Genomic DNA, 57,027 nt, shown 5'->3' with positions numbered 1-57,027 from the left:
AACCCACCGGATGGGCTTCAGCGGCGTTACCGCCCATCACCACCACGACGTTGGCGTTTTTAATATCAACCCAGTGGTTGGTCATCGCACCGCGACCAAATGTTGGAGCAAGACTTGCTACCGTTGGTCCGTGTCAGACGCGCGCCTGGTTGTCTACCGCCAGCATGCCGAGAGAGCGCACAAATTTTTGCGTCAGCATGCCGGTTTCATTACTTGCCGCAGATGCGCACAGCATCCCGGTAGAGAGCCAGCGGTTGACCGTCACGCCGTGCTCGTTCTTTTCAATAAAGTTGGCGTCACGGTCGGCTTTCATCAGTTTTGCAATACGGGAGAACGCCTCATCCCAGGAGATGCGCTGCCATTTGTCGGAGCCCGGCGCGCGGTATTCCGGGTAGCGGAGGCGGTTTTCGCTGTGGACATAGTCCAGCAGTCCCGCCCCTTTCGGGCACAGCGCCCCACGGCTCACCGGATGATCCGGATCCCCTTCAATATGGTAAATCGCTTCTCTGGCGTTTTTCGCGCCATCGCCCAGGCTATACATCAATAGCCCACAACCCACGGAGCAGTATGTGCAGGTGTTACGGATCTCTTTCGCACGCAGCAGCTTATAGTTGCGTGCCCGAGCCAGCGCCATTTTGGGAGCAAATCCCAGCATTGCGGCTGTGGTTCCGGCCATACCGCCCGCGCAGATTTTGAAAAATTGTCTGCGGCTGACGTCCATTGTTGTCCTCGTTATCTGATAAGACTTCGCGCCGCAAACTAACATTAAAGCCCCTGTTTTTTTTGCGTCAAATCAAGGTCGCCTGACGTCGCCCCCTTAATAGTCACCGCTGCCGCGTTTGAATACCCCTTAAGGGTTAAACACGTAAGAGAATAATTCGCGACAGGGTCAGAATTAATGCTATACATTTTCCCTTTGATTTTATTAGCGATGAAAACGTAATGGACAGAAAGAGAGCAACGCTCACGGGACTGGCGGCGATACTGCTATGGAGCACAATGGTGGGCCTGATTCGCAGCGTAAGCGAGGGGCTGGGGCCCGTCGGCGGCGCGGCGATGATTTACACCCTCAGCGGGTTATTGTGCCTGGTAACGGTAGGATTTCCTGATATTAAACGTTTTTCACCCGGGTATCTTATTGCAGGCAGCGTACTGTTTGTCAGTTACGAAATTTGTCTGGCGTTGTCGTTAGGCTATGCCGCCACGCGAGCGCAGGCCATAGAAGTCGGTATGGTTAATTATCTCTGGCCGAGCCTGACGATCGTCTTTGCTATTTTATTCAACGGACAGAAATCAACGCTGTGGGTCGTCCCCGGTTTAGCTATCGCTCTGCTCGGCGTGTGTTGGGTATTAGGAGGTGAGCAAGGATTACACATTGATGAAATAATCCGTAATGTCGTCTCTAATCCCCTTAGCTATACGCTTGCTTTTGCCGGAGCATTTATCTGGGCCGCCTACTGCACCGTAACCGCCAAATTTGCCAAAGGGCAAAACGGTATTACCCTCTTTGTTTTGCTCACTGCGCTGAGCCTGTGGGTGAAATATACCATTAGCGATCAGCCAGAAATGGTGTTCAGCTTTCCGGTTATCGTGAAGCTCGTTATGTGCGGCATTGCGCTTGGGTTTGGCTATGCGGCATGGAATATTGGCATTCTGCACGGTAACGTCACGGTGCTGGCTGCCGTATCCTATTTTACTCCCGTGCTCTCTGCCGCGCTTGCAGCCGTGCTGCTAAGCTCACCCCTCTCTTTTTCGTTCTGGCAGGGCGCGCTGATGGTCTGCGCCGGGTCATTGCTCTGCTGGTACGCTACACGAAAATAGGGTCCAGATTTATGCCGGGTTCGATTAAATCCGGCATAAAAATTAACATAAATTTAATATGTGATCACATTGTAATATATTAATCAGAACATTAGTGCATTTGTTGATGTTCTGTTTATATTAGCTTCTTTCGTCAATTCCCCCGACATCAAATTGACATAACCTGACACCGCTGCGTAACTACTTCCCTGCGAATATTACCGCTATTAATAACACGAAATGCAATAATATTCGCCATCATGGTTGCCAAAAAATAAACTCATTCTGATTAAATAATCGCCACAATATTTTATTCAGCCGTCATTAACCCGATCTCGATCACACTAAATGAAATTATTACTCATATTTTGAAACTTATTATTGAAAGACAACTACAAGATTTTTAAAAATAGCACGCCATTGACGAACAGCCTCGTTTAGAAATCGTTCGCGATGGTTCAGGAAATACTGAAAAAAATTATAAGGAATATTTAAGATGAAACTTAAATTAGTTGCAGTGGCAGTCACTTCCATGTTGGCAGCAGGCGTTGTAAACGCAGCTGAGATTTATAACAAAGACGGTAACAAGCTGGATCTGTACGGTAAAGTGACAGGTCTGCACTATTTCTCTGATGACGCAGGCGCAGACGGTGATAAAACCTACATGCGTATCGGCTTCAAGGGTGAAACCCAGGTTAACGACCAGCTGTCCGGTTATGGCCAGTGGGAATACCAGATTCAGGGTAACAAGGACGAAGGCGACAACCAGTCCTGGACCCGTGTGGCCTTCGCAGGTCTGAAGTTCGCTGAAGCCGGTTCATTCGATTACGGTCGTAACTACGGCGTGATTTACGACGTGACCTCCTGGACCGACGTTCTGCCAGAATTCGGCGGTGACACCTACGGTGCCGACAACTTCCTGCAGTCTCGTGCAAACGGCGTGGCAACTTACCGTAACCAGGACTTCTTCGGTCTGGTTGACGGCCTGAACTTTGCCCTGCAGTACCAGGGTAAAAACGGCAGCGTAAGCGGTGAAAACACCAACGGTCGCAGCCTGCTGAACCAGAACGGCGACGGCTACGGCGCGTCCCTGACTTACGATCTGGGTGAAGGCTTCAGCGTCGGTGGTGCAATGTCTTCCTCTCGCCGTACCGCTGACCAGAATGCGGCTGGCGTATACGGTGAAGGCGACCGCGCTGAAGTGTACAGCGGCGGCGTGAAGTACGACGCGAACAACGTTTACCTTGCCGCGCAGTACTCTCAGACCTATAACGCAACCCGTTTCGGTACCTCTAACGGTAACCGCAGCGACATCTACGGCTTTGCAAACAAAGCGCAAAACTTCGAAGTTGTGGCTCAGTATCAGTTCGACTTTGGCCTGCGTCCATCCATCGCTTACCTGCAGTCTAAAGGCAAAGACATCGAGAACTTCGGCGACCAGGATCTGGTTAAATACATTGATGTCGGCACCACCTACTATTTTAACAAAAACATGTCCACCTACGTGGATTACAAAATCAACCTGCTGGACGACAACCAGTTCACTCGCCAGGCAGGTATCGGTACCGACAACATCGTGGCGCTGGGTCTGACCTACCAGTTCTAAGATTTGTCAGTACAAAAGCCAGCGTAACACGCTGGCTTTTTTTATCTTCCGCTTTTACCCGACAGACAACTCCCCACCTGCCGCCCGACGCAGCCAGGTTTGCAGCAGCTTGCCGTCTTCGGTCATCTCTGAATCTGAGCGCACGCAGAGGTAATAATCGCGCCCGTCATCAATCGGTAAGTCAAATATCTTGACCAGCTCGCCGCTCTCAAGATATGGCGCAATCAGCGGCTCACGCATGAGCGCACATCCCAGCCCTGCCTGAACGCCCGCCAGCGTCAACAGCCCGTCTTCAAACAGCGGGCCGCTGCGCCGGAGTGGTCGTTTTACCCCCTGCAACAAAAACCACTGCGTCCAGCTCGTACGCTCTTCATCGTGCAGCAGCGGCATTTGCAGCAGCTGTTCAGGCGTGTCGATATGGCCATGAACGCGCAAAAACGCGCGGCTGCACACCGGCACCATCTGGCCGGAAATCAGCTTTTCACTCTGATACCCCGCCCACTGCCCGTTACCAAAACGAATCGACATATCCGACGCGTCGCTCAGATAGTTACGGTGATTGGCATACACCACGTTGATCTCGGTTTGGGGATTGGCGCGCATGAACGCAGGCAAGCGCGGGATAAACCACCCCATACCAAAAAGCGGAATCAGGCTGATGGTGACCTGACGCGTTTGCGCCTGCTCCGCCAGGTGCTCCGTCGCCTGGCGCAACACGTTAAAGGCCGCTCGGATCGAGCGGTAATATTCCCGCCCGTGCTGGCTCAGCACCAGCCTGCGTCCCTGACGTTCCGTGAGCGGCATTTGCAGGTATCCTTCGAGCACCTTGAGCTGATGGCTGACGGCCGACGGAGAGATATCCAGCTCCTGCGCGGCCAGCGTGACGCTCCCCAGCCTGGCGATGGCCTCGAATGCACGTACGGCCCGAAGCGGCGGATCGTTTGCCAGGCGGCTCTCTGCAAACGCCGTCAGGCTCGCCAATTGTTCTGTTTTATTCATATGTTGATTTCTTTAGGCTTTTCACCCAAAAGCAGGCTTTAACTATTTTCATTTAAATCATAAACATAAAACAATATTTATTTATCATAAGAAATAATAGATGCGTATTTTACAATTTAATTCATTTATTGGATGGTAGCCGCAGAACGAGCACTTTGCGGGTACAGACGTTGGATACACTCATACAACAACTGATCAACGGTGTGATGCTGGGAAGCATCTACGCGCTGATCGCGCTGGGCTATACCATGGTGTATGGCATTTTGCGCATTATTAACTTTGCCCACGGCGATATTCTGATGGTCGGCGCGCTCACCACGCTCTCCGCCATTAACGCCCTGAACAGCACCTTCCCGCATATGCCGCTGCTGTTGCAGCTCGGCGTTGCCCTGATGATTGCCATGGCCGTTTGCGCCCTGCTGGCCATGGCCGTGGAGCGCTTTGCCTACCGTCGACTGCGCAACGCTCCGCGCCTGGCGCCGCTGATCTCGGGTATCGGCGTCTCCGTCCTGCTGCAAACCGTGGCGATGATTATCTGGACGCGCAACCCGCTGATGTTTCCGCAGATCCTGCCCATGGATCCGATTACCGTGACGTCAGGAAGTGAAATGCACCCTCCCGCCATCGTGACCGTTACCGGTATTGTCACCGTGGCGCTGGCGCTGGCGGTGATGATCGGGCTCTGGCTGCTGGTGGAATACACCCGCCTGGGGCGCGGTATGCGCGCCGTGGCGGAAAATCCGCGCGTGGCCACGCTGATGGGGGTTAACCCAAACGCCATTATCACCCTGACGTTTGCGATTGGCGGGGCGTTTGCCGCGCTGGCAGGCGTAATGATGGCCAGCAACTACGGTAACGCCAGCTTCTCGATGGGCTTTTTACCCGGGATCAAGGCCTTTACCGCCGCAGTGCTGGGGGGCATTGGCAACATTCGGGGCGCCATGATTGGCGGCATCCTGCTCGGCATTATCGAAGCGCTGGGCGCAGGCTACCTGGGTGAACTGACCCACGGTGTATTTGGCAGCAACTATCAGGATGTCTTTGCCTTTATGGTGCTGATCCTGGTGCTGGTCTTCCGTCCGGCTGGCCTGCTGGGCGAGCGCGTAGCGCACAGGGCGTAAGGAATACCATGACAACACTTCAAATTCAGGCCCCGACGACGACGCGCAAATTCTGGTCAGGCATGAGCCTGTTCTGCCTCGCGCTGCTGATTGCGCCCGTGGTGGCCACGCAGCTCGGCGGCAACTACTGGGTGCGCGTTATCGACTTCGCCCTGCTCTACATCATGCTGGCGCTCGGGCTCAATATTGTGGTCGGCTATACCGGCCTGCTGGACATGGGCTTTATCGCCTTTTACGCCGTCGGCGCCTACCTCGCGGCACTGATGGCCTCCCCACACCTGCTGGAGGTGTTTCCGATCCTCGGTGTCTGGTTCCCGGACGGGCTGCACACCTCGTATCTGCTCATTATTCCGCTGGCCGCCCTCGTGGCGGCAGTCTGCGGGATTTTACTCGGTGCGCCCACGCTGAAGCTGCGCGGGGACTACCTGGCGATAGTGACCCTCGGCTTTGGCGAAATTATCCGCATCCTGATGCGCAACCTCGACCGTCCGGTAAACATCACCAACGGCGCAAAGGGCATTACCGGGGTCGATACGCTGAACCTGTTCGGCCTGAAGTTTAGCGGCGTCTACCACTGGTTTGGTTTCAAAGTGCCCGCCCTGTGGCTGTGGTACTACCTGCTGATGCTGGTGATTGTAGCGATTATTTTTGTCTGCCTGCGCCTGCAGCATTCCCGTATTGGCCGCGCCTGGCACGCCATCCGCGAGGATGAAGACGTGGCCCGCGCGATGGGCATCAACGTGCGTAACTATAAGCTGCTCGCCTTTGCGATGGGCGCCTCCTTTGGCGGCATAGCAGGTGCGCTTTTCGGCGCGTTTCAGGGCTTTGTCTCCCCGGAATCCTTCACGCTGCAGGAGTCCATTGCCGTACTGGCGATGGTGGTGCTGGGCGGTATGGGGCACATACCGGGCGTGATCCTGGGCGCGGTACTGCTTACCGCCCTACCGGAACTGCTGCGCAGCCAGGCAGCGCCGGTTCAGCAGGCGCTGTTCGGTACGGTACTGATTGACCCGGAAGTGCTGCGCCAGCTGTTTTACGGTCTGGCACTGGTGCTGGTCATGCTGGTGCGCCCGTCAGGCCTCTGGCCGGTACGCCACAAGGGGGTGAAGGCATGAGCCTGTTAACCGTACGCAACATGTCAAAACGCTTCGGCGGGCTGACTGCCGTAGATGACGTTTCGATTACCGTGAACAGAGGGGAAATCTACGGGCTGATTGGCCCCAACGGCGCGGGAAAAACCACCTGCTTTAACCTGATCACCGGGCTTTATCCGGCGGACAGCGGTGAGTTTTCGATTGCCGATAAGCCCTACTTCCCAAAGCACATAGAGAAAGTCACCGCCGCCGGGATTGCCCGCACCTTCCAGAACGTGCGCCTCTTCAACGAGATGTCGGTGCTGGAAAACGTGATGGTGGGCCGCCACGTGCGCACCCGTAACGGCCTGTGGGCCGCGCTGAGCCGCCATAAACGCGCCCGCGACGAAGAGAAGCAGACCCGCGAGCTGGCCTGGCACTGGCTGGACTATACCGGCATTGCGCAGTTCGCCCACTATCGCGCCTGCGATCTGGCCTATGGTCATCAGCGTCGCCTTGAAATCGCCCGCGCGCTGGCGACGGATCCGCTGCTGCTGGCGCTGGACGAGCCCGCCGCCGGAATGAACGCGGCGGAAAAAGTGGCGCTCGGCGAGCTGCTCATCCGCATCCGCGATGACGGCAAAACTCTGCTGATGATTGAACATGACGTCAAGCTGGTGATGGGCATCTGCGATCGCCTGACGGTGCTTGATTACGGTAAAACGCTCGCCAGCGGTACGCCGGAAAGCGTACGGCGCGATCCGGCAGTGATCGCCGCCTGGCTTGGAGGTAACGCCCATGACTGAATTACTGAAGGTAGAACGCCTGGACGTGCATTACGGCGGCATTCAGGCCGTACGCGATGTCTCCTTTACCCTGCACGAGGGCGAACAGGCTACGCTGATCGGCGCTAACGGCGCGGGGAAAAGCTCCACCGTGCGCGCCATTACCGGGCTGGAAAGCTTTAGCGGCAGTATTGAATTCAGCGGTAAGCCGGTCCGTAAACAGAGCCCGGAGACCCTGCTTCGCGACGGACTGGTCATGGTCCCGGAGGGCCGCGGGATCTTCTCCCGCATGACGGTACTGGAAAACCTGCAGATGGGCGCCTGGCTAAGGCGTGACACTGTCACCATTAAGCGCGAGATGAACGAGATTTTCGAACGTTTCCCGCGTCTGGGCGAGCGCCAGCATCAGCTTGCCGGGCTGCTGTCCGGCGGCGAGCAACAGCTGCTGGCCCTTAACCGCGCCCTCCTCAGCCGCCCGCGCCTGCTGATCCTCGACGAGCCGTCGATGGGCCTTGCCCCGAAGATGGTCGAGAACATATTTGCCGTTATCGCCGGGCTGCGCGAGCGCGGCGTCGCCCTGCTGCTTATCGAACAAAACGCCCGGCTCGCGCTGGAAGTGACCGACAGCGCATGGGTGATGGACAGCGGCAGCATTGTTCATCATGGCGAATCGACAGCACTGCTTCACGACGACCAGATTGCACACATTTATTTGGGCGAAATGCCCGTTTAACCACATCAGCCAACATCAGGGAAATACAATGAAAACAGTAAAAATCAGTGCGCTCAGCGCAGCTATTCTGCTCGTCGGTCTTGCCTCAACGTCCTCGTGGGCCGCCGACGGCGAAACCGTGGTGATCGGTCTGGCAGGCCCGCTCACCGGCCCGTCCGCCCGTATCGGGAAAGATCTGGAGAACGGCGCGCAGCTGGCCATTGACGACATTAACAAGCAGCATCCGACCATCGGTGGCAAAGCGGTCACCTTCAAACTGCAGTCCGAAGACGATCAGTCTGACCCGCGCACTGCCGTAGCCGTCGCGCAGCGTCTGGTGGACAGCGATGTGGCGGGCGTGGTCGGCCACTGGAACACCGGCACCAGCATTCCAGCGGCCCGCGTTTATCACGATGCGGGCATCGCCCAGGTGGCACCGGTCGNCACGCCTATACGCAACAAGGTTTTGATACCAGCTTCCGCGTGATGGGACACGACGATGACGGCGGCCAGCTCGCCGGTCAGTACGCGGTTAACACCCTCAAAGCCAAACGCATTGCGGTGATCGACGACCGTACCGCCTTCGGTCAGGGGCTTGCAGACCAGTTTATTAAATCGCTGGAAGCCCAGGGCGTGAAAATTGTCGACCGTCAGTACGTGGATGACAAAACGGTCGATTTCAGCGCCGTGCTGACCGCCATCCGCAGTAAAAACGCCGATCTGATCTTCTTCGGCGGCGTCGACAGCCAGGCCGCACCGCTGGCTCGCCGCATTAAACAGCTGGGCATGAATGCCACGCTGATGGGCGCAGGCGGATTCGTCAGCCAGACGTTCCTGAAGCTGGCGCAGAAAGAAGGCGAAGGCGTTGTGGCGCTGGAGCCGGGCCTGCCCGTTGACCAGATGCCGGGTGGAAAGGCATTCGAACAGGCCTACCAGGCCCGCTACCACACCCATATCGAACTGCACGCCCCGTTCGCCTATGACGCCACCCGCGTGCTGGTTGCGGCGATGGAAAAAGCAGACTCCGTTGAGCCATCAGACTATCTGCCCGCCCTGCGCGCCATCAGCTATTCCGGCGTTACCGGACAGATCGCGTTTGATAAAGAGGGCAACCTGAAATCGCCGTCGTTCACGGTCTATAAGGTTGTCGACGGCAAATGGCAGCCGCAGACCGTGCTGGGCGGCGCAAAAGCGAAGTAACGCAGCGAGGCAATGTGATGAGTGATAATAATGAGCTGGGCATTCTCGCCCGCCGCAAAATTGAAGCTGAAATTATTAAGCCAATTTATGAAATCCTGGTGCGCGAGATAGGGAAAGCCCGCGCCCAGGCGGTGATTGGTGAGGCCATTGAGCAGGCCGCGATTGACGCTGGCAAAGGGTTTGCCAGCAAAGAACCCAACGGCGCGAACATCAAGAGCTTTATCGCCCTGCAGTATCTGTGGGAGAAAGATAACGCCCTGGACGTGAAGGTGATCGACGCTGACGACCAGCAGTACAACTACAACGTGACCCGCTGTCGCTACGCGGAGATGTACCACGAGATGGGGCTGGGCGAGATTGGTCATCTGCTCTCCTGCGCGCGCGATGAGAAATTCATCGTTGGCTATGCGCCGGACGTAGAGCTAACCCGCACCACGACCATTATGCAGGGCGGTGCGTGCTGTGATTTCCGCTACCGCAGCGGTAAGGACAAGCCATGATCCGCGTCAATGCCGAACGGCTGTGGTCAACGCTTGAGATGATGGCGCAGATCGGCGGCACGCCCGCCGGTGGCGTCACCCGTCTGGCACTGAGCGAGGAAGATCGTATTGCGCGTAACCTGCTGCGTGACTGGGCGCTGGACGCCGGTTTTACCTGTGACGTCGACAGCATGGGCAATATGTTTATCCGCCGCGCGGGGAAAAACCCGCAACTCGCGCCGGTCATGACCGGTTCGCACGTGGATACCCAGCCGCTGGGAGGGAACTACGATGGGGTTTACGGCGTGCTGGCCGGGCTGGAGCTGCTGCGCACCCTCAATGACCATCAGCTTGAGACGGAGCGTGACATCGTGCTGGTCAACTGGACCAACGAAGAAGGCGCGCGCTTTGCGCCAGCCATGCTCGCTTCAGGGGTCTGGACGGGGCAATTTAGCGAAGCGTACGCCCATGCCCTCGCGGATAGCGACGGTATCAGCGTGGGTGAAGCGCTGGAAAGCATCGGCTACCGGGGTGAAGCCCCTGCCCGCGCGTTTCCGGTTCACGCCTGCTACGAGCTGCACATCGAACAGGGTCCGATTCTGGAAGACGAAGCCCTGGATATCGGGTTAGTCCGCGCGGCAATGGGCCAGCGCTGGTTTACCCTGACGCTGGACGGGTTTGCCGCCCACGCGGGCACTACGCCGATGCACAGCCGACGCGATGCGCTGACCGCGTTCTCGGAGCTGGCGCTGAAGGTGGAGGAGATTGGCTATCGGCACGCGCCGGACGGACGTGCGACCATCGGTATGGCGCAGGTTACGCCAAACTCGCGCAACGTCGTCCCGTCTCGGGTGGTCTGCAGCGTGGAGTTTCGCCATCCGGCGCTGACGGCACTGGAAGCCATGGAGGCGGCGCTGCATAAGGTGGCTGAGAGCCTGAGCCTGCGCGGGGTGGCGGCTGTCGTTGAGCGCATCTTTGACTACGCGCCCATCGCGTTTGATGCCGAATGTCTGGCCCGCACGGAGAAGGCCGTGGCGGAACTGGGCTACTCGGCGAAACCGATGGTCTCCGGCGCGGGACACGACACCTGCTATGTGAGCAAAATTGCCCCTGCCAGCATGATTTTTATTCCCTGCGTGAAGGGCATCAGCCATAACGAAGCGGAAAGGATCCTGCCAGAGTGGTCGGAGAAAGGGGCGAACGTGCTGTTGCACAGCGTCCTGTCCGCGGCCCAGGAAAAATAAACCGGGTGGCGCGGCTCGGACAACCGCGCCCGTAGGCCCGGTAAGCGCAGCGTCACCGGGCGTGTTTTACGGCTTCGGCACCTTCGCCAGGCTAAACCAGATCCCCACTGCCAGCAACAGCAGCATTCCGCCCGCACTCCCCAGCGCCACGCTGTGGGAGGTAATAAACGCACTTTTCGCCGCCTCAATCACCGGCTCCGCGAGGGACGGCGTCAGCTCCTGCGCCACCTTCATCGCTTCACCAATGGATGACGAGGCTTTATCGACGAGCGAGGCATTCAGCCCCTGCGGCAGATCAATGGACGCCGAGAAGCTGCGGGTCAACAGCAGACCGAAAATGGCGATCCCCAGCCCGGCGCCCAGTTCATAGGACATGGTTTCAATCGCTCCTGCGGCAGCGGCTTTCTCCTTCGGCGCGGCAGCCATAATGGCGGAGGTCGAGGCCAGCAGCGCGCTGGCGGCACTGAAGCCGAGCAGCACCATCAGCCCCCACGCCTGCCACTGCTGCGTACTGAAATCAAGCATCGACAGGCCGATAAAGCTGACCGCGCTGAGCCCCATGCCGCCCGCCGCGACGATGCGCAGCCCCAGGCGGCCCACCAGCACACCGGCAATCGGCCCGCTGAATCCGCTTGCCACCATCACCGGGAGCATAAACATACCCGCTTCAAACGGCGTAAAGCCGTGGACAAACTGTAGCTCCTGCGCCATCAGCAGCTCAAACCCGACCAGGGCAATCATGGCGGTCATCGCCATTACCACGCCGCTCAGAATGATGCGATGGCAGAACAGGCGCATATCGATCATCGGAATGCGGGCGCGAAGCTGAATACGCACGAAGATAAACAGCAGCACCGAGCCGGTCACCAGCGCGGAGGCAACCAGCCACGGCGACAGGACGCCTTTGAGCGCGGTTTTGGCACTGTAGACCAGCAGCAAAATCGCCACAATCAGCATGATGGCATGACTGATATTCAGCGGCTGCTCCGGTCGGCCCTGCTGACGGGGCACAAAACGCGCGGCCAGCGACACCACTACCAGCACAATCGGCACGTTGATTAAAAACACCGATCCCCAGTAAAAATGCTCGAGCAACATACCGCCAATCAGCGGACCAAACGCCGCCCCGCCGGAACCCACTGCCGCCCAGACGCCGAGCGCGATGTTGCGATCTTTCGCGTCGGTAAACAGCGTGCGGATCCCCGCAAGCGTAGCCGGAATGATCATTGCCGCACCGATCGCCAGCGAGGCGCGCGCCGCTATCAGCCACCCTGCCGACGGTGCAAACGCGGCCGCCAGGGACGACAGGCCAAACAGCGTGCTGCCGATCATCAGCAAGCGTTTAAAGCCAATGCGGTCACCGAGGGCACCCATCGGCAGCACCATCCCCGCCATCACCAGCGAGTAAATATCAATGATCCACAACAATTCGTTTCCGCTGGCACCCAGCGTCATGCTCAATGTCGGCGCCGCCACGTGCAGCACCGTCGCGTCAATCGCCACCGGGATGTACACCAGCACGATAATTACTAACGCTAACCACTGACGAAACATAAATTTCCTTTTCATTTTAAACATGGACACATGTCCAGAATCCGATCCTACGTAAAGTTGAACGACTGTCCAGCTTTTTGTTACACTCGTTTCGGTCTTATTGAGAGTAGAGAGAAAATGCGCTATTTGAGCAAGGAAGAGCGGCGGGAAGCGATCTTACAGGCCGCGATGCGCGTGGCGCTGGCCGAGGGGCTGGCAGCCATGACGGTACGGCGCATTGCCGCAGAAGCGGGCGTCGCGACCGGGCAGGTCCACCACCACTTTGCCTCCGGCGGCGAGTTAAAATCGCTGGCGTTTGTGCGCGTGATCCGCGAGCTGCTGGATGCCGACGTGGTGGGTGAAAACGCCGGCTGGCGGGAACGGTTGCACAGCATGCTCGGCAGTGACGACGGTGGGCTTGAACCTTACATTCGCCTTTGGCGGGAAGCCCAAATTCTCGCCAGCCGTGATCCCGAGATCAAAGCGGCTTATGTCCTGACCATGGAGATGTGGCATCAGGAAACCGTGGCGATTATCCGCGCCGGGGCTGATGCCCGCGCGTTCACGCTTACCGATCGAGCGGAAAATATCGCATGGCGTTTAATAGGGCTGGTTTGTGGCCTGGATGGGATCACCGTATTAAATATGCCTGAAATGGACGATGCGGCATTTAATAAACATCTCGACAAACTTATCACGCTGGAATTGTTTTAATACTCCTTCCGGAGTATAAATTACGCAAAATGTTACAATTAGTAACACATTAAGCGAGCCCTTATTTTCATTCTAATCTCGGGGGTTCGCTTTTTTATCTATCCTTTCAGATGTATCCCAAAGCATCCCAAAAAATCAATTACACTTCTTTAATCATCTTTTTGTTTTTACTTCATTTTTCTCTCAAACATGGTAAGCAAGAGGGCGATATGTCGCAACAAAGTGATAAAAGTAATCCCCATCTGTTGAGTAACTGGAAACCTGAAAACGCGCAATTTTGGGAGAATAAAGGAAAACATATCGCACGAAGAAACCTATGGATTTCTGTAGCTTGCCTGCTATTAGCGTTTTGCGTGTGGATGTTATTTAGCGCCGTTGCGGTCAATCTGAATAAAGTCGGATTTAATTTCACCACCGATCAGCTTTTTATGCTAACGGCATTACCTTCACTCTCTGGCGCGATATTGCGCGTCCCCTACTCGTTTATGGTGCCAATATTTGGCGGACGCTACTGGACGGTATTGAGCACCGTTATCCTGATTATCCCCTGCGTCTGGCTGGGGATAGCCATTCAGGACACCGCGACACCATACTGGGTCTTTATCGTGATTGCCCTGCTCTGCGGTTTTGCCGGGGCCAACTTTGCCTCCAGCATGGGTAACATCAGCTTCTTCTTCCCGAAGGCCAGACAGGGCAGCGCGCTGGGCATCAACGGCGGGCTGGGAAATCTGGGCGTCAGCGTGATGCAGCTGTTTGCTCCGCTGGTGATTTTCCTGCCAATGTTTACCTTCCTCGGCGTGCACGGCGTACCGCAGGAAGACGGCTCAACGATGTGGCTGGCCAATGCGGCCTGGGTCTGGGCGCCGCTGCTGCTGCTGGCAACCCTTGCGGCGTTTTTTGGCATGAACGATATCGCCAGCTCTAAAGCCTCTATCGCCAGCCAGCTGCCGGTACTGAAGCGCTTTCACCTCTGGCTGCTGAGCCTGCTTTATCTTGCTACCTTCGGCTCGTTTATCGGCTTCTCGGCGGGCTTTGCCATGCTGTCGAAAACCCAGTTCCCGAACGTGAACATCCTGCACCTCGCTTTCTTTGGCCCCCTGATCGGCGCGCTGGCGCGTTCGGCGGGCGGGATGGTCTCTGACAGGCTGGGCGGCGTGCGCGTCACGCTGATTAACTTCGTCTTTATGGCTATCTTCAGCGCCCTGATCTTCCTGACGCTCCCCGGCTCTGGCTCCGGCAGCTTTATCGCCTTCTACCTGGTCTTTATGGGCCTGTTCCTCACCGCCGGGCTGGGCAGCGGTTCGACCTTCCAGATGATCGCGATTATCTTTCGCCAAATCACCCTCGACCGCGTCAAAAAGCAGGGCGGCACGGACGAACAGGCGCAGCATGAAGCGGTGACGGAGACCGCCGCCGCGCTGGGCTTTATCTCCGCCATCGGTGCCGTTGGCGGGTTCTTTATCCCTAAGGCGTTCGGCACATCGCTGGCAATGACCGGTTCGCCGGTTGGGGCCATGAAGGTCTTCCTCGTGTTTTACATCGTCTGCGTGTTCGTCACCTGGCTGGTGTATGGCCGTAAATCCTCAAAAAAATAAAAACTACATCTTCGCCGGAGCGTGATGCATCGCACTCCGGCCATGCTATCGAAGCAGGAGAAATGTCATGAGCAAACTGCTGGACCGCTTCCGTTACTTCAAAACAAAAGGCGACAGTTTCGCCGATGGGCACGGGCAGGTGTATCACACCAACCGCGACTGGGAGGACAGCTACCGCCAGCGCTGGCAGTTCGACAAGATTGTGCGATCCACCCACGGGGTAAACTGTACCGGCTCCTGTAGCTGGAAGATTTATGTCAAAAACGGCCTGGTGACCTGGGAAACCCAGCAGACCGACTACCCCCGCACCCGCCCTGACCTGCCCAATCACGAGCCGCGCGGCTGCCCGCGAGGCGCAAGCTACTCCTGGTACCTCTACAGCGCCAACCGCCTTAAGTACCCGCTGGTGCGCCGCAGGCTGATTGAGCTCTGGCGCGAGGCGCTGGCGCAGCATACCGATCCGGTTCTGGCCTGGGATGCCATCCAGAACGATCCGCAAAAGGCGCAAAGCTACAGGAAGGCGCGGGGTAAAGGCGGGTTTATCCGCTCAAACTGGAAAGAGCTGAACCAGCTGATCGCCGCCGCTAACGTCTGGACCATCAAAAACTACGGCCCGGACCGCGTGGCCGGTTTTTCGCCTATTCCGGCGATGTCGATGGTCTCCTACGCTGCCGGAACGCGCTATCTTTCCCTGCTGGGCGGCACCTGCCTGAGCTTCTACGACTGGTACTGCGACCTGCCGCCGGCGTCGCCGATGACCTGGGGCGAGCAGACCGACGTGCCGGAGTCCGCCGACTGGTACAACTCCAGCTATATCATTGCCTGGGGCTCGAACGTGCCGCAGACGCGTACTCCGGACGCCCACTTCTTTACCGAGGTGCGCTACAAAGGCACCAAGACGGTTGCGATTACGCCGGACTTCTCGGAGGTCGCCAAGCTCAGCGACCAGTGGCTGGCCCCCAAACAGGGCACCGACAGCGCCCTCGCCATGGCGATGGGCCACGTCATCCTCAAAGAGTTCCACCTCGATAACCCGAGCGATTACTTCCTTAACTACTGCCGCCACTACACCGACATGCCGATGCTCGTGCTGCTGGACGAGCAGGCTGACGGTCGCGTGGTGCCGGGCCGGATGCTGCGCGCCTCGGACCTTGTCGACGGGCTGGGGGAAGCCAATAACCCGGAGTGGAAGACCGTCGCCTTCGATATTGCCGGTAACCTGGTGGTGCCAAACGGCTCGATCGGCTTCCGCTGGGGGGAAAAAGGCAAATGGAACCTGGAGCCTCAGGCTGCGGGCCATGAAACAGAACTCACCCTCTCCCTGCTGATTACCCACGACAGCGTGGCGGACGTCGCGTTCCCCTACTTTGGCGGCAACGAAAACCCGCATTTTCGCAGCGTGAAGCAGGAGCCGGTGCTGACGCGCCGCGTGCCGAGCAAAACCCTGACGCTCGCCGACGGCAGCGAGAAGCGAGTGGTCAGCGTTTACGATCTGGTGCTGGCTAACTACGGTCTCGATCGCGGCCTGGAAGACAGTAACGCCGCAGACAGCTATGACCAGATCAAAGCCTACACGCCCGCCTGGGGCGAGCAGATCACTGGCGTGCCCGCGTACCTGATCGAAAAAATTGCCCGCGAGTTCGCCGACACGGCGCACAAAACGCACGGTCGCTCGATGATCATTCTGGGTGCCGGGGTAAACCACTGGTACCACATGGACATGAACTACCGTGGGATGATCAATATGCTGGTCTTCTGCGGTTGCGTCGGGCAGAGCGGCGGCGGCTGGTCCCACTATGTCGGCCAGGAGAAGCTGCGCCCGCAAACCGGCTGGCTGCCGCTGGCCTTCGCGCTGGACTGGAACCGCCCGCCGCGCCAGATGAACAGCACCTCGTTCTTCTACAACCACGCCAGCCAGTGGCGCTACGAGAAGCTCACCGCGCAGGAGCTGCTCTCCCCGCTGGCGGACGCGTCGAAGTTCACCGGACATCTGATCGACTTTAACGTTCGCGCCGAGCGCATGGGCTGGCTGCCGTCGGCCCCGCAGCTCAACCTCAACCCGCTGCACGTCAAGGCGCGTGCGGACGCGGCGGGCATGACGCCGCAGGAGTACACCGTTCAGGCGTTGAAATCGGGCGATATCCGCTTCGCCTGCGAACAGCCGGACAACGGCAAGAACCACCCGCGCAACCTGTTCGTCTGGCGCTCTAACCTGCTCGGCTCGTCCGGGAAAGGCCACGAGTACATGCTGAAATACCTGCTCGGCACCGAGAGCGGCATTCAGGGGGAAGATTTAGGCTCAACGGACGACGTGAAGCCTGAAGAGGTGGAGTGGCAAACCGCCGCCATCGAGGGCAAGCTCGACCTGCTGGTGACGCTCGATTTCCGCATGTCCAGCACCTGCCTGTTCTCCGATATCGTCCTGCCGACCGCCACCTGGTATGAAAAGGACGACATGAATACCTCGGACATGCACCCGTTTATTCATCCGCTTTCCGCCGCCGTTGACCCGGCGTGGGAATCGCGCAGCGACTGGGAGATCTACAAAGGCATCGCCAAAGTCTTCTCCGAGGTGTGCGTTGGCCATCTGGGCACAGAAACCGACGTGGTGCTCCAGCCGCTGCAGCATGACTCCCCGGCGGAGCTGTCGCAGCCGTTTGATATTCAGGACTGGCGCAAAGGGGAATGTGACCTGATCCCCGGTAAAACGGCGCCGAACATCGCGGTGGTGGAGCGTAACTACCCGGAAACTTACGAACGTTTTACCGCCCTCGGCCCGCTGATGGACAAGCTCGGCAACGGCGGGAAAGGCATTTCGTGGAACACGCAGAACGAGGTCGATTTCCTCGGCAAGCTGAACTACGTCAAGCTCGACGGCCCGGCGAAAGGCCGCCCGCGCATTGAAACCGCCATTGACGCCTCGGAAGTGATCCTCGCCCTCGCCCCGGAAACCAACGGACAGGTGGCGGTGAAGGCCTGGGAAGCGCTCGGGGAACTGACCGGGCGCGACCACACCCATCTGGCGCTGAACAAGGAAGACGAGAAAATCCGCTTCCGCGACATTCAGGCGCAGCCGCGCAAAATCATCTCCAGCCCGACGTGGTCCGGCCTTGAGAGCGAGCACGTCTCCTATAACGCGGGCTATACCAACGTCCACGAGCTGATCCCGTGGCGCACCCTTTCGGGCCGCCAGCAGCTGTATCAGGATCATCCGTGGATGCGCGCCTTCGGGGAGAGCCTGGTGGCCTATCGCCCACCGATTGATACCCGCAGCGTGACCCACATGCGCGAGATCCCGCCGAACGGCTTCCCGGAAAAAGCGCTGAACTTCCTGACGCCGCACCAGAAATGGGGCATCCACTCCACCTACAGCGAAAACCTGCTGATGCAGACCCTGTCGCGCGGTGGGCCCATCGTCTGGATCAGCGAAACCGACGCCCGCGAGCTGGGCATAGAGGACAACGACTGGATCGAAGCCTTCAACGCCAACGGCGCCCTCACCGCCCGCGCGGTGGTCAGCCAGCGCGTGCCGCCAGGCATGACCATGATGTACCACGCCCAGGAGCGCATCCTGAACATTCCGGGGTCAGAAGTGACCGGACGGCGCGGCGGGATCCACAACTCGGTCACCCGCGTCTGCCCAAAACCGACGCACATGATCGGCGGCTATGCCCAGCTGGCGTACAGCTTCAACTATTACGGCACCGTCGGCTCGAACCGCGACGAGTTCATCATGATCCGCAAAATGAAAAACATTAACTGGCTGGATGGCGAAGGTCGGGATCAGGTACAGGAGGCGAAAAAATGAAAATACGCTCACAGGTTGGCATGGTTCTGAATCTCGATAAATGCATCGGCTGCCACACCTGCTCGGTCACCTGCAAGAACGTCTGGACCGGGCGCGAAGGGATGGAGTATGCGTGGTTTAACAACGTGGAGACCAAACCGGGGATTGGCTACCCTAAAAACTGGGAAGATCAGGAAGAGTGGCAAGGCGGCTGGATCCGCGGCATACACGGCAAGCTGACGCCGCGCCTCGGCGGCAAAATGGGCGTGCTGTCGAAGATTTTCGCCAACCCCGTCCTGCCGCAGATTGACGATTATTACGAACCCTTCACCTTTGACTATCAGGATCTGCACCGCGCGCCGGAGGGGGAGCATCTCCCTACCGCGCGCCCCCGCTCGCTGATCGACGGTAAGCGGATGGACAAAATCGTCTGGGGGCCAAACTGGGAGGAACTGCTGGGCGGCGAGTTCGAAAAGCGCGCCCGCGACCGCAACTTCCAGAAGATCCAGAAGGAGATGTACGGCCAGTTTGAAAACACCTTCATGATGTATCTGCCGCGCCTGTGCGAGCACTGCCTCAACCCGAGCTGCGTGGCCACCTGCCCGAGCGGCGCGATCTACAAGCGCGAAGAGGACGGCATTGTGCTAATCGACCAGGATAAATGTCGCGGCTGGCGCCTGTGCATCAGCGGCTGCCCGTACAAGAAAATTTACTTCAACTGGAAAAGCGGCAAGTCAGAAAAATGCATCTTCTGCTACCCGCGCATTGAGTCCGGCCAGCCGACTGTCTGCTCGGAAACCTGCGTCGGACGCATCCGTTATCTTGGCGTGCTGCTGTACGACGCGGACCGTATTGAAGAGGCCGCCAGCACCGAGCATGAAACCGATCTGTACGAGCGCCAGTGCGACGTGTTCCTCAACCCGAACGATCCGGCGGTGATTGAAGAAGCGCTGAAGCAAGGCATTCCACAGAACGTGATTGATGCCGCCCAGCGTTCGCCGGTCTACAAGATGGCGATGGACTGGAAGCTGGCGCTGCCGCTGCATCCGGAATACCGCACCCTGCCGATGGTCTGGTACGTGCCGCCGCTGTCGCCGATTCAGTCCTACGCGGATGCGGGCGGCCTGCCGCAGAGTGACGGCGTCCTGCCTGCCGTGGAAAGCCTGCGCATTCCAGTGCAGTACCTGGCAAACATGCTCAGCGCGGGCGATACCGGCCCGGTGCTGCGCGCCCTGAAGCGCATGATGGCGATGCGTCACTATAAACGCTCCCAGACCGTGGAAGGCGTGACCGATACCCGCGCCATTGAGGAAGTGGGCCTGACCGAAGCGCAGGTTGAGGAGATGTACCGCTATCTCGCCATCGCTAACTACGAAGATCGCTTCGTGATCCCGACCAGCCACCGCGAAATGGCGCGCGACGCCTTCCCGGAGAAAAACGGCTGCGGCTTCACCTTTGGCGACGGCTGCCACGGCTCCGACACCAAATTCAACCTCTTCAACAGCAGCCGCATCGACGCGATTAACATCACCGAAGTGCGCGAACACGGGGAGGGAGAATAATGCAGATCCTTAAAATCATCGCGCTGCTGATTGAGTATCCCGATGAGCTGCTGTGGGAAAACCGCGATGAGGCGCTTTCCCTGGTTGAGCAGGACGCGCCCATGCTGCTGCCGTTTGCCCGGCAGCACCTGAGCGCCCCGCTGCTGGATAAGCAGGCCGAATGGTGCGAAGTGTTTGAACGCGGGCGCGCAACGTCGCTGCTGCTGTTCGAGCACGTTCACGCCGAGTCCCGCGATCGCGGTCAGGCGATGGTCGATCTGATGAGCCAGTATGAGAAAGCCGGGCTGGAGCTGGACTGTCGCGAGCTGCCCGACTATCTGCCGCTCTACCTGGAATACCTCAGCCTCGTCACCGACAACGAGGCGCGTGAAGGATTGCAAAATGTCGCGCCGATCCTGGCGCTGATTGGTGGTCGCCTCAAGCAGCGCGGCGTGGCGCATTACCAGCTGTTTGACGCCCTGCTGACGATGGCCGGTACACGTCTTTCCAGCGACAGCGTGGCGAAGCAGGTGTCCGGTGAAAAACGGGATGATACCCGTCAGGCGCTGGACGCCGTGTGGGAAGAGGAACAGGTGAAGTTTATCGAAGACAACGCCACATCGTGCGACAGTTCGCCGATGCAGCAATATCAACGACGCTTTAGCCAGGACGTCGCGCCGCAGTACGTGGACGTCAGCGCCGGAGGCCCAAAATGACGCATTACCTGAACGTGTTTTTCTATGATATTTACCCCTATATCTGTGCTACCGTCTTTTTCCTCGGCAGCTGGCTGCGCTACGACTACGGGCAATACACCTGGCGGGCCTCATCGAGCCAGATGCTCAGCAAGCGCGGGATGAACTGGGCCTCTAACCTGTTTCATATCGGGATTCTGGGGATCTTCTTCGGGCACCTGTTCGGCATGTTAACCCCGCACTGGATGTACGCCTGGTTTTTACCCGTCGCGGTTAAACAGCAGCTGGCCATGATTGCGGGAGGCATTTGCGGCGTACTGACGCTGATTGGTGGGTCAATGCTGCTGATCCGCCGCCTCTTCAACCAGCGGGTGCGCGCCACGTCCACCACGCCGGATATTATCATCATGAGTATCCTGCTGCTTCAGTGCATCCTGGGGCTATCGACCATTCCTTTCTCCGCGCAATATCCTGACGGAAGCGAGATGATGAAACTGGTCGGCTGGGCGCAGGGGATCGTAACGTTTAAGGGGGGTTCGTCGGAGATGTTGAGCGGCGTCGCGCCGATCTTCCGCGTGCATCTGGTGCTGGGGATGACGATCTTCCTCATCTTCCCGTTCACCCGTCTGGTGCACGTGTGGAGCGCACCGTTTGAGTATTTTACCCGTCGGTATCAGGTGGTGAGATCGCGCCGTTGATTTTGTCGGGTGGCGGCTACGCCTTACCCGACCTACGTTCACACTCCNCCGGGCCGCAATCTCAGAACAAAGTACTTCCGGTTACGACAGAAATCACCACCAGCAGCAGCAAAACGGCAACGATCAAACCAAAAGCCAGTAACACCGCATGAAAAGCGAGCGTGGCTCCGGAAAAAAACAGCGCGCCACTCACCCCCCATCTGTTCTCTTTGCGCATCCCTGCCGTGAACGCAAGCCCTAATGCCACCACGGATAAAATTATTCCGCTATTGATAAGAATGCTGTCGATATCGACCGCTTTCTTTTTCGCCTCAATGGTCGGCTGCTCTCCTTTTATGCCAGCAATGATCCCTTTTTTTATCGCCGAAACCTTTTCAGCCACAACAATTTCAAGCGCCGTCGACTTTGTCGAAAAAGGACCAAAAGTGAACTGCACTAATGAGAGAAGCAGTGCAATAACCCCGAGTAACATTCCCACTGAACTGAATTTATTCCGTAACAAGATTTCCATATCAGCATGCCTTTGATGATGTTTAAACTAACCTGTCGGCTGGCGGCCTACGTTCGGGCACCCGTAGGCCCGGTAAGGCGTAGCCGCCACCGGGCTATTTCCCTGCCTGCGGATGCGTATCAAACCCCGCCATCACTGCCGTCAGCTCGGCCAGTGTAAAGCCGTGCTTCGGGTCATCAACGCCCAGGCCAAACCGCTCCTGCATCAGCTTATACAGCGCCTCCGCATCCGGCAAATGGATCTGCTCCTCCACGTGACCGTTCTGCCAGTGGGTAAAGTTGAAGTTAGTCAGCGTCAGCTTGCCGCCGTCCGGCAGGTGGCGACACATCAGCAGATGATGACGAAAATGGGACTGCGGCCAGTGCGCCGACCAGAAGTTCCCCATCACGTAATCGCTGAAATACTGCGTCGTCAGGTCAAAGTGGTACATCGACTGCCAGTGCTCGTGGTGACGGAACTGCAGCACCCAGTCGTTGCCCTCGCTCAGCAGTCGGTACATACCGTGCGGCGTCCCCTGCTCCTCGTTGGCGAGCAGGCGAATCGGCGCCGTCAGCGTCTGTCCACCAAACCCCACGTCGGCAATCCAGCGCTCGCCGTTCAGCTCAAGCAGCAGCAGGCGGTGCGTGCGCGGCGGCATCTGCGATGGATTTGCCAGTACGACCCGCCCCAGCACGCTGCGCACGTTAAACCCGACTTCACGCAACACGCGCTCGAAAAGGCCGTTTTGCTCGAAGCAATATCCTCCGCGTCGCGCCGTCACCAGCTTGTCGACCAGACATTGATCGTCAAGATGGATTTCGCGCGGCAGGACGACATCAATATTTTCGAACGGGATCGCACAGTTGTGGTGTAAATGCAGCGCGCGCAGGGTGTCTATATCAACCCGTGTCGGTTGCGCCCACCCAATGCGGGCAAAATAGTCAGTCAGAAAGGGGGACATACATCATTTTCCTTTGATTGTGATGTTCTGTTTATAAACTAATTTTACGCACTCACTTTGATTTACGTGCTTTTTCGTCATACTCATCGTTACAGATGAGGAGAACCTATGAGCCACTTTCGCCCTGTTGAATTACGTCATGCCAGCCGCCTGTTGAACCACGGCCCTACCGTGCTTATTACCAGTCGGGATGAAAACCTCGACAGACGCAACGTGATGGCCGCCGCGTGGTCCATGCCCGTTGAGTTTGAACCGCCGCGCATCGCGATTGTGGTGGATAAAAGTACCTGGTCACGTGAGCTGATTGAGCACAGCGGGAAGTTTGGCATCGTCATCCCCGGCGTGGCGGCAGCTAACTGGACATACGCTGTCGGCAGCGTCAGCGGGCGCGACGAGGACAAATTCAACTGCTACGGGATCCCGGTCGTGAACGGCCCTGAGCTCGGGCTGCCGGTGATTGAAGAAAAATGTCTGGCGTGGATGGAGTGCCGATTACTACCCGCCACATCCGCGGCAGAGAAATACGACACGCTGTTTGGAGAAGTGGTTTCAGCGGCAGCCGATGAGCGCGCGTTTATTGCCGGACGCTGGCAGTTTGACGGGGATAAACTGAATACACTGCATCATCTCGGCGCGGGGACATTTGTGGCGAGCGGGAAAATGGTGAAGGCGCTGGATTGATTTCCTAAATTATATCCTACTGAATTATAGTGAATTTCTATGGCATTTTATGTTTACAATTGCGTTGTAAAACGGAGGATATTTCCAGAGTTGCTGCATTAGCACTCTCGCGTTAAGGAAATATCAATGACATGGAATAAAGATGGCGCAATCGCGTATGCCAAATCACACGCCCAACCGAAGAGCACGGGGTATTGTGCTCACTACGTCACCGAAGCGATCAGAACGGGTGGAAGATTAAAAATCCCCAATACGCGTCTGGCAAAAGACATGGGGCGGACATTGGTTAACGCTGGATTCCGCCTTGTATACGATCAACCCCATGCAGGCGACGTCGCAGTTATTCAAAATATTGTTGGTCATGATAGCGGGCACGTTTGCATATACGATGGTCAGCAGTGGATCAGCGATTTTGTTCAACGCACCATGTACCCAGGGCAGGCTTACCGCAACATACAACCACATTACGAACTGTTCAGGCATGACTAATGAAAACACTCTGCTTTTTTCTTTTTGCCCTTTCTCCGCTCGCGGCCGCAGAAAATGTTTATGCACCGGGCCACGCGGCGCTTAAATTCAATCAATGGTATATCGCGCAGTTAGATCAGCACAAACCGCCCGTACTTAACCCAGATATTATGAATGATTACGTTGCCTCGGGGACAATTGCAGCAATAAAAGAGTTGTATTCAGGTGACAGTAACGAAAAAGACATGCCCGATGCGGATATGTTTATCAAATCACAGGATTGGGATGAGGACTGGAATCAGATAACCATCCTGCACTCTGATTTTGACGCCGTTTGCACAACCGTTTATATCGCGTTTGGTAAGAAGCAAGATCACGTTGTTGCAGATTGTCTTATTGAAGAACAAGGGAAATGGAAAGTCCGCTCGGCAACTCTAATTAAATAACATGGGTAATCTCCGTGTCGTAAAAAAAGCACATGGTAGCCCACCGACTACCATGTGCAATTAATTAACTACTTCGCACGCTTCGCAATAATCTCATCAGCCACATTTCGCGGTGCCTCCGCAAAATGATGGAACTCCATCGTGTACGTCGCGCGTCCCTGGGACATCGAGCGCAGCGTGGTGGCGTAGCCAAACATCTCGGCCAGCGGCACATCGGCGCGGATAATCTGGCTTCCGTACTGCTCCGCCATTCCCTGCACCATGCCGCGGCGGGAAGAGAGATCGCCCATGATGTTCCCGGCGTACTCTTCCGGCGTTTCCACTTCCACGTGCATGATCGGCTCAAGAATTACCGGATCCGCCCTGCGAGCGCCCTCCTTGAAGCCGAGGATCGCCGCCATGCGGAACGCCATCTCCGAGGAGTCGACGTCGTGATACGAGCCAAACGTCAGCGTCGCCTTAACATCCACCACCGGATAGCCCGCCAGCACGCCGCTGTTCATCGCTTCCCGCAGCCCTTTCTCCACGGACGGGATATACTCACGCGGCACCACTCCGCCCTTGGTGGCATCTTCAAATACAAAGCCACTTCCGGGCTCCAGCGGCTCCAGGCTCAGCACCACATGACCGTACTGCCCTTTACCGCCGGACTGCCGGACAAATTTGCCTTCGATATCCTTCACCGCTTTGCGCAGGGTTTCGCGGTACGTCACCTGCGGACGACCGATATTCGCCTCGACGCCAAACTCACGCTTCATGCGGTCGACGATAATCTCGAGGTGTAGCTCACCCATCCCGGAGATAATGGTCTGACCGGACTCCTCGTCAGTATGCAGGCGGAAAGACGGGTCTTCCGCCGCCAGACGCTGCAGCGCAATGCCCATTTTCTCCTGATCGCCTTTGGTTTTCGGCTCAATCGCCAGCGAGATCACCGGATCCGGGAACTCCATGCGCTCAAGCGTAATGACGGCGTTCGGATCGGTGAGCGTGTCACCGGTGGTCACGTCTTTTAACCCGACACAGGCCGCGATATCCCCGGCGCGCAGTTCATCCACCTCATGGCGATCGTTGGCATGCATCAGCACGATGCGCCCGATGCGCTCTTTCTTCTCTTTCACCGGGTTATAGACCGCGTCGCCTTTGCGCAGCACGCCAGAGTAGACCCGGATAAAGGTCAGCTGCCCGACGTACGGGTCGCTCATCAGCTTGAACGCCAGCGCCGAGAACGGCTCATCATCACTCGGATGACGCTCCGCGTGCTGCCCTTTTTCATCCACGCCGTCAATGGCCGGCACGTCCAGCGGGGACGGCATCAGCTCAATCACCGCATCAAGCATGCGCTGTACGCCTTTATTTTTAAAGGCGCTGCCGCACAGCATCGGCTGGATTTCGCCCGAGATAGTGCGAATGCGCAGCCCCTGGATAATTTCCGCCTCCGTCAGGTCGCCCGTTACCAGGTATTTGTCCATCAGTTCATCGCTGGCTTCCGCCGCCGCGGAGACCATTTTTTCCCGCCACTCCTGGGCGGTACTGACTAAATCGTCCGGCACGGGGGCATAGGTAAACACCATACCCTGCGTCGCATCGTCCCACAGAATGGTGCGCATCTTGATGAGATCCACCACGCCGGTGAAATGATCTTCGGCCCCCACCGGGATGACAATCGGCACCGGATTGGCCTTCAGGCGCTCCTGCATCATCCGCACGACGCGGAAGAAATCGGCACCCGGACGGTCCATTTTGTTGACGAAGGCCAGACGCGGTACGTGATATTTATTGGCCTGACGCCAGACGGTTTCCGACTGCGGCTGCACGCCACCCACGGAGTCATACACCATCACCGCGCCGTCGAGCACGCGCATGGAACGCTCCACCTCGATGGTGAAGTCCACGTGCCCCGGGGTGTCGATGATGTTGATCCGGTGCGGCTCAAAGCCTCTGTCCATGCCTGGCCAGAAGCAGCTGACCGCCGCGGACGTAATGGTGATCCCGCGCTCTTGCTCCTGCGCCATCCAGTCGGTGGTTGCCGCGCCATCGTGTACTTCACCCAACTTGTGGCTCATCCCGGTATAAAACAGGATGCGCTCAGTGGTGGTGGTTTTACCGGCATCGATATGCGCGGAGATACCGATGTTGCGATAACGTTCGAGAGGAATGGGTCGGGGCATGATATTTCCTTAGTCACTATGACGTGTTTGTGACGACCGGGATGGTCGTGCATTGGTTCGTTTGCTATAATAGTCCTATTGTACGAGTATTATCGAACTATTTTTTAAGAGTTGACCTATTGTTGATATAGCTCAATCTGACATCACGCGCAGGAAAACGATGATCCCTAACCACCCTGAAACTGAACAAATACTGCTGGAAAATGTGCTGTTTGCCCTCGGCAACCCGCTCCGGCTATCGATTATTCGCCGGCTCGCCGATGGCAGCGAACTCAGCTGTAACGCACTGCGCCCGGAAGATGTGGTGAAGTCCACGATGACCCACCACTGGCGCGTGTTGCGCGACAGTGGGGTCATCTGGCAGCGTCCGCAGGGACGAGAAAATATGATTTCACTACGTCGGGAGGATCTGGATGCCCGTTTTCCCGGGCTGATGGAAATACTGCTAAAGGTCAAAAGCGCTGCCGGAAACTAGCTCCAGCAGCCTTTTGCGTGGCGTTTTAGTGCTGCATGCCCGACTGCTGCGAGAATTCATCGTCGGTTAAGCCAGCCCGAGGGGGCGCGGAGATTTTTTTAGGGGCATATCTGTCCGGCACGCCCTCAGGACGCGTCTTGAAGCGACGGTGCAGCCACATATACTGCTCCGGCGCCATCAGCACCGCGCGCTCGATCGCCCGGTTCATCTGGGTTGCGACAGACTCTTTATCCGCACCCTGCAATGACGCGCTGATATCTTCAAGAATAATCAGCTCGTACCCTGTACCGTCCTCTCTGCGGCGCGGCACAAACGGAATAACGGCAGGCTTAGCGCTTTTGACCAGCATATAGCTGCCCGCCGTCGTGGCGGCATCCGGGACGGCGAAGAATGGCGCAAACACGCTGTTGGCTTTGCCATAGTCATGATCCGGCGCGTACCAGAGAATTTCATTCTGCTTCAGGGCACGGATCATGCCTTTTAAATCATGACGATCCAGCATGGTTTTATTCGAACGCAGACGACCGCGCGTTTGTAGCCAGTCCAGGAGCGCATTATTGTTGGGACGATAAACCCCAATACCGGGGTTAAGCATGCCAAATATCCGCGCGCCCAGCTCAAGCGTCAGAAAATGCATGCCAACCAGCACCACGCCTTTCCCCTGCGCCCTGGCCTGCTCCATATGTTCGTAACCGCGCACGGTAAAGCATTTACGCACCCGCCATTCAGGCCAGAACCACGCCATGCCGGTTTCGATTACCCCCATTCCCACGGATTCAAAATTTCGCTGCAGCAAAGAGTCACGCGCTTCTGCTTCCATCTGCGGAAAGCAAAGCTCCAGGTTGCGGCGGGCAATCTCGACACGGCGCGGTAAAAGGCGCATGGCTAACCGGCCCAGAGCGTGTCCGAGTTTGAACAACAGCGGGTAAGGCAGCAGCATGATAAGCCACAGGGCGGCGATGCCTGTCCAGCTTAGCCAGTATCGCGGGTGGAAAAAAGCAGGTGAAAACCGGGGTAATTTTGTCATGAGAAAATTATCCTTTAATGTGACTGTCCTTAATTGATTCTGTTGTCGATCTTTCCTAAGGATTGATTAAATGTCGGTCGTGAACGTTAAGTGTAACGGATCAGATAAAACTTATTTTTATCGTTTTTTGCGAAAAGAAGGCGTAAGCGGCAGGAGAAACCGGGTAAGACGATGACCTCACCCGGCGAAAGATTACATTGAATACCCGGGCTTTTTAATCAACTCGTCCAGCTTCGGTCCGATTTCGGTATCCCAGACCTGTGCTTTCCAGTCTTCCGGGTTTACCTGGTTCAACGCCACCGATACTGAACCGTCTTTGCTGTTGAAATGGCGAATTATCACCTCGGCGATATCTGCCGCCAGCGCGGTTTTTTGCTCGTCGTTAAGATCGCGGGGAAAACATTTGATATCTACGTGTGGCATATGCAGGCTTCCTGTTATGTGTGAGCATTCCACGTTATCAGATAATGTTGTTTGCCTTTAACACCTTGTGCAGTTCCGGCAGCTGACACACGGTATCCGCAATCGCCGTAAGCTTCGGCGTATTTGTCGCAAACCACTCATGGCGAGGCCCCCAGGTGCGCGCCACCGCAATATACACATCCAGCAGCGTCAGCCGTTCACCCAGCGCAAACGGCGCGGCCTTAAGCTGATTTTCAAACCACAGATAGAGGGATTTCCGGTACTCAATGCAGTTTTTCTGCAGCTGCTCCGGGGCGTCCGGCACCCAACGTTCGGGATAATCGGCATAGGTAAAGGTGGGATAGACGTTCGCCACGAACCAGATAAGCAGACGCTGAAACTGCTGACGCTCGGCCTGCCCCACGGGCGGGGCGAGATCGGGACAACGGTCGAGCACCATGAGGGCAATCGCCGCCGTTTCGGTCATGATGGCGCCATTTTCCAGCTCCAGCGTGGGCACCTGGCACAGCGGGTTGAGTTTTTGCAGCAGTTCACGCTGCGGGCCGGGCTGGTCAAACCCGTCAACGTTCACAAATTGATAAGGAATATCAGCCAGGGTCAGCATCACTTCACTGATTGCCGAGCCCCAGCCGGGTACGCCATAGAGTTTCATCATGTTGCCCCCTCAGGAGTGAAAATCCTAAGTGTAGAGCACCATTAGTAGGTTATCCCAGGCGGGTTGACCTCCGATTGCGCCACCGCTTCGCCCTGTTCGCCCCAGCGCGCCAGCACCTTCTGATAATCACCGCGCTTAATCGCCCCGTCCAGCGCCGCCTGCAACGCGTACACCAGCTCATTGCCTTTTTTGGTCGTGGTCGCGACATAAGCTTTTTTCGGACCTAAACCGACCACGCGGGTTTTGCCGGTGAGCGCCGCTTTGTAAGCTGAAACCGACTGAGGGCCAAAGAACACGTCCGCCCTGCCGGACTGGATATAGAGATTGCCCGAGGCATCGTCGTGGAGATAGACCGGCAGCGCAGGCGCTCGCCCCGCCTTTTTATTCTCTTCGTTCCAGCCCAGCAGGATGCGCTCCTGATTGGTGCCCGAGCCGACAATTACCTTTTTCCCGGCCAGATCTTCCGCGCTTTTGATTGATTGAATCTCGCTGGTGGACTTCACTGAAAACGCCAGCGAATCGACGCGGTAGGTCGCAAAATCAAACTTCTCTTTACGCTGTTCGGTCACCGCAATGTTCACCAGCGCCACGTCGTAGCGCCCGGAAGCGATGCCCAGCGGCCAGTCTTCCCACGCCGTTGGCACCAGCTTTAGCTTCAGCCCCAGGCTGCCCGCCAGCAGGCGGGCGATATCCGGGTCGCTGCCAATCCGCGTGCGGTTATCGCTGGCCAGAAGCGCCAGCGGCGGGGAGTTCAGCATCGAGACGGCGACCGTCAGCGTACCCGGCTCAACGAATTTATAACCGGCGGGGATCTTCGCCACGGCCTGCCGATCCACCCTCACCGGCAGCGGCTGCTCGTTGGCTTTCAGATCGATGCTGGCGTGGCTTGCCGTTGTGAAGACCAGCCCCGCCAGAAGTCCGTATTTCATCTGCGCTCCTTACAGCACTTTTGACAGGAACTGGCGCGTTCGCGCATGCGACGGACGGTTCAATACCGCGTCGCTGCTGCCCTGCTCCACGATTTTCCCGTCGACCATAAACACCACCTGATCCGCCACCTCGCGGGCAAAGCCGATCTCGTGGGTGACCACCACCAGCGTAGTGCCGGAGCGGGCCAGTTTTTTGATCACGTCCAGCACCTCTCCCACCAGCTCCGGATCCAGCGCCGAGGTAGGTTCATCAAACAGCATCACGCGGGGACGTAACGCCAGCGCGCGGGCAATCGCAATGCGCTGCTGCTGCCCGCCGGAGAGATGGCGAGACCAGGCGTCGGCCTTATCCCGCAGCCCAACCACGTCCAGCAGGCTGTATGCCCTTTCCACCGCCTCTTTTTTGCTGAGCTTCTTATGCGCGATGGGCGCCTCAATCAGGTTTTCCAGCACCGTGAGGTGAGGAAAGAGATTGAAGTTCTGAAACACATAGCCCACGTTGACGCGCTGCCTGAGGATCTCTTTCTCCTTCAGCTCATAGAGCTTGTCGCCCTGACGACGGTAGCCAATGTAGTCCCCGTCGATCTGAATAAAGCCTTCGTCGACGCGCTCCAGATGGTTAATGGTGCGCAGCAGCGTCGATTTGCCCGAGCCTGAGGGCCCGAGAATGACCGTCACGGAACCGGGCGGGATCTCAAGCGAAACGTTGTCGAGCGCCTTATGGCGACCAAAATACTTGCTGACGCCGGTAATCGAGATATGTCCTTCAGGAGAGGCTTGCATGGATAGGCTCCTGTGCTGGCGTGGTGGTGACGGAACGGGTGCGACGGGCGGCACGGTTCTGATTAACCGCAGAGCGGCGTTCGCTGCGGGCGAGTGCGCGTTCAACACCGTACTGGATAGCGGACAAGACGGTGGTAATCACCAGATACCAGGCGGCACCGACCATCAGCAACGGGATCACCTCCTGGGTACGGTTGTAGATCATCTGGATGGTATAGAACAGCTCCGGCATTGCCAGGACGTAGACCATCGCCGTTCCCTTGGCGAGGCTGATAATTTCATTGAACCCGGACGGCAGAATGGTGCGCAACGCCTGAGGCAGGATTATCCGCACCGTACGTCGCCAGGCCGGCAGGCCAAGCGCGGCGGCCGCTTCATACTGGCCGTGATCCACCCCGAGGAAACCCCCGCGAATAATCTCTGCGGTGTAGGCGCTCTGCACCAGCGTTAGTCCCACCACGGCGGTGGAGAACTGCCCGAGCACGTTAATGGTCTCAAAGCTGCCCCAGCTAATGCTGGTGAACGGCACGCCGAGGGAGAGCGTGTCGTAGAGATAGGAAAAGTTGTAGAGAATGATCAGCACCACGATCAGCGGCAGCGAGCGAAACAGCCAGATATAGCCCCACGCCAGGCTGCTCAGCAGCCATGACGAGGAGAGTCTCGCCAGCGCCAGCATGCCGCCCAACACCACGCTCAGCGCGGTACCGATCAGGGTAAGCAGCAGAGTCTGCCCTACACCTTCGAGAATAACCGGGTCGAAGAACCAGCGGGCAAACACCGCCCACTCCCAGCGCGGGTTGAAAGCGACGGACTGGATCACGATCGCCAGGACAAACAGCGCCACCGCGGCGCCGACGGTCCGCAGCGGATAACGCGCCGGGACCACCTTAATGGTTTCAACGTTGCTCATCGTCGTTCCTCATGCGGTTTTACTGAACGCTTCGCGTACCAGCGTTTTAGTGAAGCGCAGCCGACCGTCAAAAGGCGGCTGGCTGTACTCTTCCGGATCCCGGTTCAGATCAAACTGTGGCTGGTAGCCCTGGCTGAGATAGAGCCTGACCGCTTCCGGCTGGCGAAAACCGGTTGTCAGGTAGATCTGGCTGTAACCTGCCAGCACCGCCCTGCGCTCCAGCTCCTGCACTACGCGTCCGGCAAGCCCCTGCTGACGCAGGGTTTTGTCCGTCCAGATGCGCTTGATTTCCGCGGTGCGTTCGTCGAAGGGTTTGTACGCACCGGTGGCGATGATTTTTCCGTCACGCTCCAGAACGATAAACAGCCCCTGCGGCGCTAAATACCACTCGGTGAGTTCCACTTCCGCGTCTTTAGAGAAGTAGTCACCGTAGCGGGCGGCATATTCACCGAACAGCCCCTCGATAATGGGCTGAAGTTCGGCATCTTCCGGTGAAACGTCACGAAATTGTTCACGCATAGCGCCTCCTTAATCACCCAGGCCATCAGGATTCACTTCTGACTGCGGAATACGCTCAACGCCTTCTCCCCAGCGGTTCAGCACTTTGTCGTAATCGCCGTTTTTGATGACGTCGTTCAGCGCGGTTTGCACCGGCTCAACCAGCCCGCTGCCTTTCTTCAGCGTCACCGCAATGTGCGCCGCCTTCGGCCAGCCGCCGTCGACGCTGCCGACCAGTTTAGTTTTCCCGTTCAGCGCCGCTTTCCATGCGCCAATTACGTTCGGGCCAAAGTAGGCATCCGCGCGCCCGGACTGGAGCGCCAGCGTTTGCGCCGCATCGTCTTTGGTATAGATCGGCGTAAACGGTTTCAGCCCCTTCTTCAGGTTTTCAGCATTCCATGCCAGCAGGATGGCCTCCTGGTTGGTGCCGGAGCCGACGATAATCCGCAGCCCGGCGATGTCCTCAGCCTTCTGAAGCGATTCGATCGGGCTGGTCGATTTCACGTAGAAGCCGAGGGAGTCCTTACGGTAGGTGGCGAAATCAAACTTCTCTTTGCGCGCTTTGGTAACGGTAATGTTGCTGATGGCGGCATCGTATTTCCCGGACGCCACGCCCAGCGGCCAGTCTTCCCACGACGTTGGCACCACGTTCAACTCAAGCCCGAGGCTGTCGGCCACCAGACGGGCGACGTCAACTTCACTCCCGAGCAGCGTTTTGTTGTCGTCGGAAAATACCGTCAGCGGCGGTTGATTGAGGCCCGCCACCGCCACGGTAAATTTCCCCGGCACGGCGAAGCGATAATCTTTCGGCAACTGCGCCACTGCATCGCTGTTTTTGGCGGTATTGATCGGCGTTTTATTGGCCTCGATGCTCACGCCGGTGCCGTTAATGTTCACATTCTCTGCCCAGACGGCAGGGGTAAAGGCCAGCGCGAGCGCCAGAATAAGCGATGTTTTCTGCATAGCGGAGTTCTCTTTTATTGTTGTGTGAACTGGTTTTTCGGTTGGTCTAAGCCAAGGCTTTCGCGCAGCGTAGTTCCCGGGTAGTCGGTGCGGAACAGGCCGCGGGCCTGTAAAACGGGCACCACCTGGTCAATAAAGCGCGGAAAGGTATCCGGCGTACCGCCCTGGATGATGAAGCCGTCTGCGGCATAGCCTTCAAACCAAGCCTGCAGACCGTCGGCGACCTCCTCCGGCGTGCCGGAAAAGCGCGGGCGCGGCGATGCGGCCTCAAGCGCCACCTGGCGCAGGGTTAAGTTGCGCTCGCGGGCATTTCGCTTAATTTCATCGGTGGTGCTGCGGAAGCTGTTTTTGCCTAAGTCTCCGATATCCGGGAACGGCTCGTCGAGCGGGTATTGGCTGAAATCGTGATGTTCAAAATAGCGCCCGAGGTAATTGAGGGCATCGGTAACCGACACCAGCGCCGCCGTGGTTTGATACTGGTTTTCCACGTCATCGGCGTCTTTACCGACAATCACGCTGACGCCCTGGAAGATATGTAAATCTGACGCGCGGCGGCCGTTTGTTTCCAGCTGCTGCTTCACGTCGCGGTAAAACGCTTTTGCCTCGTCGAGCGTTTCGTGATGAGTGAAAATGGCGTCGGCATGTTTTGCCGCCAGCTTTTTCCCGTCGTCCGACGCGCCCGCCTGAAAAACAATCGGACGCCCTTGCGGGGTGCGACCAATATTCAGCGGACCGGCGACCTGGAAGAAGTCACCGTGGTGATCGAGGGTATGCAGCATGGCCGGGTCAAAAAACTGACCGCTCTCTTTGTTGCGGATAAACGCGTCGCCTTCCCAGGAGTCCCACAGCCCTTTCACCACGTCGAGATACTCATCCGCAATGCGATAGCGCAGCGCATGCTCGGGGTGTTTTTCGCGAGAGAAGTTCTTTGCCGACCCTTCCAGCGGCGAAGTCACCACGTTCCAGCCCGCACGTCCGTTGCTCAGATGATCGAGGCTGGCGAACTGGCGCGCCGTGGTAAAGGGTTCGCTGTAGGAGGTGGATAACGTTCCCACCAGCCCCAGCCGCGTAGTGATGCTTGCCAGCGCGGATAATACCGTTAACGGCTCAAAGCGGTTTAAAAAATGCGGAATGGATTTCTCATTTATATAAAGACCGTCGGCAACGAATAAAAAATCGAGTTTGCCCTCCTCCGCTTTTAACGCCGTCTCTTTTACAAATTCAAAATTAATGCTGGCATCCGCGACCGCCGCCGGATGACGCCAGGCGGACATATTGCCCGATGCACCATGCAAAATGGTCCCAAGCCGCAGTTGACGATGTGCAGACATATTTACCTCTCCAGAATTAAACGTGTTGCAGGGCTTTTTCCGCCAGCTGTGCAAAATAGCGGGCTGCGGGCTCAATCAGGGCTTCGTCAGGATTAAACGCCGGGTGATGTAAACCATACGGGCTGTTGCTGCCGATGCTGACAAACGCGCCGGGAACAGACTGCAGGTAGACCGCAAAATCTTCCCCGCCCATATGCAGCTCCGCATACCGGGTTTCATAACCGACCTCACGCGCGACCGAGGTGGCGAAGTCGGCCCAGCGCTCGTCGTTCACCAGCGCAGTGGGCCCGGCATACCAGGTGATGTCGATCTGCGCGCTGAAGGCGCTGGCAAACCCGGCGGCAATTTCACCCACGCGTGCTTTCACATTCTGCTGCACTTCCGTGCGGTGGGTACGCAGCGTGCCTTCCAGCTCGACGCTTTCCGGCAGCACGTTCCAGGTGTTGCCGCCTGCGATGCGGGTGACGCTCAGCACCACCGAATCCAGCGTGTTGACGTTGCGGCTGGCGACGCTTTGCAGCGCCGTCACCAGCTGGCTCGCCAGCACAATGGCGTCGTTGCCTTCGTGCGGACGTGCGGCGTGCGCGCCCTTACCGGTAATGCGGATCACGAAGCGATCGACGTTGGCATAAAACGGTCCGCCGCGGGTGGCGAACTCACCGACCGGCAGGCCCGGCTCGTTGTGCATGCCGAAAATGGCGCTGACGTCACGCAGGGCACCAGCACGCACCATGCTCTTCGCACCGCCAAAGTTCTCTTCCGCAGGTTGAAACAGGATACGCACCCGGCCGTTAAGCGAGGCTTCCCGCTCTTTGAGCTTTAACGCGGCGCCGAGGATCACGCTGGTGTGGATATCGTGTCCGCAGGCGTGCATCACGCCTGCATGCTGCGAGCTAAACGGCACGCCGCTGCGCTCTTCAATTGGCAGGGCATCAATGTCTGCCCGCAGCGCAATCAGCTTGCTACCGGTTCCAATTTCCGCCACCAGCCCGGTCGGCAGATCGTAAGGCTGCGGGGGAATACCGGCATTCGTCAGCCACTGGCGCAGGCGCGCGGTGGTCTCCACTTCCTGGCCGGACAGCTCCGGGTTCCGGTGCAGCTCACGACGCCAGGCAATCAGTTGTTCGCCGAAGCTCATACGGTGACCTCCCTGTTAAGACGCGCCTCGGCCAGCTGACGCAGAGACGCGACGCGCGTTGCCCCCTCCGCGACCGGCGTGTCGATGATAAATTCGTCAATGCCCCATTGTTCGTGCAGCGCGTTAAGCTGTTCCAGCACCGACTCAGCTGTGCCCGCCAGCAGCGACTGGGCCCGACGGGCAATGCGCACCGGCTCGCTCCCCGCCTGACGGGCAAAGGCGTAGGCCTGCTCCTCGCTGGCGACGGTTACGCGCTGGCCGTTTGCCAGCTCAACGCCCCACACTTCAACCTTCTGCGCCAGCGCGTCCGCTTCGGCCTGGGTCGGCGCGACAATCGCCTGCACCGCCACAATCACCTCCCGCGCGCTGTTCTTCCGCCAGATCGATACCACCTCGCGCAGCAGCTCCGGATCGCCGTTCAGGTGCGCGGCAAAGACGAAGTGCCAGTCGAGCGATGCGGCGAGCAGCGCGCTTTCGGTGCTGGCCCCCAGCAGGAAACCTTGTGCAGGGACCGGCGGCAACGGCGTGGCGCGAACGGCCTCCTCAGCAGAGAGATGCTCAGGACGGATCCAGCGGTCGAGCTGGGCCAGCTGTTCGGCAAAGCTGCCCTTTTCCTGCTGATTCAGGCCCTGCTGAAGCGCGCGGGTTGAGAGCGGCAAACCGCCGGGGGCTTTCCCGACGCCCAGATCCACGCGACCCGGCGCCAGCGCGGCCAGAACGTTAAAGTTTTCAGCGACTTTATAGGGGCTGTAGTGTTGAAGCATGACGCCGCCAGAGCCCACGCGGATGCGCTTTGTTTGCCCGAGGATCCAGGCAATCAGCAGTTCCGGCGAGGGGCTGGCGAGTTGCGGGGTATTGTGGTGTTCGGCAATCCAGAAGCGGTGATAGCCCAGATTTTCCGCCTGTTGCGCCAGCGCTAACGTCCGCGCCAGCGCATCGGCAGCCGTTTCATTTTCAGCGATGGGGCTTTTATCCAGAATGCTGATTCGCCATGACATGTTGCGTTCTCGTTTGACTTAACATGTCGACATTATTAAAGGCGTATTTCACCACTGAGAAACAATTAATTTACATTTGGTTTGCCGGAAATCAGATATATAAAACCCTACTAAGAATAAGATTTTAAGGCGGCAATCAGCGTTTCCGCCTGCCCGCGGCGGGTAATATGGACGAAGCGGATATGCCCATATTGCGGGTTTTGCAGATCGGCTTCATAACGCGTGCGGTTGTTACGCCACGTTTTCATCGTCCAGATGAGAATCGACTCTTTACTGAAGAACGCGCGCCGGAAACTCTCTTTGTTCCCGGTTCCGGGCCAAAGCTCGTGTTTATGCCAGGCCCGTTTGATTGCCCTGTTGACGGCCTGCCAGAGGGTGCGGACAAACCCATAATCCACCCACACGACAACGTCTACATTACGCCATTTAACGGGCCGCGTGCGGTTATAGTTGCCGTCGAGTACCCAGTCTGGCGACGCCTGTAGCACCTGCTCAAGCTTTTCCTGAAACTCATCGTCCGGCGTTCCCTGCCATTCGGGTCGCCAGTAGAGTCTGTCCATCTCGATATAGGGAATAGCCAGTTCGGTCGCAATCTGCTTCGCCAGCGTGCTTTTTCCACTTCCGCTGGTTCCGATGACGTTAATTTTCACCTCAGCCTCCCTGTATTTACGAAAATGAGACCGAATCATAACGTTTTCATTCTGTTAACGAAATGCTTCCTGGTATTACCGCGGCGGTGTTACTCTCCTGTCTGGCAGTCTATTTATTCCCTGAGAAACGTCTGCAGCTGGCCAGTCTGGTGCTGCTGTTTGATCAACCGCGCCTGCAGCAGGCGATTGCCGTTTTTGGCGGTTAGCCGTTCGGGTACTGTTCGTCGGTCACTTTTTCCAGCCACGTTACCGGGCTGCCGTTTACCGCTTCGGCGATGGCGATATGCGTCATCGCCGTTTGCGCACTTGCGCCGTGCCAGTGCTTCACGCCGGGTGGGATCCAGGCGATATCGCCCTGATTCAGGATTTCCGCCTCTTCGCCCCACGCCTGTAACCAGCCGCGCCCCTGCGTCACAATCAGCGTTTGTCCCAGGGGATGCGTATGCCAGGCCGTGCGCGCCCCCGGCTCAAAGGTCACGGTTGCCCCGCCGACGCTGGCAGGTTCGCTCGCCTGAAAGGGCGCGTCAATGCGAACAGCGCCGGTAAACCAAGCCTCCGGGCCTGTTGCTGAAGGTAATGAACCGCTGCGGATAATTTTCATCTTTTGCTCCTTGTTGACTGTTGCGTTAACAGTAGCGCAAAGCATTCTGGAGCATTAGGGTACATAATGAGATAGAACACATGACTGAAATTCATAAATAGAACCGCAATGCTAAAAGATAATTTCAACGACCTGCTCTCCTTTATGGTAGTGGCCCGCGAGCGCAGCTTTACGCGCGCAGCGGCGCAGCTGGGCGTCTCGCAATCGGCACTGAGTCATGCGATGCGCAAGCTTGAAGCGCGATTAGACGTTCGCCTGTTAACCCGCACAACCCGCAGCGTGGTTCCGACACCCGCGGGTGAGCAGCTCTTTTCGCGCCTCAGCCCGCATCTGCAGGAGATCGAACAGGAACTCACGGCGCTTTGCAGCACCCGCGACAAACCCGCAGGCGCTATCCGCATCGTCGCCGGCGAGCACGCGATGGACGCCGTGCTCTGGCCGGCACTGAAGGCTTTTATGCTGCAGTATCCTGAAATCAACGTCGAAGTGACGGTCGACAACGGCCTGACAGATATCGTCGATGGCCGCTTCGACGCGGGGGTACGCCTGGGTGAACAGGTGGCAAAAGATATGATTGCGGTGCGGATAGCGCCGGACATGCGCATGGCGGTCGTCGGCTCCCCGGATTACCTGGCTCGTTTTGGCGTGCCGCTCGTGCCGGAGCAGCTGGGTGAACACCGCTGTATCAATCTCCGCCTGCCCACCCGAGGGGCAGTGTATGACTGGGAGTTTGAGCGCGACGGGCGCGAGCTTCGGGTGCGGGTTGAAGGACAGCTTACACTGAGTAATCTGTCGCAGCGCATCGACGCGGCGGAGAGTGGCCTCGGATTAGCCTACGTGCCCGAGTCCTCGGTCCTGGACGCCCTTCAGTACGGACGGCTCGTCAGGGTCCTTGAGTCCTGGTGCCCCACGTTTGAAGGATATCACCTCTATTATCCAAGCCGTCGACAGCACACAACCGCGTTCAGGTTGCTTCTCGATGCCCTGCGGCAGTAAAAATTTATACCATCTGGTAATAATTAAGGGAATCTGATGATTAAATAAACAACGTCGCGATTGTTTTGACTAAAAACTCATCACGATTCAGCGTGTTGTGATCCCCCTCTGCTCTGACCACACGATTTCCTTCGACGTGCATCACTTTCGGCACGGTTATATTTTGCGTCGCTTATCAATTGCAGGTAGGATGCCTCGCCATGTTTCGCCTTATCCATACGCAGAATGACTGGGAAGGCGGCATGTGTTTGCGCAGAAGCAATCGTTTGTATTGCGCTCTGCCAGGCAGGACTATCACGATAATGGTTCAGACAGGCAAACAGGTAACTCAATGAAAACAAGCAATAAAAGCGCAGCCGATCATCACGCTGCGAAACGTCGCTGGTTGAACTCCCACGAAGAGGGCTACCACAAAGCGATGGGCAACCGTCAGGTTCAAATGATCGCCATCGGCGGCGCTATCGGAACGGGTCTGTTTTTAGGTGCTGGCGCGCGTCTGCAGATGGCGGGCCCGGCTCTCGCCCTGGTCTATCTGGTGTGCGGGATCTTCTCTTTCTTCATTCTTCGCGCGCTGGGTGAACTGGTACTGCATCGCCCTTCCAGCGGAAGCTTTGTCTCTTACGCCCGAGAATTCCTCGGTGAAAAAGCCGCCTACGTGGCAGGCTGGATGTACTTCGTCAACTGGGCGATGACCGGTATCGTCGATATCACCGCCGTTGCGCTGTATATGCACTACTGGGGCGCGTTCGGTGATGTGCCGCAGTGGGTCTTTGCCCTTGGCGCGCTGGCGATCGTCGGCACCATGAACATGATCGGCGTGAAGTGGTTCGCCGAGATGGAGTTCTGGTTTGCGCTGGTCAAAGTGCTCGCTATTGTGATTTTCCTGGTGGTCGGTACCGTCTTCCTCGGCAGCGGCAAGCCGCTGGATGGCAATGCTACCGGCTTCCACCTGATAACCGATAACGGCGGTTTCTTCCCGCACGGTCTGCTGCCTGCGCTGGTTCTGGTGCAGGGCGTGGTGTTTGCCTTTGCCTCTATTGAGCTGGTCGGTACCGCTGCGGGCGAATGTAAAGACCCACAAACGATGGTGCCAAAAGCCATTAACAGCGTGATCTGGCGTATCGGTCTGTTCTACGTCGGCTCCGTGGTGCTGCTGGTTCTGCTGCTGCCGTGGAACGCCTATCAGGCCGGCCAGAGCCCGTTCGTCACCTTCTTCTCGAAGCTCGGCGTGCCTTACGTGGGCAGTATCATGAACATCGTGGTGCTGACGGCGGCGCTCTCCAGCCTGAACTCCGGTCTTTACTCTACCGGGCGTATCCTGCGCTCCATGTCGATGGGCGGTTCAGCACCGAAGTTCATGTCGAAGATGAGCAAGCAGCACGTGCCTTACGCGGGCATTCTTGCCACGCTGGTGGTGTATGTCTTCGGCGTATTCCTGAACTATCTGGTGCCGTCTCAGGTCTTTGAGATCGTTCTGAACGTGGCCGCACTCGGCATTATCGCTTCCTGGGCCTTTATCGTGGTCTGCCAGATGCGTCTGCGTAAAGCCATTAAAGAAGGCAAAGCCGCAGATATCAGCTTCAAGCTGCCGGGCGCGCCGGTGACCTCCTGGCTCACCCTGCTCTTCCTGTTCAGCGTGCTGGTGCTGATGGCGTTCGACTACCCGAACGGCACCTATACCATCGCCACCATCCCGCTGCTGGCCGTGCTGCTGATCGCTGGCTGGTTCGGCGTGCGTAAGCGCGTTCACGAAATTCACAGCACCGCGCCGGTTCATCCAGACGATGAAAAACACGACGCGCCGCTGGTGGAAGAGACCTCGCGTTAAGCATCACACAGGCATTAAAAAGGGAAGGCATTTGCCTTCCCTTTTTTTATATTACAGCGCGATACGAATCACATCGTCAGGCTGGGTCGCTTCCTGCTGGCGGGTAGATTTTTGCTTCACCGTCACGTAAAGCGTTTTGCCATCCGCAGAGAGCGCCAGGCTGTTCGGGTAGACCGGCGTATCGAACGTTTTCGTTACTTTGTAGGTCTTCGCGTCAATCACGCTCACCTTGCCGGCCTCACGGTGCGTCACGTAGGCTTCATTGCGAGCCGGATTAAACAGAACGGCCAGGGATTCAGGCGCGGCGATTTTCTCGATCACGCTGCCGTCTTTCAGGCTCACCGCCAGCACTTCCGGCTGTTTTGAATCGGTCAGGAACGCGCGCTGACCGGCGGTGTCCAGGCTCAGGTTCAGATAGAAGTGCTCTTTTCCGTCGGCCTGCACTTTTTTGCGGCTCAGGATTTTGTTGGTGGCGGTATCAATGGTGACCAGTTCACCGTCTGCATTGGTGGTGTACAGGCGTTTCGCCTTTGCATCCAGCGCCAGACCGGTACTGTATGTGCCGGTGTTGGCAATGGTCTCTTTCAGCTTCAGCGTTGCGCCATCCACGACCCAAATCACGCTCTCTTTGCCGACACCGGTGATGTAAATCGTGTTGCTCGCGTCATCCGCCACCAGCTGGCGCGGCTGCAGCGGCTTGACGGTTTCACTGCGCTGGCGGCTATCAAGCACCAGTCGCCCTTTCACGTCGCCCGTTTTCGCATCAATGGCCGTCACCGCGCCGTTGATCGTATTACCCAGCCACAGGGTTTGCGTCGCGCCGTCAAGGGTGGCGCCAAACGGTTTGAGATCGCTATGAATGGCCTGCGTCACCTCCAGCGTAGCAGGATCGAGGCGATAGATAACGCCACCCTTGTCGAGTTTACGGCTTTGCGACGTCGCAACCCACAGCGCGTTCTCCTGCTGGCTGACCGCCATTTCATAGGCACCTTTACCCACCGCTTTACGCAGCATCTCTTCGGCGGCATGCGCCTGGAAGGTTCCGGCAAACAGTAAAGCGGCAGACAGCAGAGACGTACTCAGGCGTGGCGAGCACAGATGGCGTAAAGACATAACAATTCCTTTTTTGAAAATTGGGGGTACTGCTGACATCGCTTCCGGCTGGCAACGTCATGGCATTGCCGTTTTGATAATGAGAATAGTAATCATTAATAAGTTAAAAGTGGAGTTTTTCTTTTCCCTATTGCCTTTCATTAACGCAATGTGCGGTTATAGTTTTCAAAACATTTACAAAACCTTTAACATGTATGGACATGTTCCATTTGGTTCGTTTATACATCACAACCGGTTTTACTCATGAAAATCATATCTGCCCGTAAGGCATCTCTCCCGCTGCTGCTGGTTCCCGTTGTTTTTGCGCCTCTAAGCGCGATGAGCGCAGAGGAACAGACCATGATCGTCAGCGCCACGCCGCAAACCGTATCAGAGCTTGATACTCCGGCGGCGGTCAGCGTCGTGAATGGCGAGGATATGCGCCACGCTGCGCCGCGCATTAATCTCTCCGAATCGCTTGGCAGCGTTCCGGGACTACAGATTCAGAACCGTCAGAACTATGCTCAGGATCTCCAGCTTTCGATGCGCGGGTTTGGTGCCCGCTCAACGTTTGGCGTGCGCGGCATTCGCATGTACGTCGACGGTATTCCAGCCACCATGCCGGACGGACAGGGCCAGACCTCCAACATCGATCTCTCCAGCATTGACAGCGTTGAGGTGCTGCGCGGTCCCTTCTCCGCCCTGTATGGCAACGCCTCTGGCGGCGTGATTAACATCAATACGCAAACCGGGCAGCAGCCGCCGACCATCGAGGCAAGCAGCTATTACGGCAGTTACGGGACATGGCGCTACGGCATGAAAGCCACCGGCGCAATGGGCGATGGCACCCATGCCGGGGACGTGGATTACACCGTATCCACCACCCGCTTCACCACTAAAGGCTACCGCGACCACAGCGGCGCGCGGAAGAATCTCGCTAATGCCAAACTGGGCGTACGCATTGACGATGCCAGCAAGTTGACGCTGATTTTTAACAGCGTGGACATGAAAGCAAACGATCCGGGCGGGCTGAGCTATCAGGAGTGGCAGGATAACCCGCGTCAGTCCCCGCGTGGCGATCAGTACAACACGCGCAAGACCATCAAGCAGACTCAGGCGGGGCTGCGCTACGACCGCCAGCTTAGCGCTCAGGACGATCTCAGCGTGATGATGTACGCCGGCGAGCGTGAAATGACCCAGTACCAGTCGATTCCCTACCAGCCGCAGCTGAGGCCTTCTCACTCCGGCGGCGTGATCGATATGCAGCGTCATTATCAGGGGGTTGATACCCGCTGGACGCACCGCGGCGAGCTGCTGGTGCCGGTCACCTTCACCACCGGTCTGAACTATGAAAACATGAGTGAAGATCGTCGCGGGTACGAGAACTTTGTGATGAACAACGGCGTGCCGGATTACGGCGTGAAGGGTGATAAACGCCGGAACGAACGTAACCTGATGTGGAACGTCGACCCTTACCTGCAGACCAGCTGGCAGCTGACGCAGAAACTGTCCGTGGATGCGGGCGTGCGTTATAGCTCGGTCTGGTTTGATTCTAACGACCATTACGTTACGCCGGGCAACGGCGACGACAGCGGTGACGCGAGCTATCACAAGTGGCTCCCGGCGGGCTCCGTGAAGTATGCGGTGACGGACGCGTGGAACCTCTACGCTGCCGCAGGGCGTGGGTTCGAAACGCCAACCATCAACGAGCTTTCGTATCGCGCCGATAACCAGGGCGGCCTGAATATCGGCCTGCAGCCTTCCACGAACAACACGTATGAGGTGGGCAGCAAAACCCGCATTGGCAATGGCCTGCTGACGGCAGCGCTGTTCCGCACCGATACGGATGACGAGATCGTGGTGGATGCCAGCTCTGGTGGCCGCACAAGCTATAAAAATGCCGGAAAGACCCGCCGTCAGGGAGTCGAAGTGTCTCTCGATCAGCAGTTTGCTGAGAACTGGAAGCTGAAAATGGCGTGGACCTACCTTGATGCCACCTACCGGACCAACGTCTGCGGCGACGCGGACTGTAACGGCAACCGTATGCCGGGCATTGCCCGCAATATGGGCTATGCGTCGTTTGGCTGGCAGCCTGAAGAAGGCTGGTACGCGGGCTCGGACGTGCGCTACATGAGCGATATCATGGCCGACGACGAGAACACGGCGAAAGCGCCATCGTACACGGTGGTCGGGCTGAATACCGGGTATAAATTCAACTACGGCAACTGGGGGATGGACGTCTTTGGCCGCGTAGATAACCTGTTCGACAAAGAGTACGTTGGCTCGGTTATTGTCAACGAATCCAACGGGCGTTATTACGAGCCAGCGCCTGGCCGTAACTACGGTGTGGGTCTGTCGGTGTCTTATCGATTCGAGTAACAAATAAGTAAAGTTTATTTTATACCGAAAATAACGCTCCTGATGGCAAAATGCCATCAGGAGTTATTCACCAGATAAATAAATAGACGCGGTATATAGTCGCTCTGTTAAATTATCTCTCAGTTAAAATATTGTCGCTGTAAAAGCGTATTCGCTTCATCAATCGATTTTTCAATCGCCTTCTGGCTGGCGTCGACATCCCGGCGTTCCAGGGCTGAAAGCAGTTCGTCATAGTGATACGTCGCTTCCTTAATGTCATTAAGCTCCCGGTGCAGATAGTTAATGCAAGGCCCGATACGCACCCAAAGCTGTTCAATTAATGCATTCAGCGTGGGCATTTCCGCGTACTGATAAAGCGTAAAGCGGAAGATGCGATTTGCCTGCAATGCCTGCTGAACGTTCCCGTTGCGCATGGCCTCATGAAACGCTTCCGACAATTTGCGCAACGTCTCGATCTTTTGGTCAGACATATTCTGACAGGCTGCGGCAACCGCCATGGGTTCAAGCTGCTTGCGAATAGCGTTGATTTCGTTATAACGGTCCAGCGTCACCTCCGGCACCAGAAATGCCTGTGCCGGCGTGGCATGTAATGCCCCTGCTGACACCAGACGCAGCAGCGCCTCGCGCACTGGGGTAATGCTGGTTCCTAATTTATCGGCGATCTCTTTCGTAATCAGTCGTGCACCCGGTTTAAGGGAGCCTGTAATTAACGCTCCTTTCAAACTGAGTTCAACTTGCATGGTAAGACTGATCCTTTGGGCTTTTTCTAAGTGATCCAAATCAAGCATGTTCAATTCCTGTAGCTAAAACTTAATGCTATTTTTAAACGCCAGTTTTAATAAAACGACGCTGGTCCGATATATCCTGTATCGTCATGCCTGGTGGTGGGAAGTACGTAAAACAGCAAAAAATGCAAAATGTGTTTTTTTTATCGGTTTCGGGCTCATCCGGGATGATGGCGCGAAAAGCCATGTCCGTTAATTAAAGACAATATATCGTATCTTCACAAATAAATATGGCGGGAAACCCCGCCATAGTGCCTTTTATTTATTGTCACCCGCGACGCGAATCACGACTTTACCGAAGTTTTTTCCTTCCAGCAGGCCAATCAGCGCTTCAGGGGCGTTTTCCAGCCCGTCCGTCACCTGTTCACGATAGTGAATTTTACCCTCCTGCACCCAGCGCCCCATCTCTTCCTGAAACTCATGAATGCGGTGGCCGTAGTCCTGGGCAATGATAAAGCCCTGCATCCGGATGCGTTTCTTCAGAATAGTGCCCATCAGAAGCGGCAAACGGTCTGGCCCCTCAGGCAAGCCCGTAGCATTGTAGCCGCTCACCAGGCCACACACCGGCACGCGCGCGGAGGTATTCAGCAGCGGCAGCACGGCGTCAAACACTTTCCCGCCGACGTTTTCAAAGTAGACATCAATGCCTTTCGGGCAGGCGCGTTTCAGCTGCTCAGCGAAATCCGCCGCGTGGTGATCGAGACACACGTCAAATCCAAGAACCTCAACGGCGTGGCGGCATTTTTCTGCCCCACCGGCTACCCCGACCACGCGGCAGCCTTTAATTTTACCGATCTGCCCGACGGTCGCCCCAACCGGGCCCGTCGCGGCGGCGACCACCAGCGTTTCACCCGCTTGCGGTTGTCCGATATCCAGCAACCCCATATAGGCGGTAAAGCCCGGCATCCCAAGAATGCCCAGCGCCCAGGAGGGATGGGTGGGATTATCGCCCAGCTTGACCAGGCCGCTGCCGTCTGAAAGCGCGTACTCCTGCCAGCCGCTGTAGCTCAGCACCCATTCACCCGCTTTAAAGTCGGGGTGGTTTGACTGCTCAACGCGGCTAACCGTTCCCCCTACCATCACCGCACCAATCTCAACCGGCGGAGAATAGGATGGCGCATCGCTCATGCGGCCCCGCATGTAAGGGTCCAGCGACATCCAGACGGTGCGAAGCAGCAGCTGCCCCGCCTGAGGAGCAGGAACGGGCTGCTCTTCCAGACGAAAATTCTCCGCCACCGGCGCGCCCTGTGGGCGAGAGGCCAGCACCCAGCGGCGGTTTTGCGAAACAGATTGATTCATCGGATTCTCCTTCTGGTACAAATGTCATTACAGCCTGGCTCACGATCGGCATTATCGCCTTAACATTACGAGGCAGACTGGTTAAGCCGGACCACAAGATAGATGCAGGTTTCGTTGGTTTCGTTGATAAAACGGCAGTCGTTTGGCGGCCCCAGCTCCAGACAGTCTCCGGCCTTCATCTCGTGGCGAGTATCGCCCTCCTGAAATACCAGCTCGCCGGACTGCAGCCAGATCAGCTGCCGCGCGAGCGCGTAGGAGGACGCCGGCATCGGGACGTCGCTCCCCGCGGGCAGCTCAATCTGAACGAGGTCGATAGGCAGATCGGTACGGGGAGAAACGTGGCGACGAAGGTAGTGGGTTTGCGGATCGCGCCAGACGGGCTGGTTCGCCAGGCGCAGGAGTTTTCCCTCCTGCATCTCGGCTCTGGCAATCAGGGTCGACATGCTGATCCCAAACGCGCCTGACAGGCGGGCAAGCAAGGTAGCCGTCGGGCTGCTGTCGCCGCGCTCTATCTTGTGGATCATGGCGCGAGATACGCCCGCCCGCTCGGCCAGCTCGCTAAGAGACCAGCCGCGTGATTCACGTTCGAGGCGAATTCTGGCGCTAATACGCTGATTCATTGTGTCTGTTATTGTGTTCATAACGTCATACTAAAGCGTATGAACGCCGTTTCAATGGGGCACATAATCATTCTCACGTAGCGCTCTGACGATACAGTTGTGTAATATCATATCTATAGCGTAATACTATAGTAAACAACATACAGAGGTTTAATCATGATCGTTCGTCACGCCTGTAAAGAAGACTGCGCTGCGATAGGAGAGATCTATAACCATGCGGTGCTGCATACTGCCGCGATCTGGAACGATAAAACCGTTGATACCGATAACCGAATCGCCTGGTTCGAGGCCCGCACGCTCGCGGGTTACCCGGTTCTGGTGGCTGAGGAAAATGGTGTGGTTACCGGGTACGCCTCTTTCGGCGACTGGCGCGCCTTCGACGGCTTTCGTCACACGGTTGAGCATTCGGTATATGTCCATCCGGAGCATCAGGGTAAAGGCATTGGCCGCACGCTAATGAAAGCGCTGATCAACGAGGCCCGCGCCATCGGCAAACACGTGATGGTGGCCGGCATTGAAGCGCAAAATAAGGCCTCGATTCACCTCCACGAAACGCTCGGTTTTGTGACCACGGGGCAGATGCCGCAGGTGGGAACCAAGTTTGGCCGCTGGCTGGACTTAACCTTTATGCAGCTGCAGCTGGACGAGCGCAGCGACCCGGACGCAATCCCATGAATCAGTCGCTGACGCTGGCGTTCCTGGTGGCGGCGGGGATCGGTCTGGTGGTGCAAAACACCTTAATGGTGCGTATCACCCAGTCCTCCTCCACCATTCTTATCGCAATGCTGCTGAACTCCCTGGTCGGCATTGTGCTGTTTGTCAGCATTCTGCTGCTGAAGCAGGGCTTCGCCGGGTTCAGTGAGCTGGCCGCAACGGTGCGCTGGTGGACGCTGATCCCGGGGCTCCTGGGGTCTTTTTTTGTGTTTGCCAGCATCAGCGGCTACCAGAACGTGGGCGCGGCAACGACCATCGCAGTGCTGGTCGCAAGCCAGTTGATTGGCGGGCTGGTCCTTGACGTGCTGAGAAGCCATGGCATTCCCCTGCGCGCGCTGATCGGCCCGGTATGCGGCGCGGTGATGCTGGTCGTCGGGGCCTGGCTGGTAGCGCGACGCCAGTTTTGATTACAGTATGGTGCCGCCCTTGGTCAGCTGTTCCTGGCGCGCGTCCATCTCCTCTTTGTGCTGCTTACCGTGGTGCGAAATCGCGGTACGTAGACGCTGCTGTTGGGCGTAACGGTCTTCACGGCTGAGATCGGCATCATCGCTCAATGCAATCAGCAGTTCGTTCATGTGGGCGATGACGCTCTCTTCGATGGCGGCATCCACGCGGGCGATAACTTCGTTTAAATGTGACATTGTCACTCCTTGTTTTTGCCGGGTGGTGGCTTACGCCTCACCCGGCAATAAATGCTTAGTTCAGCTTCGCTTTAGAGAAATCGCTGCCCATCAGGCTCACGCTGTATCCGGTCACGTTGCTGCGGGTTGCAAAGAACGTTTTGCCGTTTGCCAGCGCGATCCACGGTGCCTGCTGGTAGAAAATCTCCTGCGCCTGGCCGTACAGTTTCGCACGCTCGGCCGGATCGCTGGTCAGCTTCGCTTTTTGCACCAGGGCATCATAACCCTTATCGCACCAGCGCGCGGCGTTTGACCCGGTTTTAATGCTGTTGCAGCCCAGCAGCACATCGGCGAAGTTGTCCGGGTCGCCGTTATCGGACATCCAGCCGAACAGCGCGGAGTCGTGCTCGCCTTTGCGCATCCCGGAGAGGTATTCGCCCCACTCGTAAGAGACGATTTTGGCCTTCACGCCGACTTTCGCCCAGTCGCTCTGGATCATCTCCGCGATACGACGCGAGTTAGGGTTATACGGACGCTGAACCGGCATTGACCACAGCGTGACCTCTGCGCCCTTCTCCAGCCCGGCCTGCTTCAGCAGCGCTTTTGCTTTATCAGGATCGTAGCTGTAGTCCTGCAGATCTTTATTAAAGCCCAGCATATTTGGCGGGATCGGCGATTTAGCCACCGTACCGGAGCCCATAAAGACCGCATTAACGATAGCCTTCTTGTCGGTCGCGTAGTTCAGCGCCTGACGCACCAGCACGTTATCGAACGGCTTTTTCTCGGTGTTAAACGCCAGATAGCCGACGTTCAGCGCATCGACAGAGTGCAGCGTCAGGTCTTTGTTCTTTTTAATCACGTCAAACTGAACCGGAGACGGCGCAGGAATAATCTGACACTCGTTGGTCTGTAATTTCGCCAGGCGGGTTTCCACGTTTGGCGTGATGGAGAAGATAAGATGTTTGGTCGGCACCTCGCCATCCCAGTAGTTCGGATTAGCGACGTAGCGGATCAGCGAGTCCACCTTGTACTGCTGGAGCACATAGGGCCCGGTACCGATCGGCCAGGTATCTACGTTCTCAGGCGTGCCTTTTTTCAGCATCACATCGGCGTATTCGGCGGAGAGGATCGAGGCGAAATCCATTCCCCAGTCGGCCAGGAACGCGGCGTTGGGTTCACTCAGGGTGAACTGAACGTGATAATCGTCGACCTTTTTAACGTCCTGAATCAGCTTATCGAGCCCGACATCGTTGAAGTATTCGTAGTTGCCCTGGGACACATTATGGTACGGGTGTTTAGGGTCTTTCTGACGCATCACCGAGAAAATAACGTCATCGGCGTTAAAGTCGCGCGTCGGCTTGAAGTATTTGTTGCTGTTGAACTTCACCCCTTTGCGCAGGGTAAAGGTATAGGTCTTGCCGTCCGGTGAAATCGTCCAGGATTCCGCCAGTGACGGTACCGGGGTATTTTTCACCGGGTCGAAATTGATCAGGCGGTTGTACAGAACCTGAGAGCTGGCCACGAACGACGGGCCGGAGCTGGCGATTTGCGGGTTGAACGACTCTGGCGATGCCTCGGAGCAGTAAATAAGGGTGTCGTTTTTTGCCGCCCATGCGGCACCGGCTGGTAAAAGAGCGCTCAGCGCAAGGGCGAGCAGCGTTTTCCCTGTAGACATAGTTATAACCCTGACAGTTTTATTATATAGGTCAGTAATAACAGCACAGCCCTTATCACCTGGCAAATAACGAAACACTATCAGGTTATTCTAAAGCCGCGTTTTTTGCCGGTTTTGCCGCCAGTGCAAAAAAGGTGATTTGCCTTAAGTGACGTTATTCGTCAAGCACAACCGTCACGATCTATGCCGCAAGAAATCGGCGCTTTTAGCGTCTCTTCCTCCGTTTGTTTGCTTCCTCGTTTCGTTAAAGTAACGGTGTGAAGAAGTATATGGGATCAAATCGTGGCAAAAACTCTTTTACGCAGCGGTAATCTGGATGATTTTCAGGCCGTTGGCGGCGGCGGACAGGCCGTTTTTGAATCAGCGTTACAAATCCGGGAAGCGCTTCGATTGCGCAAACAGCAGGCCATAGTGGACTGTCTGGCTATTCCTCAGGTCAACGACAGCGGCGACCGCGTGGACTGGTATTCCCCCGTTGAGGGAAGCGTCACCAGCTGGAAGGCGGCCAGTGAAGACGACCGCTATCGTGCCCTGCGCTATCTGGAAAACACGCTTGCCAGCGTTGAGTCGTTAAGCAAGAAATGCCTCCAGTCGCCCAAAACCGCACAGCAGCTTTTCGGCTCGCTGCTGTCGAAAGCGTTTCAGTTTCCCGGCGAGAATTTTGTTTTCCTGGTCGCAGGAAAGCCGATTATTTGCTTCTGGGGTTTTGTAAACCTGAACGAAAATGCGCGCGACGATGTCCTCGACTGCCTGCGTGAAGCGTTGATCCCCGAGCCTGCCCCCGTTGTGATTGAAGAGCCCGAGCCAGAACCCGCGCCCGAACCGGCCATCACCTTTGAAAAAGCAGACGAGCCGCTGATTGCGCCCGTCACAGCCGTGCGTATTACGCCGGAAGAACTGTATGAGCCGGAGCCCGCGCCGGTTGTTGCGCAACCGGCTCAGGAACCTGCGCCTGTTGCCGTCACGAAAAAACGTCGCATTCCCCTGTGGACCCTGCCGGTTGCCGCCGTGATTGTGGCAGCCGTTGCCGCGCCGCTGCTGTGGCCAAAACAGGCCCCTTCGGCAGAGCCCGCTCCGGCACCGGCTCCTGAGCCCGTGGCTATTGCACCGCAGCCGATCAAAGCGGTAGAGCCGCTGGCTATGAATCTCCCCCTGCATCAGGCTGAGGTCGTCGCCAGTAAAGAAAAAGAACCCGCTCCTGCACCTGAAGCCGCACCGGTGGTAATTGTTCCGATCCCGAAAGATGCCATGGTGATGGAAGCCGGTCAGGTGAAAGCCGGGTCGACGCGCTTCCTGAACGGTACCTGGCGCGCGGTTCTCGACGTGAAAGATCCGGTCACCGGCAAGCCGCCGTCAATGCGCTATCAAATCCAGAATAATAAAGGTTTCGCCCGCGTCGTGCACGGCGACAACATTGTCTGCCGCGCGGAGATTTTCTCCGGGCTGCACAGCAATGGCGAGCTGATGATTAAAAGTCGCGGCAATGCTCGCTGCACCGACGGTTCCCGCTATCCGATGCCGGAAGTCGCCTGTAAAGCCGGGGCTAGCGATATCGCAGAATGTCGCGCTCGCTATGACGCCAACACCGTCGTCCCACTGACGTTCAAGAAAGCAGGTGCCTGATCCTATGCTGGTAAATCTTTGCGACTATAAACAAAGCGTCACGCTTATTGCCAACAGCGGCGTGCAGTTCCTGGATTTCGGTCTGACGCCGCAGGACACCGCCAGCAACGGGCGCTTCGTACGTAAAACCGCGAACGGCCCCCTTTTGCGACTCGATTTCGACCTGGTGAACGGGCGCTATACCCTGCCGGGGACGAACGGCGGTCAGCCTGAAGTGGTTAAACCGGAAACCACCATTCCGCTGCATCAGTCCCTTGCCGTGCTGGACGGCGTCTGGCTTCCCGTGCCCTTCCTGCGCTTCAACCCGCCGCGGACCTTTGTGGAAGGACCGGATAACTGGGCGCGCGTTCAGGTGCGCAAGCTCGAGAAGCCCGACACGGCAGGCAACTCGCACCGCGTCACCCTCGCGCTCGACAGCCAGATCGCGGAGCATGCCACCTCCGCCCTGTCGCCGGTTGAAAACGATATTCTGAATGGAACCCGCTTTGCGCTGGCGTGGCGCGATAGTGAGGTAGAAAGTTTCCTCGACCAGACCTGGATTGACGGCTGGCTGCGTGAGGCATTTACCCAGTATGCCGACGGCGTGGAAAACCGCTCTGAACGCGACCTGCAGCAGGCGATGCGCAGCTTCGAATACCAGGCCCACTGGCTCAACCTGCTGACCATGCTCGGTGAACAGATCACCATTCCGGAAGTGAAATTTGTCACCCATACGCTCAGCACGCCTGCCATTCCTGTCGACCTGATCCTAGACGTGGGCAACACCCATACCTGCGGCGTCATTATCGAAGACCACGGTGATGCAAACGACGGGCTTCGGCAGACCGCCGAGTTGCAGGTTCGTTCGTTAAGCGAGCCGCAGTTCCTGAACGAGCCTCTCTTTACCAGCCGTCTTGAATTTTCCGAAGCGCGCTTTGGCAAACAGCACTTCTCGGTAGAAAGCGGTCGCGAAGATGCGTTTGTCTGGCCGTCGATTGTTCGCGTGGGCGATGAAGCCCGCAAGCTGGCGATGCAGCGCCTGGGAACCGAAGGTAACAGCGGCATCTCCAGCCCGCGCCGCTATCTGTGGGATGAAACGCCTGTCGTGCAGGACTGGCGCTTTAGCCAGATGAACGGCAAAACCCAGCGTGAACCGCTCGCCACGGCGTTTCCGCTGATGAACCTGATGAACGATGACGGTGAGCCGCTGTTTACGCTGCCGCAGGACGAGCGGCTGCCGGTCTTTTCGCCGCAGTACAGCCGCAGCACGCTGATGACGCACATGCTGTGCGAGCTGCTGGCGCAGGCGCTGGGCCAGATCAACAGCGTCGCCACCCGCCTGCGCCTGGGCTTCCCGGCCTCGCCGCGCCAGCTGCGCACCCTGATCCTGACCCTGCCCTCGGCCATGCCGAAGCAGGAGCGCGAGATTTTCCGTCGCCGCATGTTTGAAGCCATTGCCATCGTCTGGAAAGCGATGGGCTGGCACCCGCAGGATGAAGATTTTGCCACCCGCAAGCAGCAGGAAAAAAGCGTGGTGCCGGTCCCTGAGATTCAGATGGAGTGGGATGAAGCCAGCTGCGGTCAGTTGGTCTGGCTGTATAACGAAGCGATTTCCCGTTTTGGCGGCCAGACGGAAGCCTTTTTCGCCTCCCTCGCCCGCACGGATCGTGAACCTGAGCCAGGCGTGCAGCCGGGCCGCGCATTACGCGTCGCGTCTATCGACATCGGCGGTGGCACCACGGATATGGCAATAACCCACTACCAGCTTGATGACGGCTCCGGTAATAACGTCAAAATCACCCCGCAACTGCTGTTCCGCGAAGGGTTCAAGGTGGCGGGCGACGATACCCTGCTGGACGTGATTCAGCGCTATGTCCTGCCCGCCCTGCAAACGCAGCTGCAGAAATCCGGCATTGCGGACGCCTCACTGCTGATGGCGTCGCTGTTCGGCGACTCCGGGCGTATTGATACCCAGGCGGTACTGCGCCAGCAAACGGCGCTTCAGCTCTTTATGCCGATTGGCCACGCCATTCTTTCCGCGTGGGAAGCCAGCGACATTGACGATCCGCTGGCGGGCCTGCATGCCACCTTTGGCGAGCTCCTTGCGCAGAAACCAACCCGCAACGTGATGAACTATCTTCAGCAGGCAATCGATCATGCCCTGCCGGCGGGCTCAGAGGCGTTCGACCTGTTCGCCGTGCCGCTGCACGTGAACTTCCGCGAAATGCAGGATGCAATGCTGGCCGGTCAGTTTACGCTGACCTCGCCGCTCCACGCGGTGTGTGAAGCGATTTCCCATTACAGCTGCGATATTCTGCTCATCACCGGGCGCCCGGGCTGCCTGCCGGGCGTTCAGGCGCTGATTCGGCATCTGCAGCCGGTGCCGGTCAACCGCATCGTCTGGCTGGATAAATATCAGGTTCACGAGTGGTATCCCTTCAGCCAGCAGGGGCGCATAGGCAATCCGAAATCGACCGCCGCGGTGGGGGCCATGCTCTGCAGCCTGGCGCTCGATCTGCGTCTGCCGCGCTTTAACTTTAAGGCCGCGGACATTGGCGCGTATTCAACCGTGCGTTATCTCGGCGTGCTGGATAACACCGTCAACACGCTGCGCGAGGAGAACGTCTGGTATCAGGATATAGACCTGGATAAGCCGGGAGCGAAGCTCGACGCCCGTCTGCACTTCCCGCTGCGCGGTAACGTTACCCTCGGCTTCCGCCAGCTGGCGAACGCGCGCTGGCCCGCCACGCCGCTTTATACGCTCAGCATCAATTCGGCTGAACTGGCAAAAGCGATTGCCGGCGACGGCGTGCTTAACGTGAGGCTTAAGCTCTGCGGCGGCAGCAAATTAGAGGGCCCTGAGTCCTTCGAGCTCAGCGATGCCTGGCTGCAGGACGGCACGCCGGTTGCGCCTGACGCGTTAACCTTCAAACTGAATACCCTGGCCGATCGCCGACACAGCGGTAGCCACTACTGGATCGACAGCGGGAGCGTATACCTGAAATGACAGCGACCACGACCACCACCCAGGCCTTGATCGGGTGGATTAATGAGACGCGCCTGAACGCCCCTGTGCTGGATAACGATGCTGATGCCCTGCTTGCTCGTATCAACGCGGCGCAGGCGCGGGAGCAGGCCATTGAACGCGCCCTGACCCGCCGGAGCAGCATTGGGCTTTACGGCCATTCTCAGAGCGCCAAAGCGCACCTGCTGCTGTCGCTATGCGGCAGCGGTAACGGGCGCCTGAACGTGATGCCGGGCCAGCGCACCTTTGACTATTTTTCGCATATTAACCCAGGGCATGCCCTGACCAACATGGCCGTGCGCTTCACCCGAGACACCCCGGAGGTAGCGGATGAGGCGTTTCCGCTGCGTCTGAGCCTGGTCACCGAGGCCGAACTGGTACAACTGTTTATTGCCCGCACGACGCTGCACCCGCAGATGCGCGCGGTGGATAAGGCGGTCATTGAGACGCGTCTGGAGAAATGGCGCGGCCTTCGCCAGCCGCAGAGCGTGCCCGGCATCACGGCGCAGGATGTGGGTGCGATTTCGCGTTTCTGGCAAAGCACGGTACCCGCCGCGAGACAGCAAATTGATGACGCCCTGTGGCATGAGTTTGCCCAGCTGGTGCCATCGCTCGATCTCAGCACCCGCGCCAGCGTCTGGTCGCTGCTGTGGGGCGAGCAACAGGAGTTAACCCAGCAGTGGCTGAAGCTTGCCCACGTGCTGCATCAGACCAGCCATGCGAGCGAGCTGGCTGCGCCGCTGAGCCTGCTGGTGGACAGCTTTGGTCTGCCTGGTGAAGGGTTCCTGACGCACGGCACCTTAACCCAGCAGGAAACTCAGGAGACGCTGCTTCATCCGCTGAACAACGGTGAAATGCTCAACGCCATCAGCATCCCGGTCGACGTGCTTGCTTTCCTTACCCGCGAGCTGGTCTTGCCGGTTGAGAATGGCGCGCTGGATAACGTTGATATCATTGATATTCCGGTCTTTGAAGACGGCAGCGCCGATCCTTTAGTACAGGCTAAATGCCAGTGGCTGCTTGAACATTACCGCCAGCAGCTCCAGCCGGATGTGCTGGTTATCTGCAACGCGACAGCGCGGCACGAGCAGACGGCCCAAAAAGCAAAAGTGTTAATTAACTGGATTAAAGAGACCCAGCCTGCCGAGGAGTCTGCCCTGCCGGGGCTGGTGTGGGCGATCACACCGCATGACGCTCGTTTCACTACCCGACAGAATCTCGATGAAGCCGTACAGCATCTGCTGGGCAAGCCAGGCCTGCGCTGGGGAACTCTGCAGGCGCTGGACAGCCACAGCATGCAGCGCGTCATTGAGTGGTTGTCTCAGGCGACGCTCCCGGCACAGCGGCAGAAGCGCCTTGGCACGCTGAAAAACCTGCTGCGGCAGGAGATCGCGTCGCTGATGCAAAGCTATCTGGCGCCGCTGGTTGAGGAACCGGGTACACGACGTGCTCAGGCCGAAAACATGGTGCGCACGCTGCAAAGCAGCGCCGCCCGTCACGGCGAGCTGCTTGAGGGCCTGCTGCCGCCGCTAAAAGCCTTTGAAACGCTGCTCGCCGTTCAGCAACCGCGCGAGGAGCAGGTGAACGGGCTGTTCACGGACACCATCGATCTGTTCGCCGATAACGCCCAGGAAAGCGCAGGACGATTCCAGACAAAAGACAAAGCGCGCCTGGCGCACAGAGTATGGATAAATCATCTGCGCCAGTGGAGCCGCAATGAAGCTACCGCCGCCCGTCTTGGTCTGGAGCCCGCGGTGCTGCAGCAAATCGCGGATGTGCTGGTGGTAACCAGCTACCGGCTTAATCTCCCGCAACAGCTTCAGCGAATTGTCGACGCGGATAAAAGCAGCGCGGCGCAGCTGCATGCGGTGATAGGGAATTTCGTTGGCTGGCTGGGTTACGACCAGACCCCGTCAGCAGAACGCCCCGCAAGCCGCATTCGCAAAGGTCAGGCAATCTTTGTTACGCCCGTCGTCAGCAGTGCCGCACCGCGCCTGACGCGTCTGGGGGAGCAGCCTGTTCATGCGGCCACCGCGTACGTTTACGACTGGCTGGTTGCCCTCTATAGCCGGGCAATCGAAAACATTAATTATCAGCACCCGCATGATGTTCAGCCTGACGCACGTCGGGCACTGCGGGCTTTAATCCTGTAGCGGCCTTTCTTGCCGGGTAGCGCTGCGCTTACCCGGCCTGTATTCCGCGACGATAATTACGC

General features: G+C 57.6%; 50 protein-coding genes and 2 pseudogenes (1 of these 52 only partly in view). 28 read left to right on the top strand and 24 right to left on the bottom strand.

Translation table 11 applies throughout. The features are described from left to right. A protein-coding gene (fdnG, locus tag ACTJI7_RS00260) for a formate dehydrogenase-N subunit alpha (protein WP_440669454.1) crosses the window boundary here: on the bottom strand, positions 1-721 show its 5' end (the start). It extends 2,327 nt beyond the left edge of the window; only the first 721 of its 3,048 coding nucleotides appear in the window; the start codon lies at positions 719-721; the stop codon falls past the left edge of the window. A gap of 221 nt (positions 722-942) precedes the next feature. On the opposite strand from fdnG, the gene yddG reads away from it, so the two are divergent. Both yddG and ACTJI7_RS00250 read left to right on the top strand, forming a co-directional pair. Continuing rightward, positions 943-1,821: an aromatic amino acid DMT transporter YddG gene (gene yddG / locus ACTJI7_RS00255; RefSeq protein WP_028013255.1), complete on the top strand. Its 879-nt coding sequence runs from the start codon at positions 943-945 to the stop codon at positions 1,819-1,821. A gap of 475 nt (positions 1,822-2,296) precedes the next feature. Next, positions 2,297-3,406, top strand: coding sequence for a porin OmpC (locus ACTJI7_RS00250; protein ID WP_028013256.1), 1,110 nt, complete (start codon positions 2,297-2,299; stop codon positions 3,404-3,406). 54 nt (positions 3,407-3,460) lie between these two features. Here the strand turns inward: ACTJI7_RS00250 and ACTJI7_RS00245 are convergent, their stop codons facing one another. After that, the gene (locus tag ACTJI7_RS00245) at positions 3,461-4,405 is read right to left on the bottom strand and encodes a LysR substrate-binding domain-containing protein (protein WP_028013257.1); all 945 of its coding nucleotides are present in this window, start codon (positions 4,403-4,405) and stop codon (positions 3,461-3,463) included. A gap of 170 nt (positions 4,406-4,575) precedes the next feature. Between ACTJI7_RS00245 and ACTJI7_RS00240 the strand changes: the two genes are divergently transcribed. The 7 genes and pseudogenes from ACTJI7_RS00240 (at position 4,576) to ACTJI7_RS00210 (ending at position 11,019) form a co-directional block, all read left to right on the top strand. After that, positions 4,576-5,526: a branched-chain amino acid ABC transporter permease gene (locus ACTJI7_RS00240; RefSeq protein WP_063154187.1), complete on the top strand. Its 951-nt coding sequence runs from the start codon at positions 4,576-4,578 to the stop codon at positions 5,524-5,526. Positions 5,527-5,534: 8 nt separating this feature from the next. Continuing rightward, positions 5,535-6,641, top strand: coding sequence for a branched-chain amino acid ABC transporter permease (locus ACTJI7_RS00235; RefSeq protein ID WP_063154189.1), 1,107 nt, complete (start codon positions 5,535-5,537; stop codon positions 6,639-6,641). Next, positions 6,638-7,405 (top strand): ABC transporter ATP-binding protein, encoded by a 768-nt coding sequence (locus tag ACTJI7_RS00230; RefSeq protein ID WP_048999753.1) that lies wholly within the window; start codon positions 6,638-6,640, stop codon positions 7,403-7,405. The genes ACTJI7_RS00235 and ACTJI7_RS00230 overlap by 4 nt, the downstream gene beginning before the upstream one ends. Beyond that, positions 7,398-8,117, top strand: coding sequence for an ABC transporter ATP-binding protein (locus tag ACTJI7_RS00225; protein WP_063154190.1), 720 nt, complete (start codon positions 7,398-7,400; stop codon positions 8,115-8,117). The genes ACTJI7_RS00230 and ACTJI7_RS00225 overlap by 8 nt, the downstream gene beginning before the upstream one ends. Before the next feature lie 28 nt (positions 8,118-8,145). Then, positions 8,146-9,296 (top strand): annotated as a pseudogene (locus tag ACTJI7_RS00220) (branched-chain amino acid ABC transporter substrate-binding protein). Positions 9,297-9,313: 17 nt separating this feature from the next. After that, a complete protein-coding gene (locus ACTJI7_RS00215) occupies positions 9,314-9,796 on the top strand; it encodes an L-2-amino-thiazoline-4-carboxylic acid hydrolase (protein WP_028013263.1) in 483 nt (160 codons plus the stop codon). Then, the gene (locus ACTJI7_RS00210) at positions 9,793-11,019 is read left to right on the top strand and encodes a Zn-dependent hydrolase (RefSeq protein ID WP_063154194.1); all 1,227 of its coding nucleotides are present in this window, start codon (positions 9,793-9,795) and stop codon (positions 11,017-11,019) included. The genes ACTJI7_RS00215 and ACTJI7_RS00210 overlap by 4 nt, the downstream gene beginning before the upstream one ends. A gap of 66 nt (positions 11,020-11,085) precedes the next feature. Here ACTJI7_RS00210 and ACTJI7_RS00205 read toward each other — a convergent pair whose 3' ends face one another. Beyond that, positions 11,086-12,573: an MFS transporter gene (locus ACTJI7_RS00205; protein WP_063154196.1), complete on the bottom strand. Its 1,488-nt coding sequence runs from the start codon at positions 12,571-12,573 to the stop codon at positions 11,086-11,088. Positions 12,574-12,690: 117 nt separating this feature from the next. Between ACTJI7_RS00205 and ACTJI7_RS00200 the strand changes: the two genes are divergently transcribed. From ACTJI7_RS00200 to narI, 6 genes are all read left to right on the top strand, one after another. After that, on the top strand, positions 12,691-13,266 hold the full coding sequence (locus ACTJI7_RS00200; protein WP_049136449.1) for a TetR family transcriptional regulator: 576 nt from the start codon (positions 12,691-12,693) through the stop codon (positions 13,264-13,266). A 209-nt stretch (positions 13,267-13,475) separates the two neighbouring features. After that, on the top strand, positions 13,476-14,861 hold the full coding sequence (locus tag ACTJI7_RS00195; RefSeq protein ID WP_063154198.1) for a NarK family nitrate/nitrite MFS transporter: 1,386 nt from the start codon (positions 13,476-13,478) through the stop codon (positions 14,859-14,861). Between the two features lie 67 nt (positions 14,862-14,928). Continuing rightward, positions 14,929-18,669, top strand: coding sequence for a nitrate reductase subunit alpha (locus ACTJI7_RS00190; RefSeq protein ID WP_192979131.1), 3,741 nt, complete (start codon positions 14,929-14,931; stop codon positions 18,667-18,669). Further along, the gene (narH, locus tag ACTJI7_RS00185) at positions 18,666-20,210 is read left to right on the top strand and encodes a nitrate reductase subunit beta (RefSeq protein ID WP_041909817.1); all 1,545 of its coding nucleotides are present in this window, start codon (positions 18,666-18,668) and stop codon (positions 20,208-20,210) included. Before ACTJI7_RS00190 ends, narH begins: the two co-directional genes overlap by 4 nt. Continuing rightward, on the top strand, positions 20,210-20,905 hold the full coding sequence (narW, locus tag ACTJI7_RS00180) for a nitrate reductase molybdenum cofactor assembly chaperone (RefSeq protein WP_136485720.1): 696 nt from the start codon (positions 20,210-20,212) through the stop codon (positions 20,903-20,905). Before narH ends, narW begins: the two co-directional genes overlap by 1 nt. Then, on the top strand, positions 20,902-21,582 hold the full coding sequence (gene narI / locus ACTJI7_RS00175; protein WP_022648214.1) for a respiratory nitrate reductase subunit gamma: 681 nt from the start codon (positions 20,902-20,904) through the stop codon (positions 21,580-21,582). Before narW ends, narI begins: the two co-directional genes overlap by 4 nt. A 61-nt stretch (positions 21,583-21,643) precedes the next feature. Here narI and ACTJI7_RS00170 read toward each other — a convergent pair whose 3' ends face one another. Both ACTJI7_RS00170 and nhoA read right to left on the bottom strand, forming a co-directional pair. Further along, entirely contained in the window at positions 21,644-22,093 is a 450-nt protein-coding gene (locus tag ACTJI7_RS00170; protein WP_063154206.1) for a hypothetical protein, read from the bottom strand. A 94-nt stretch (positions 22,094-22,187) separates the two neighbouring features. Further along, positions 22,188-23,033: an N-hydroxyarylamine O-acetyltransferase gene (gene nhoA / locus ACTJI7_RS00165; RefSeq protein WP_048960087.1), complete on the bottom strand. Its 846-nt coding sequence runs from the start codon at positions 23,031-23,033 to the stop codon at positions 22,188-22,190. 108 nt (positions 23,034-23,141) lie between these two features. Here nhoA and ACTJI7_RS00160 point away from each other — a divergent pair, with 108 nt between their 5' ends. The 3 genes from ACTJI7_RS00160 to ACTJI7_RS00150 all read left to right on the top strand — a co-directional run bounded on the left by ACTJI7_RS00160 (position 23,142) and on the right by ACTJI7_RS00150 (position 24,628). Beyond that, positions 23,142-23,714 carry a flavin reductase family protein gene (locus ACTJI7_RS00160; RefSeq protein ID WP_136485716.1) on the top strand — a complete coding sequence of 191 codons (573 nt, stop codon included), beginning with the start codon at positions 23,142-23,144 and terminating at the stop codon, positions 23,712-23,714. A gap of 126 nt (positions 23,715-23,840) precedes the next feature. Further along, positions 23,841-24,203, top strand: a complete 363-nt coding sequence (locus tag ACTJI7_RS00155) for a hypothetical protein (RefSeq protein WP_048959621.1) — start codon at positions 23,841-23,843, stop codon at positions 24,201-24,203. After that, positions 24,203-24,628: a DUF3828 domain-containing protein gene (locus ACTJI7_RS00150; RefSeq protein WP_048959620.1), complete on the top strand. Its 426-nt coding sequence runs from the start codon at positions 24,203-24,205 to the stop codon at positions 24,626-24,628. The genes ACTJI7_RS00155 and ACTJI7_RS00150 overlap by 1 nt, the downstream gene beginning before the upstream one ends. Before the next feature lie 68 nt (positions 24,629-24,696). Here ACTJI7_RS00150 and fusA read toward each other — a convergent pair whose 3' ends face one another. After that, complete coding sequence (gene fusA / locus ACTJI7_RS00145; RefSeq protein WP_048959619.1) at positions 24,697-26,796, bottom strand: elongation factor G; 2,100 nt, start codon at positions 26,794-26,796, stop codon at positions 24,697-24,699. A gap of 160 nt (positions 26,797-26,956) precedes the next feature. Between fusA and ACTJI7_RS00140 the strand changes: the two genes are divergently transcribed. Then, positions 26,957-27,271 carry an ArsR/SmtB family transcription factor gene (locus ACTJI7_RS00140; protein WP_048958324.1) on the top strand — a complete coding sequence of 105 codons (315 nt, stop codon included), beginning with the start codon at positions 26,957-26,959 and terminating at the stop codon, positions 27,269-27,271. 25 nt (positions 27,272-27,296) lie between these two features. On the opposite strand, the gene ACTJI7_RS00135 is transcribed toward ACTJI7_RS00140, so the two are convergent. From ACTJI7_RS00135 to ACTJI7_RS00085, 11 genes and pseudogenes are all read right to left on the bottom strand, one after another. Continuing rightward, on the bottom strand, positions 27,297-28,298 hold the full coding sequence (locus ACTJI7_RS00135) for a Kdo(2)-lipid IV(A) acyltransferase (RefSeq protein ID WP_136485714.1): 1,002 nt from the start codon (positions 28,296-28,298) through the stop codon (positions 27,297-27,299). 192 nt (positions 28,299-28,490) lie between these two features. Further along, on the bottom strand, positions 28,491-28,721 hold the full coding sequence (gene pptA, locus ACTJI7_RS00130) for a tautomerase PptA (RefSeq protein ID WP_028013275.1): 231 nt from the start codon (positions 28,719-28,721) through the stop codon (positions 28,491-28,493). 37 nt (positions 28,722-28,758) lie between these two features. Further along, positions 28,759-29,376, bottom strand: a complete 618-nt coding sequence (locus tag ACTJI7_RS00125) for a glutathione S-transferase family protein (protein WP_041909801.1) — start codon at positions 29,374-29,376, stop codon at positions 28,759-28,761. 41 nt (positions 29,377-29,417) lie between these two features. Next, entirely contained in the window at positions 29,418-30,305 is an 888-nt protein-coding gene (locus ACTJI7_RS00120) for an ABC transporter substrate-binding protein (protein WP_136485712.1), read from the bottom strand. A 9-nt stretch (positions 30,306-30,314) separates the two neighbouring features. After that, a complete protein-coding gene (locus ACTJI7_RS00115) occupies positions 30,315-31,088 on the bottom strand; it encodes an amino acid ABC transporter ATP-binding protein (protein ID WP_045260613.1) in 774 nt (257 codons plus the stop codon). After that, on the bottom strand, positions 31,072-31,998 hold the full coding sequence (locus ACTJI7_RS00110; RefSeq protein WP_047368635.1) for an amino acid ABC transporter permease: 927 nt from the start codon (positions 31,996-31,998) through the stop codon (positions 31,072-31,074). The genes ACTJI7_RS00115 and ACTJI7_RS00110 overlap by 17 nt, the downstream gene beginning before the upstream one ends. Before the next feature lie 9 nt (positions 31,999-32,007). Further along, complete coding sequence (locus tag ACTJI7_RS00105) at positions 32,008-32,517, bottom strand: GNAT family N-acetyltransferase (RefSeq protein ID WP_028013279.1); 510 nt, start codon at positions 32,515-32,517, stop codon at positions 32,008-32,010. Between the two features lie 9 nt (positions 32,518-32,526). Continuing rightward, positions 32,527-34,790: pseudogene (locus ACTJI7_RS00100) on the bottom strand (NtaA/DmoA family FMN-dependent monooxygenase). 16 nt (positions 34,791-34,806) lie between these two features. Next, a complete protein-coding gene (locus ACTJI7_RS00095; protein WP_136485709.1) occupies positions 34,807-35,928 on the bottom strand; it encodes an amidohydrolase in 1,122 nt (373 codons plus the stop codon). Continuing rightward, positions 35,925-36,926, bottom strand: a complete 1,002-nt coding sequence (locus ACTJI7_RS00090; RefSeq protein ID WP_248198858.1) for an LLM class flavin-dependent oxidoreductase — start codon at positions 36,924-36,926, stop codon at positions 35,925-35,927. The genes ACTJI7_RS00095 and ACTJI7_RS00090 overlap by 4 nt, the downstream gene beginning before the upstream one ends. Positions 36,927-37,036: 110 nt before the next feature. Then, a complete protein-coding gene (locus tag ACTJI7_RS00085; RefSeq protein ID WP_028013284.1) occupies positions 37,037-37,576 on the bottom strand; it encodes an AAA family ATPase in 540 nt (179 codons plus the stop codon). 62 nt (positions 37,577-37,638) lie between these two features. Between ACTJI7_RS00085 and ACTJI7_RS00080 the strand changes: the two genes are divergently transcribed. Continuing rightward, on the top strand, positions 37,639-37,782 hold the full coding sequence (locus ACTJI7_RS00080) for a hypothetical protein (RefSeq protein ID WP_154818592.1): 144 nt from the start codon (positions 37,639-37,641) through the stop codon (positions 37,780-37,782). Here ACTJI7_RS00080 and ACTJI7_RS00075 read toward each other — a convergent pair. Further along, a complete protein-coding gene (locus ACTJI7_RS00075) occupies positions 37,779-38,177 on the bottom strand; it encodes a (R)-mandelonitrile lyase (RefSeq protein WP_045260619.1) in 399 nt (132 codons plus the stop codon). The genes ACTJI7_RS00080 and ACTJI7_RS00075 overlap by 4 nt on opposite strands. Positions 38,178-38,285: 108 nt before the next feature. Here ACTJI7_RS00075 and ACTJI7_RS00070 point away from each other — a divergent pair, with 108 nt between their 5' ends. Beyond that, complete coding sequence (locus ACTJI7_RS00070; protein ID WP_045260620.1) at positions 38,286-39,173, top strand: LysR family transcriptional regulator; 888 nt, start codon at positions 38,286-38,288, stop codon at positions 39,171-39,173. Between the two features lie 331 nt (positions 39,174-39,504). Next, positions 39,505-41,001 carry an L-asparagine permease gene (ansP, locus tag ACTJI7_RS00065; RefSeq protein ID WP_028013287.1) on the top strand — a complete coding sequence of 499 codons (1,497 nt, stop codon included), beginning with the start codon at positions 39,505-39,507 and terminating at the stop codon, positions 40,999-41,001. A 51-nt stretch (positions 41,002-41,052) separates the two neighbouring features. Here ansP and yncE read toward each other — a convergent pair whose 3' ends face one another. After that, positions 41,053-42,114, bottom strand: a complete 1,062-nt coding sequence (yncE, locus tag ACTJI7_RS00060; RefSeq protein ID WP_048959037.1) for a 7-bladed beta-propeller protein YncE — start codon at positions 42,112-42,114, stop codon at positions 41,053-41,055. 243 nt (positions 42,115-42,357) lie between these two features. Between yncE and pqqU the strand changes: the two genes are divergently transcribed. Next, complete coding sequence (gene pqqU / locus ACTJI7_RS00055) at positions 42,358-44,472, top strand: TonB-dependent receptor PqqU (protein WP_041909791.1); 2,115 nt, start codon at positions 42,358-42,360, stop codon at positions 44,470-44,472. Positions 44,473-44,591: 119 nt separating this feature from the next. Here pqqU and ACTJI7_RS00050 read toward each other — a convergent pair whose 3' ends face one another. From ACTJI7_RS00050 to ACTJI7_RS00040, 3 genes are all read right to left on the bottom strand, one after another. Continuing rightward, on the bottom strand, positions 44,592-45,260 hold the full coding sequence (locus ACTJI7_RS00050) for a GntR family transcriptional regulator (RefSeq protein ID WP_045260622.1): 669 nt from the start codon (positions 45,258-45,260) through the stop codon (positions 44,592-44,594). Between the two features lie 255 nt (positions 45,261-45,515). After that, a complete protein-coding gene (locus ACTJI7_RS00045; protein ID WP_063154230.1) occupies positions 45,516-46,556 on the bottom strand; it encodes an NADP-dependent oxidoreductase in 1,041 nt (346 codons plus the stop codon). 65 nt (positions 46,557-46,621) lie between these two features. Then, positions 46,622-47,197, bottom strand: coding sequence for a helix-turn-helix domain-containing protein (locus ACTJI7_RS00040; protein WP_028013292.1), 576 nt, complete (start codon positions 47,195-47,197; stop codon positions 46,622-46,624). A 135-nt stretch (positions 47,198-47,332) separates the two neighbouring features. On the opposite strand from ACTJI7_RS00040, the gene ACTJI7_RS00035 reads away from it, so the two are divergent. Next, the gene (locus ACTJI7_RS00035; RefSeq protein ID WP_045260624.1) at positions 47,333-47,851 is read left to right on the top strand and encodes a GNAT family N-acetyltransferase; all 519 of its coding nucleotides are present in this window, start codon (positions 47,333-47,335) and stop codon (positions 47,849-47,851) included. Beyond that, a complete protein-coding gene (locus ACTJI7_RS00030; RefSeq protein ID WP_028013294.1) occupies positions 47,848-48,297 on the top strand; it encodes a DMT family transporter in 450 nt (149 codons plus the stop codon). The genes ACTJI7_RS00035 and ACTJI7_RS00030 overlap by 4 nt, the downstream gene beginning before the upstream one ends. Here the strand turns inward: ACTJI7_RS00030 and ACTJI7_RS00025 are convergent, their stop codons facing one another. After that, positions 48,298-48,531: a YdcY family protein gene (locus tag ACTJI7_RS00025; protein WP_041909781.1), complete on the bottom strand. Its 234-nt coding sequence runs from the start codon at positions 48,529-48,531 to the stop codon at positions 48,298-48,300. A 55-nt stretch (positions 48,532-48,586) separates the two neighbouring features. Next, entirely contained in the window at positions 48,587-50,185 is a 1,599-nt protein-coding gene (locus ACTJI7_RS00020; protein ID WP_047368644.1) for an ABC transporter substrate-binding protein, read from the bottom strand. Between the two features lie 282 nt (positions 50,186-50,467). Between ACTJI7_RS00020 and ACTJI7_RS00015 the strand changes: the two genes are divergently transcribed. Genes ACTJI7_RS00015 through ACTJI7_RS00005 form a run of 3 tightly spaced genes read left to right on the top strand, consistent with a single transcriptional unit; the run spans position 50,468 to position 56,965 of the window. After that, on the top strand, positions 50,468-51,808 hold the full coding sequence (locus ACTJI7_RS00015; protein ID WP_063154232.1) for an SrfA family protein: 1,341 nt from the start codon (positions 50,468-50,470) through the stop codon (positions 51,806-51,808). A gap of 4 nt (positions 51,809-51,812) precedes the next feature. Then, on the top strand, positions 51,813-54,794 hold the full coding sequence (locus tag ACTJI7_RS00010) for a virulence factor SrfB (protein ID WP_063154234.1): 2,982 nt from the start codon (positions 51,813-51,815) through the stop codon (positions 54,792-54,794). Next, entirely contained in the window at positions 54,791-56,965 is a 2,175-nt protein-coding gene (locus ACTJI7_RS00005; RefSeq protein ID WP_088205506.1) for a virulence factor SrfC family protein, read from the top strand. The genes ACTJI7_RS00010 and ACTJI7_RS00005 overlap by 4 nt, the downstream gene beginning before the upstream one ends. Positions 56,966-57,027 lie beyond the last annotated feature (62 nt).

Source organism: Enterobacter sp. 22499, assembly GCF_052044815.1.
Taxonomy (GTDB): domain Bacteria; phylum Pseudomonadota; class Gammaproteobacteria; order Enterobacterales; family Enterobacteriaceae; genus Enterobacter; species Enterobacter bugandensis.
This window is presented reverse-complemented; position numbering and strand designations above follow the sequence as displayed.

What these genes read in the sequence shown, in the direction of transcription:
- yddG (WP_028013255.1), top strand. Translation starts at nt 943, where the DNA reads ATGGACAGAAAGAGAGCAACGCTCACGGGACTGGCGGCGATACTGCTA.
- ACTJI7_RS00250 (WP_028013256.1), top strand. Translation starts at nt 2,297, where the DNA reads ATGAAACTTAAATTAGTTGCAGTGGCAGTCACTTCCATGTTGGCAGCA.
- ACTJI7_RS00245 (WP_028013257.1), bottom strand. Translation starts at nt 4,405, where the DNA reads ATGAATAAAACAGAACAATTGGCGAGCCTGACGGCGTTTGCAGAGAGC.
- ACTJI7_RS00235 (WP_063154189.1), top strand. Translation starts at nt 5,535, where the DNA reads ATGACAACACTTCAAATTCAGGCCCCGACGACGACGCGCAAATTCTGG.
- ACTJI7_RS00230 (WP_048999753.1), top strand. Translation starts at nt 6,638, where the DNA reads ATGAGCCTGTTAACCGTACGCAACATGTCAAAACGCTTCGGCGGGCTG.
- ACTJI7_RS00225 (WP_063154190.1), top strand. Translation starts at nt 7,398, where the DNA reads ATGACTGAATTACTGAAGGTAGAACGCCTGGACGTGCATTACGGCGGC.
- ACTJI7_RS00215 (WP_028013263.1), top strand. Translation starts at nt 9,314, where the DNA reads ATGAGTGATAATAATGAGCTGGGCATTCTCGCCCGCCGCAAAATTGAA.
- ACTJI7_RS00210 (WP_063154194.1), top strand. Translation starts at nt 9,793, where the DNA reads ATGATCCGCGTCAATGCCGAACGGCTGTGGTCAACGCTTGAGATGATG.
- ACTJI7_RS00205 (WP_063154196.1), bottom strand. Translation starts at nt 12,573, where the DNA reads ATGTTTCGTCAGTGGTTAGCGTTAGTAATTATCGTGCTGGTGTACATC.
- ACTJI7_RS00200 (WP_049136449.1), top strand. Translation starts at nt 12,691, where the DNA reads ATGCGCTATTTGAGCAAGGAAGAGCGGCGGGAAGCGATCTTACAGGCC.
- ACTJI7_RS00195 (WP_063154198.1), top strand. Translation starts at nt 13,476, where the DNA reads ATGTCGCAACAAAGTGATAAAAGTAATCCCCATCTGTTGAGTAACTGG.
- ACTJI7_RS00190 (WP_192979131.1), top strand. Translation starts at nt 14,929, where the DNA reads ATGAGCAAACTGCTGGACCGCTTCCGTTACTTCAAAACAAAAGGCGAC.
- narH (WP_041909817.1), top strand. Translation starts at nt 18,666, where the DNA reads ATGAAAATACGCTCACAGGTTGGCATGGTTCTGAATCTCGATAAATGC.
- narW (WP_136485720.1), top strand. Translation starts at nt 20,210, where the DNA reads ATGCAGATCCTTAAAATCATCGCGCTGCTGATTGAGTATCCCGATGAG.
- narI (WP_022648214.1), top strand. Translation starts at nt 20,902, where the DNA reads ATGACGCATTACCTGAACGTGTTTTTCTATGATATTTACCCCTATATC.
- ACTJI7_RS00170 (WP_063154206.1), bottom strand. Translation starts at nt 22,093, where the DNA reads ATGGAAATCTTGTTACGGAATAAATTCAGTTCAGTGGGAATGTTACTC.
- nhoA (WP_048960087.1), bottom strand. Translation starts at nt 23,033, where the DNA reads ATGTCCCCCTTTCTGACTGACTATTTTGCCCGCATTGGGTGGGCGCAA.
- ACTJI7_RS00160 (WP_136485716.1), top strand. Translation starts at nt 23,142, where the DNA reads ATGAGCCACTTTCGCCCTGTTGAATTACGTCATGCCAGCCGCCTGTTG.
- ACTJI7_RS00155 (WP_048959621.1), top strand. Translation starts at nt 23,841, where the DNA reads ATGACATGGAATAAAGATGGCGCAATCGCGTATGCCAAATCACACGCC.
- ACTJI7_RS00150 (WP_048959620.1), top strand. Translation starts at nt 24,203, where the DNA reads ATGAAAACACTCTGCTTTTTTCTTTTTGCCCTTTCTCCGCTCGCGGCC.
- fusA (WP_048959619.1), bottom strand. Translation starts at nt 26,796, where the DNA reads ATGCCCCGACCCATTCCTCTCGAACGTTATCGCAACATCGGTATCTCC.
- ACTJI7_RS00140 (WP_048958324.1), top strand. Translation starts at nt 26,957, where the DNA reads ATGATCCCTAACCACCCTGAAACTGAACAAATACTGCTGGAAAATGTG.
- ACTJI7_RS00135 (WP_136485714.1), bottom strand. Translation starts at nt 28,298, where the DNA reads ATGACAAAATTACCCCGGTTTTCACCTGCTTTTTTCCACCCGCGATAC.
- pptA (WP_028013275.1), bottom strand. Translation starts at nt 28,721, where the DNA reads ATGCCACACGTAGATATCAAATGTTTTCCCCGCGATCTTAACGACGAG.
- ACTJI7_RS00125 (WP_041909801.1), bottom strand. Translation starts at nt 29,376, where the DNA reads ATGATGAAACTCTATGGCGTACCCGGCTGGGGCTCGGCAATCAGTGAA.
- ACTJI7_RS00120 (WP_136485712.1), bottom strand. Translation starts at nt 30,305, where the DNA reads ATGAAATACGGACTTCTGGCGGGGCTGGTCTTCACAACGGCAAGCCAC.
- ACTJI7_RS00115 (WP_045260613.1), bottom strand. Translation starts at nt 31,088, where the DNA reads ATGCAAGCCTCTCCTGAAGGACATATCTCGATTACCGGCGTCAGCAAG.
- ACTJI7_RS00110 (WP_047368635.1), bottom strand. Translation starts at nt 31,998, where the DNA reads ATGAGCAACGTTGAAACCATTAAGGTGGTCCCGGCGCGTTATCCGCTG.
- ACTJI7_RS00105 (WP_028013279.1), bottom strand. Translation starts at nt 32,517, where the DNA reads ATGCGTGAACAATTTCGTGACGTTTCACCGGAAGATGCCGAACTTCAG.
- ACTJI7_RS00095 (WP_136485709.1), bottom strand. Translation starts at nt 35,928, where the DNA reads ATGAGCTTCGGCGAACAACTGATTGCCTGGCGTCGTGAGCTGCACCGG.
- ACTJI7_RS00090 (WP_248198858.1), bottom strand. Translation starts at nt 36,926, where the DNA reads ATGTCATGGCGAATCAGCATTCTGGATAAAAGCCCCATCGCTGAAAAT.
- ACTJI7_RS00080 (WP_154818592.1), top strand. Translation starts at nt 37,639, where the DNA reads ATGCTTCCTGGTATTACCGCGGCGGTGTTACTCTCCTGTCTGGCAGTC.
- ACTJI7_RS00075 (WP_045260619.1), bottom strand. Translation starts at nt 38,177, where the DNA reads ATGAAAATTATCCGCAGCGGTTCATTACCTTCAGCAACAGGCCCGGAG.
- ACTJI7_RS00070 (WP_045260620.1), top strand. Translation starts at nt 38,286, where the DNA reads ATGCTAAAAGATAATTTCAACGACCTGCTCTCCTTTATGGTAGTGGCC.
- ansP (WP_028013287.1), top strand. Translation starts at nt 39,505, where the DNA reads ATGAAAACAAGCAATAAAAGCGCAGCCGATCATCACGCTGCGAAACGT.
- yncE (WP_048959037.1), bottom strand. Translation starts at nt 42,114, where the DNA reads ATGTCTTTACGCCATCTGTGCTCGCCACGCCTGAGTACGTCTCTGCTG.
- pqqU (WP_041909791.1), top strand. Translation starts at nt 42,358, where the DNA reads ATGAAAATCATATCTGCCCGTAAGGCATCTCTCCCGCTGCTGCTGGTT.
- ACTJI7_RS00050 (WP_045260622.1), bottom strand. Translation starts at nt 45,260, where the DNA reads ATGCTTGATTTGGATCACTTAGAAAAAGCCCAAAGGATCAGTCTTACC.
- ACTJI7_RS00045 (WP_063154230.1), bottom strand. Translation starts at nt 46,556, where the DNA reads ATGAATCAATCTGTTTCGCAAAACCGCCGCTGGGTGCTGGCCTCTCGC.
- ACTJI7_RS00040 (WP_028013292.1), bottom strand. Translation starts at nt 47,197, where the DNA reads ATGAACACAATAACAGACACAATGAATCAGCGTATTAGCGCCAGAATT.
- ACTJI7_RS00035 (WP_045260624.1), top strand. Translation starts at nt 47,333, where the DNA reads ATGATCGTTCGTCACGCCTGTAAAGAAGACTGCGCTGCGATAGGAGAG.
- ACTJI7_RS00030 (WP_028013294.1), top strand. Translation starts at nt 47,848, where the DNA reads ATGAATCAGTCGCTGACGCTGGCGTTCCTGGTGGCGGCGGGGATCGGT.
- ACTJI7_RS00025 (WP_041909781.1), bottom strand. Translation starts at nt 48,531, where the DNA reads ATGTCACATTTAAACGAAGTTATCGCCCGCGTGGATGCCGCCATCGAA.
- ACTJI7_RS00020 (WP_047368644.1), bottom strand. Translation starts at nt 50,185, where the DNA reads ATGTCTACAGGGAAAACGCTGCTCGCCCTTGCGCTGAGCGCTCTTTTA.
- ACTJI7_RS00010 (WP_063154234.1), top strand. Translation starts at nt 51,813, where the DNA reads ATGCTGGTAAATCTTTGCGACTATAAACAAAGCGTCACGCTTATTGCC.
- ACTJI7_RS00005 (WP_088205506.1), top strand. Translation starts at nt 54,791, where the DNA reads ATGACAGCGACCACGACCACCACCCAGGCCTTGATCGGGTGGATTAAT.